Source organism: Ruegeria sp. CDSC085 (genome assembly GCF_059610465.1).
This window is the reverse complement of sequence record NZ_JBXWNR010000015.1, coordinates 1-54,982: the sequence shown is the minus strand read 5'-3', so window position 1 is coordinate 54,982 and position 54,982 is coordinate 1. Positions and strand designations below refer to the sequence as shown.

The window sequence follows — 54,982 nt, the reverse complement described above, 5'->3', positions numbered from 1 at the left end:
GCGATAGGACCACCAGCTGTAAAGCTGTCCTTCTTGAATATCCTGACGGGTGATATCGACCCAGCCGCCTGCTTCCTGTGTCTCGGCCAGATGCTCGACCTCGATGGGCGTGTGCGAGACGACCTTCAGCAGTTGTTTATGTGACCAAACGTCATCCTCACGCGGGGCGATGTTCAGGTCGCCGACAAGGATGGATTTAGCCGGCTTTTCCGCACGGAACCAATCGCGCATGTCGGTGAGGTAGTCGAGCTTTTGGCCGAATTTTTCATTCACGTCCCGGTCCGGCACATCGCCGCCCGCCGGAACATAGAAGTTATGAATGGTGACACCGTTTTCCAACCGCCCGGCAATGTGGCGGGCATGTCCGAGGCCTGCGAAATCCTGATCGCCAACCTCTTCCATCGGCAGGCGCGACAGGATGGCGACACCGTTGTACCCTTTTTGCCCTCGCGCAATCATGTGCGTGTAACCCAGTTCGGCAAAACCTTCGGTCGGGATCTTCTCAACCGGTGATTTACATTCTTGCAGGCACAATACATCTGGGGCTTCTTCCTGCAGCAATTTCAGCACGATAGGCTCACGCAGGCGAACAGAATTGATGTTCCATGTGGCAAGGGTGAAAGGCATGTCGGGGATTCCTTTGTCGCGATTGGCGCAGGTTAGCGTGGCACAAAGCCAGTTGCCACGAGAAAAGGCAGCTTCATGCCTGGACTATCCGTCGGCAGGTCAACGAGCTTCGCCGTCGCGCTTTCCCTTGCCCTGATACCTCGCCTGATGCAGACTTGTGCGCGAGTTAGGAATGTCTGTTTCACCGCTGGGTCTGTTCGCGAACAGACCGGCCCGGCACTATGCTTTGGGAGGAGTGTGTCATGGCATCCGAATCCGCAGGTTCCACGCCGCCGGAAAACCTGACGCCACAGCAGCGGGCCATGCCCAAGGTCAACAGGGTCACTGTAGATGATATCACAGCGTCACTGAAGGCAGGGTTTTCCGACTTTCTGGCCCGTCCTGTCATGAGCGGTTTCTTCGGCCTTTTCTTTGCGGTTTTCGGAATTCTGTTGGTTTGGGCCCTGATCTGGCTTGGCCAGATCTGGATGATTATCCCTGCCATTGTAGGCTTTCCGCTGATCGCACCTTTTGCCGCCGCCGGGCTTTATGAAATGTCGCGCCGTTTGCAGAAAGGTGAAAGCTTTGGCTGGTCTGAAATCCTGACCGTTATGGCCAATCAACGCAAACGTGAAATGGGCTGGATGGCCTTTGTCACTCTTTTCATTTTCTGGGTATGGATTTACCAGGTTCGGCTTTGGCTGGCGATCATCCTCCAGAATGCATCCTTTTCGGATTTCGACGGGTTTTTGAACGCCGTATTCTTCACACCGCAGGGTTGGATATTCCTTGCCGTAGGCACCTGTGTCGGCGCATTCCTGTCGGCCGTACTGTTTTCGGTGACCGTCGTCGCCATGCCTTTGCTGCTCGACCGAGAGACCAACTTCATTTCCGCCATGTTGACCTCTTTGCGCGTCGTATCGGAAAGCCCGGTGGTCATGCTCGGCTGGGCGGCGATCATCTCGGTTACCATGCTGTTGTCGCTGGTTCCGGCGTTTCTGGGGCTGATCTTTACCCTTCCGATCCTTGGCCACACCACGTGGCACCTTTACCTGCGCGCCGTTGCCCCAGCGGAAGGGTAAACCGCCGCAGAGCTCACCTCCATCATTGGTCAAATATCGGTCAATGCGGCTGTCTGACTTGTGTGGAAACCTTCCCTCAGCAACGAAAAAAAGCCGGGCCATTCGGCCCGGCAGTCCAACAGGGAGGTACATGTCATAACCCGGACATGCACGGGTTGGGAGTAACCTAATTATGAGTACAGAGTATCACTTTGATCCACATCAATCCACAACCAGTTAAGACACGAGCCTATATCCACCCGATTCTGTGACCAAAAGGCGCGCATTGGACGGATCGGGCTCGATCTTCTGACGCAGACGGTAGATGTGGGTTTCCAGCGTGTGGGTCGTGACCCCGGCATTATAACCCCACACTTCGTGCAACAGCACATCCCGCGCCACGACGCCATCGGTCGAACGGTACAGGAATTTGAGGATGTTGGTTTCTTTTTCGGTCAGACGGATTTTGCGATCTTCTTCCGTGATCAGCATCTTCATCGCTGGCTTAAAGGTGTAGGGGCCAAGCACAAATACCGCGTCTTCGGATTGTTCGTGCTGCCGCAGCTGAGCGCGGATACGGGCCAACAACACCGGGAATTTGAATGGTTTGGAGACATAATCGTTCGCGCCGGCGTCCAGGCCAAGGATCGTATCGGCATCGCTGTCATGACCGGTCAGCATCAGGATCGGGCTTTTGACACCCTGTTTGCGCATCAGGCGACACAGTTCCCGCCCATCGGTATCGGGCAGACCAACATCAAGAATGACCAGATCATAGATCGCTTCGCGCGCGCGCTCCATTGCGGACTGGCCGTCTGACGCTTCGAAAACGTCAAAATCCTCGGTCATTACAAGTTGCTCGCTGAGCGCCTCGCGCAGATCCTCGTCATCGTCCACCAACAGGATTTTCTTGAGTTGAGCCATTTCCCGGTCCTCCAAACGCTTTTCCATCACTTGCGCGCGGAATATGCAATCAACAAGATTTGCTGCAACGGTTTCACGCCTTCGTGTCAGAGTTGGCAGAAATGTTTCACATTTCCTTTCGAAAGAGCTAGGAGAAGGGCTCAGCGTTATAGGGTAACATAGATGAGTCTCATTCCCGATATCACCGAACTTCTGGCCAGGGCCCGGGCCGATCTGCGCATGGGCGTTCCTGTGGTGCTGACCGATGACAGAGGCTTTAGCGTTGTGGCGATCTCTGCGGAAACGCTCAGCCCACAGCGCCTGGCTGATCTGAAAAAGCTCGGGGAACCGGTGGTGGCCATTACCGGGCGGCGGGCTGAAACTCTCAAAGCGCGGGCCTATGACGGTGATCTCGCGCGGGTTTCGATTCCCGCCGATGCAGACATCACATGGGTGCAGGCGGTTGCCGATCCCTCGGACGATCTGAACGCGCCGATGAAAGGGCCGCTGATGACCGAGCGCCACGGTAACGCCAATCTGCACCGCATAGCAATTGCGTTGGCCAAGTCGGCTCGGATTCTTCCTGCTGCGGTCGTCGTGCCAGTTGAAGACGGCCGGGCCTTGGCCGCTTCGCATGGCCTGACCTGCATTGATCACACACGCGCCGCGCCGCATCTGGCGGACCGCAGCGCCTTGCATGAGGTGGTCGCCGCCCGCCTTCCGATGGAAGTGTCCGAGGCCGGTCGCCTGCATGTTTTCCGCCCCGAAGATGGCGGGGAAGAACATTACGCGGTCGAAATAGGCCGCCCGGATCGGGACAAGCCGGTTCTGGCCCGGTTGCATTCTGCCTGTTTCACGGGCGATCTGATGGGCAGCCTGAAATGCGACTGCGGTCCGCAATTGCGCGGCGCCCTGGCACAAATGGGGGCCGAAGGGGCAGGTGTTCTTCTGTACCTGAACCAAGAAGGGCGCGGTATCGGGCTGGCCAACAAGATGCGAGCCTATTTTCTTCAAGATCAGGGCTTTGATACGGTAGAAGCCAACCACAGGCTCGGCTTTGAAGATGATGAGCGCGATTTCCGACTTGGATCGGATATCCTGAAATCTCTGGGTTTCAATTCGGTGCGCCTGCTCACCAACAACCCCGCCAAGATCTCGATGATGGAGCGGGCAGGCATTGCCGTAACCGAACGTGTACCATTGAAAGTGGGCGAAACCGCGCATAACCGGGGGTACTTGGCCACGAAAGCCGCGAAATCCGGGCACTTGCTGTGATCCCAGAAGATCTTGTGCTTTCCCCGCGTGGCGTTCGCTTTCTTGGCAGGACTTTCGCCTGTTCCATTGGCAAAGGCGGATTGAGCAACACGAAACGCGAGGGCGATGGGGCGACACCTACGGGATGCCATCGGATCGTTGGAATGCTCTACCGACCTGATCGGCTGATCGCACCCAACTTCTGGGCGATCCCGATTGGGCCGATGGACTTATGGTCGGATGACGTAGAGGACACCCATTACAATCACATGGTGTCTGCCCCTTATGCGTTCAGTCATGAAAAACTGCGCCGGGCCGATCCGCTTTACGATCTGGTCCTGTTGACAGACTGGAACTGGCCGAATGCGGTTCCCGGCAAGGGATCGGCGATTTTTCTGCACCAATGGCGCAGGCCCGGTTACCCGACCGAAGGCTGCATTGCCTTCCGTCGGGACCATCTGCACTGGATTGCAGGGCGAATTTCCCTTGGAACGCGCCTGATTATCCCAGAGGTTTGACCCGCTCGCCGAAAATGGCCGATCCGACGCGGACATGGGTCGCGCCCAATGCGATGGCCTGCTCGAAATCACCACTCATACCCATCGACAACCCCTCAAGCCCGTTGCGTGCGGCGATCTTGGCCAAAAGCGCGAAATGAAGTGTGGGTTCTTCATCGACCGGCGGGATGCACATCAACCCACGCACCGGAAGGTCCAAAGACTGGCATTCCGCGATGAACCCGTCCGCGTCCGCAGGAAGAACGCCTGCTTTTTGCGCTTCTTCACCCGTATTGACTTGAATGAACAGGTCGGGGCAGCATCCCACCTCTTGCGCCAGCCGCGCCAGGGTTTTGGCCAGTTTGAGGCGATCGACAGAATGGATCGCATTACATAGTTCCATTGCCTGCCTGGCCTTGTTGGTCTGCAAAGGGCCGATGAGATGCAGATCGACAGCATCGAACTGCTCTTTGAAAGCGGGCCATTTGCTGGCCGCCTCCTGCACCCGATTCTCACCAAAACACCTGTGCCCCTGTTCAAGAACAGCCTGAACCCGTTCGTTGGGCTGCACCTTGGACACGGCAATCAATTTTACCGAACCGGCCTGCCGTTGTGCTTTGGCTTCGGCTTTGGCGATACGCGCGGTGATCTCTTGCAACGACATGGGGCCCTCAATCTGTCTTTGGCGCAGAAAAACACCAAGTCAGCACAAAAGAAAAGGGCGAGTCCGAAGACCCGCCCTTAAACCTTACGGTTCAGATCAGCTTAGAAGTTGAACTGAGCACCGAAGTCAGCCTTCATAGTCGAGTCTGCGCAAGAGTCACAGTCGTTTACACCCAGACCACCGCGCAGCGATACACCGCCACCCAGGTCGTAGATCGCACCGATAGCAACCTGCTGAAGGTCAGCAGAGGCGTTACCGTCACCGTAGGTGAACAGCAGGGTGGTTGCAGCGCCCAGGTTGTAGGCAGCCGACAGACCCCATGCAGTACCGTCAGTCGCTGCAACCCCAGTTGAGTCGTCCGCGACAAACAGAGTACCCGAGAAGTCACCCCATTCGCCACCCAGGGTCAGAACGGTCAGGCTCGGATCGCTAACACCGGCAACACCCGCGTCGGTCTGACCATAGGCCACAGCAGCGGTGATGTTGTTGAAGGTGTAGGTTGCGCTGATGTCCCAGCGGTCTGCGTCAACGGTGGTCGAAGTTGTACCACCAGCTCCGATAACGGTAGCCTGTGCTTGGTCATACGATGCGCCAAACGAGAAGTCGCCTACGGAGTACTGGAAGAACACAGCGTTCGCACCCGAACCGGTCGACGAGTACGCCAGGAAGTTATAGTTAACGCCCGAGTACTGACCAGCGAACAGTTCCAGACCTACTTCGTTGCCGTAGTAGTTTGCCAGGTTGTCAAACGAACCTGCGACGTTGCCCGCGTCAACACGCAGACCACCGTAGATGACCGAGAAGCGTGCGCCGTTCAGGCCGGCCGAGTTTGCTTCACCGTTGCTGGCGTCTTCGTCGGCCTGCAGACGAACACGGCCTTCAAAACGTACGCCGCCATCGGTTTCTGCGATGCCGTCGATGTTCAGACGGAAGCGCGATACCAGAATGACGTCGTCGGTTTGAGCGGTCGAGCTTGCCAGGACGTCGTCGGCTGTCCCGTTCAGGCCATCGGCGCCAGGCCCACGAACGATGGTGGTTTCGCTACGATCTTCAGTGTAGCCAATACCAAAACGGCCATAACCGCTGAAGTTAACTTCAGCTGCTGCAACGCCTGCGGTCGCGATCAGCGCCGTCGATGCGAAGAGAACTTTTTTCATCTTGTTTCCCTCGGTTTCATTCAAAAGAGTTATCTACTCGACACATGCCTAGGCATATGTCTCAGCACGGACACCGTTTCGCTCTTTTTGCCCCTGTTGCGCAAGCTTGGCATAAACCCGGTCACGTCATTGGGGTCAGATTGGTGCAAGGATGCCACAGTTCCTTTTCGCCCGGATGCGGGTGATACACTTACATTTCAGAAGAATAGGCTTGTTGCAGCGAGGGTCCTTGGCTAGGAGTATGCCCTGAATACTGCACAACAAGTGAAACAGGACCTGCTGACAATGCGCCTGCCTACGATTTTGGGATTAATCATGCTGTCCACCACTATTGCGGCATGCGGGCAGAATCGAACCACTTCGACATATTCCCCCAATCCCGCCAGCGGTAACTCCGATGAACGCGAATTGAACGATCCCGAACGTTCAACGTTGTGGGATATTTTTGACCGCAGCACGGCCGAGCAGACCACCAATGTAAACCGGTACCTGTGGGCAGCTTCTCTGGACATATTGAATTTCCTGCCTGTGCAGGAGGTCGATCCGTTTACCGGAGTGATCGTAACAGGTTACGGCACCCCTCCGGGTGGTGGCCGGTCATACAGGGCGACCGTACACGTCAGCGATCCGGCGCTTGCAGCCCGGTCTTTGTCCGTCGCCCTGCAATCCAGCGGTGGCGCCCCGGTAAGCGCGGCAACAACACGTGCCGTGGAGGATGCGATTCTGTCCCGCGCCCGACAGCTGCGCATCGAGGACAACAAGTTCTAGCAACCCGCCGAAAATCACACTAATACCACGCCGGGTTCCTACCCGGCGTTTTCATTCACGAAGGACCGCACAATGTCGCGCTATTCGGCCACCGAAATCGAAGCAAAATGGCAAGAGGCCTGGGACAAGGCAGGAATCTTCACCGCCAACCACAAGGCGGACAAGCCGAAATACTATGTGCTTGAGATGTTCCCCTACCCGTCCGGCCGAATCCATATGGGGCATGTGCGCAACTATACGATGGGCGACGTCATCGCGCGGCACAAGCTGGCCACCGGGCACAATGTTCTGCACCCAATGGGCTGGGACGCGTTCGGGATGCCGGCGGAAAACGCTGCCATGGCGATTGGCGGTCACCCTAAAGAGTGGACTTACGGCAATATCGCCGACATGCGCGCCCAGATGAAGCCGCTGGGCCTGTCGATCGACTGGTCCCGTGAATTCGCCACATGTGACCCGGAATATTATGGCCAGCAGCAGGCACTGTTCCTCGACATGCTCGAGGCCGGGCTGGTCTACCGCAAGAACGCCGTGGTGAACTGGGATCCGGTCGACATGACCGTTTTGGCCAATGAACAGGTGGAGAACGGGCGCGGATGGCGCTCGGGCGCGCTGGTGGAACGGCGCGAGCTGACACAGTGGTTCTTCAAGATCTCGGATTATTCCGAAGAACTGCTGGACGCTCTGGACACGCTGGAAAACTGGCCCGCCAAGGTTCGGCTGATGCAGGAAAACTGGATCGGCAAGTCGCGCGGCCTGCAATTCGGGTTCGAGCGCACGGATGGTGGGGAACCGATCACCGTCTACACAACGCGCCCCGACACGCTGCTGGGTGCGTCCTTCGTGGGGATCTCGCCCGATCATCCGATCGCCAAAAAACTTGAGGCCGAGAACCCTGAAGTTGCTGAATTCGTTGAGGAATGCCGCAAGGGCGGCACCACGGAAGAAGCCATCGAAACCGCGGAAAAGCTGGGCTTTGACACCGGTATCCGCGTCAAGCACCCGCTGGACCCGAACTGGGAACTGCCGGTCTGGATCGCCAATTTCATCTTGATGGATTATGGCACCGGCGCGATTTTTGCCTGCCCGGCCCATGACCAGCGCGACCTTGATTTCTGCCGCAAATACGATCTGCCCGTGGTCGATACGTTCTTTGCGCTGGACGACGACACGCCGGTCGACAAGATCGCCTTTGTCCCGCCAAAGACCGAAAAAGTCCGCTGGGTGAACCATTTCGCGGGCCTGACCGAAGCAACCGGCGAAGAAGCGATCAACGCCACCGTCGATTTTGCCGAAAAAGCCGGTTGGGGCGAAGGAGTAACCAAGTATCGTCTGCGTGACTGGGGCTTGAGCCGTCAGCGCTATTGGGGTTGTCCGATTCCTGTCGTTCACTGCGACAGCTGTGGTGTGGTCCCTGAAAAGAAAGAGAACCTGCCTGTTCGCCTGCCCGACGATGTCACATTCGACAAACCGGGAAATCCGCTGGATCGTCACCCGACGTGGCGCGACTGCGCTTGCCCAAATTGTGGTGCCCCCGCCAGGCGCGAGACCGATACGATGGACACGTTCGTCGATTCGTCATGGTATTTCGCCCGTTTCACCGCTCCACGTGCCGAAACCCCCACTGATCTGGCCGAGGCGGAATACTGGATGAATGTCGACCAGTATATCGGCGGTATCGAACACGCGATTCTGCACCTGCTGTATTCACGGTTCTTCGCACGCGCGATGAACATCACCGGGCATTTGCCGGACAAAGCCATCGAACCCTTCGACGCGCTGTTCACCCAAGGCATGGTCACGCATGAGATCTACCAAACCCGCGACGCCAATGGTCGCCCGGTCTATCACCTGCCCGAGGAGGTCACAGACGGTAAACTGGCCGACGGTACAGAGGTCGAGATCATCCCATCGGCCAAAATGTCAAAGTCCAAGAAGAACGTGGTCGACCCGGTCAGCATCATCTCGGCCTTCGGTGCCGACACAGCCCGCTGGTTCGTTCTATCCGATTCGCCGCCCGAACGGGACGTGGAATGGACCGCTGCGGGGGCTGAGGCCGCGTACAAGCACCTCAACCGTGTTTGGAACCTCTGTGACAAGATCGGTGCCATGGACCCGAACGCCACGGGCGAAGGGGATGAGGATCTGCTGCGCGATATGCACAAAACCATCCGCGACGTGACATTGGGTGTTGAAAGCTTTGGCTTCAATGCAGCCATCGCCAAGCTTTATGCCTTCACCAACACCCTGGCAAAATCCAAGGCAGGTGCTGCGGCCCAAAAGCAGGCCATCAAAACGCTGGCACAGCTGATGTCGCCGATGACACCACATCTGGCGGAAGATATTTGGGCCCATCAGGGCGCCGAAGGCCTTGTGGCCGTTGCGCCATGGCCCGTCGCCGACGAGGCGATGCTAGTCGATGACACCGTCACCTTGCCGATTCAGATCAACGGCAAGCGTCGCGCGGAAATCAGCGTGGCCAAAGATCTGGACAAAGCTGAGGTTGAAAAAATCGCGCTCAGCACCGAAGCTGTCCAAAAGGCGCTGGAAGGTAACGCGCCGAAGAAAGTGATCGTAGTTCCGGGCCGGATTGTGAATGTCGTCGTTTGATCGCAGAACCTTTTTACTGATGCCGCTGGCGCTGGTCGCCTGCGGCTTTGAGCCTGTCTATGCACCTGGTGGATCGGGTTCGGCCTTGTACGGCCGTGTCGAAGTGTCCGCCCCCAACACCGTGGAAAGCTATTTGCTGGTCCAAAATCTGGAACAGCAACTGGGACGAAGCGCCGGGTCGGTCAACGACTACAAGCTGGATGTTCAGGTTTCGACCGTAACACGGGGCGCCGCAATCACCACAACCAACGAAACGCAACGCTACACCATCGACGGAAGCGCGCAGTATGCCCTGCGGTCCAACGCAACCGGTCAGATCATCGCCTCGGGCTCGGTGGCGGACTTTGTGTCTTATTCTGCCGCAGGATCGACCGTTTCCACGTTGGCGGATGAGCGCGATGCCAAGGAACGACTGATGGTGATTCTGTCGAGTCAGATCATGAATCGTCTTTACGCCACACCGGACCTGGCCGCATGAAGCTGAGCCCGCGCGAGGCTGACGGATATTTTGCCAAGCCGGACGCGGACAAGACCGGGCTGCTTATCTATGGCGCGGATGCGATGCGGGTTGCGCTCAAGCGGCAACAGGTGCTGGCCGCTCTGCTTGGCCCCGAAGCCGAAGAAGAAATGCGTCTGACCCGTCTGCCGGGGGGCGATCTGCGTGGTGATCCCGCTCTGCTGCTAGACGCAGTCAAGGCGGTCGGCTTCTTTCCCGGCCCACGTGCCGTTTTCGTGGAAGATGCAACTGAAACCGCAGCGCCTGCGATTCTGGCCGCGCTCGAAGACTGGGCCCCCGGAGATGCCCAGATCATGGTGACCGCAGGGCAATTGAAACCCAGCTCGAAAATCCGCAAGGCGTTCGAAGGCCACCCTGCCGCCTATGCGGTTGGTATTTATGACGACCCGCCCTCGCGCGCCGAAGTGGAACGGGTTCTTGCCGAGTCGGGTATAAAAAACGTGCCCCGAGATGTCATGTCTGCAATCAGCGAGTTGGCCGTCAGCCTCAGCCCCGGTGATTTCGCGCAAACGATTGAAAAATTGTCACTTTACAAGCGTGATGACAGCTCTGACTTGACAGTCGAAGATATCGAGGCCTGCGCTCCTCGCTCGACCGAGGCGGCGCTGGATGACGTTCTCAACGTCGTGGCCGAGGGCCGCGCGGGTGAGATCGGGCCGCTGATCCGGAGGTTGCAGGCGCAAGGCACCAACGGAGTGACACTGTGCATCGGGGCGACGCGGCATTTTCGGACACTCTATGCCTGCGCGTCCGATCCCGGTGGTGCCGCGCAGGGCATCGGCAAGCTGCGTCCGCCGGTTTACGGCAAACGGCGCGACCGCATCCTGCGGCAGGCACAGGGTTGGGGGGCGGCCAAGCTGCAAACCGCGCTGACGGTTCTGACGGATACGGATTTGTCGCTGCGGTCCGCCGGGCAAACAGCCCCTGCCATGGCGCTGGTGGAACGCGCGATGATCCGTTTGGCGATGTTGGCGCGATCCCGCTAAATCACTTGGCCGTTTCAAGCCAATCTGCGGCGGCCTGACCGGCCCAGCGCCCAGTAGCAAAGCAAGCCGTGAGCAGATATCCCCCGGTTGGGGCCTCCCAATCCAGCATTTCACCGGTGCAGAACACACCCGGCAGGGCCGTCAGCATCAGCCCGTCATCCAGCGCTGTCCGTTTCACACCACCTGCGGTCGAAATGGCTTCATCCATCGGGCGAAGTCCGGCATGCCGGATTGGCAGCTTTTTCAACATGCTCACTTGCACGGATTGAGAGTGGCCGCCGCGTTTTGCCATTTCATGAAATAGGGCGATTTTCTGAGCGGACAGGTTCAGCGACTTTCTCATCCACTGGGATAACGTTGTTTTTGACCGTTTTGCAGAAAACCGCGCCAGCAGAACCTGTCGATCCAGATCGGGCATCAGATCAACAAACAAAGGCTTCCCCGTACGCATGGCCGGTGTCAGAGAATAAAGCCCGCCGCCCTCCAGACCGGTCTCGGAAATCGCTGCCTCTCCTCGACTCTCAAGGTCGCCTGCAATCCATCGGACCGATTTCAATGCGGCCCCGAAATGAGGCTGCATATGAGAGCTCCAATCGACTGAAATAGCTGAGTTCGCAGGTTCAAACGGAGCCAGAGCCACACCTTTACTGCCCAATATCTGCGCCCAGTGACCGTCCGAGCCAAGGCGGGCCCAGCTTGCGCCGCCCAGTGCCAGCACGGTGGCATCCGCTGAGATACTGCGCCGCCCGTCCGGGGTGTCAAACACCAGCGCTTCACCGTCCCAGCCGGTCCAACGCCAGCGGGTCCTGACCTCGAACCCGGACTCGCCCAACCGTGCCAGCCAGGCCCGCAACAAAGGCGAGGCCTTCATGGATTCAGGAAATACACGCCCCGTCGAGCCGACAAACAGCGTCTGACCCAGATCACGCGCCCAGCGCTGCACCGCCTCGGCATCAAAGGCTGTAATGATCGGGCGCAACCAATCCGCCGCCACACCATAGGCGCGGATCAGGTCATCAAGCTGCTCGTCCTTGGTCAGGTTCAGACCCGACTTCCCGGCCATCAGGAACTTGCGCGCGACCGAAGGTTTGGCCTCGGCCACCAATACGGAATGCCCGGCTGCTGCCAGTTGCTCGGCTGCCATCAACCCGGCGGGGCCTGCTCCGATCACCACTGCCTGCGCCATTCGCACCCTCTTGCCTTCGCCCGTCACAGGCGCAAGTTTCATATCGTCATGACGAACAGCGATCCGATCTGCCCGCTTTGCGGCCGCCCGATCCCCGACGGGGGTGGCAGCCTGCATCATCTGATCCCAAAACTCAAAGGAGGCAAGGGCGGACCGACCGTTCTGCTGCATCAGATCTGCCACAAAGAGGTGCACGCCACCCTGACCGAAGCCGAACTGGCGCGCAGTTTCAACACGGTCGAGGCCTTGCGTGCGCATCCAAGGCTTGAGAAATTTCTGATCTGGGTTCGCAAACGCCCACCCGGGTTTCGTTCGAAAGTTCCGGGCAAGCGGCGCGAGAGGTGATCAGCCCGGCAGGATCGGGTCGCCGAAAGTATCTGTCAGTGGTTCGGACAGACCTTCGATCTCGATACCCAGAAAGTCCGGCACATGCGCGAATTGTGCGCCCGCAATATGCTGGAATTCCATCGTCGTATAGGCGCGTTTCCACAGCCATTCGCGGTTTTCAACAGCCCAAAGATCAGGATTGGGAGGGGTTTCGTCCATAAAGGCATAGAAATGCAGATCGAAGCCGTAGGGGACGACCTCCTGCATCGACAACAACGACATGCCCTGGGCACGCCAGAACGCGTCTTCGGCGGCAATATCGCCGGTTCGAAGGGTAATCTGGCCGATCCGAGCCTGCGCAAAGGGCGCGTCGGGGTCCGCCGCATGCGGCGGTCGGTTGCCTTCGAAATCATGTTGCAGCAGTTCGATGACGAACCCTTCGGGATCCGCAAGATGGCACATGTAGCCGATGTCCAGAAACTGGTTCGGCGCGCTCACTGGAACGTCAAACCTGCGCAGATGAGCCGCGGCAAGATCGACATCCGGTACAGTGATTCCTATCTTCCAGTACCGCTGCCCCTTGTCATGGGTGTACCCTCCTCCACCCGGCAGCAACAAAATGTCTGCGTCTGCGCCGTCATAGCCGACACGACGGTCGGTTTCTGCTTCGCGAACGAACATGCCCAGAACGTCGCGATAAAACGTGGCCAGCCGATCCGGATCAGCGACCCGCACGCGTAGTGCAGACAGCCTCATGAGCACAACCTTGCGATTCCCGCTGCGATCTCGGGGGCGGCGTTCACGCTGTCGGCCACCAGATCGCGTGCGGCTTGCATCAGGTGATCGGGGTCGACAATCCGGTCCACCAGGCCAAATTCATACGCTTCCTGCGCGGTGATTTTCTGACCGGCCACAAGAATCAACTTTGTCCTTGCCGGTCCGACCAGAGCCGCCAGCCGCGCGGGGTCGGACGGTTGTGGCAGAAACCCCAGCTTCATCACCGGATAGAAGAACTTGGCCGACGGCACGGCAATGCGCAGATCACAGGCCAGTGCCATACCATTGGCCCCGCCGGCCAAGGTGCCGTTCAGTGCGGCGACGGTCAGACAGGGCAGCGCGGCAATGGCGCCAGACAGTCTTTCCCAGACATCCGACCTGGCCAGACCGGCGCGTGCCTCGTCCAGATCCGCCCCGGCGCTGAACACTTTGCCCGCGCCGGTCAGGATCAACGCCTTCGCGTCTTTCGCAGACTCGGCAATCTCGGCCAGTTCTGACAGCATGGCCCCCGTCAGGGCGTTTGCTTTGTCAGGGTTATTGATCGTGACAATCCAGAGGCCGTCCTCTTTGGTCAATTCGATCATATCAGCCCGGCCCGCTTGCGAATGTCATCAAGCCGCAGCGAAATTTCAGTGCCAAGGAATTCATCTGCATCATCGGAGCACATCCACAGCAGCGCCCGTGCGGGCCAATCTGCGGGGATGTGGACATCCCAGTCCAGCTGACTGACGGGATTGATGCCGCTGGCCTTGATCGAACGCTGCATTTCGGTGGCCACCGTCCCCGGTGAAAGACCCATGGCGCGAATACCATTATGGGCTTCTTCCAGATGCAGGCATTCCGTGAGCATCTTGGCCCCGGCCTTCGAGGCGCAATAATGGCTCCAGGCTTCGACCGGGTTCGACGCTGCACCGGACGAGATCGTAAGAATACTCCCCCCTCCAGCGGCCCGCATCACCGGCAACGCCGCGCGCATACCGTAGAAAATGCCTTTCAGGTTGATGTCGATGGCCTTGCTCCACGCCGCTGTATCAGCGTTCGAGAGATGAAAGATCGGATCGATCACACCCGCATTGCCGATCAGAACATCCAGCCCACCGAACCGGTCCACGCATGTGGCCACGGCTTGCTCGACCTGCGCGAAATCGCTGACGTCACAGGCCAGTGCGATGGCCTGATTGCCCAATTCTGCGGCCAGCGCGTCAATTTGATCATGGCTGCGGGCCACCAATGCGACATTGGCACCAGCTGCGGCAAAAACGCGCCCTGCCTCGGCCCCAATTCCACGGCTGGCCCCGGTTATGAGAACAGTTTTTTCCTGCATTTGCCCCTCCTCACGCATTGCAATCTCTGTCGGCTACAGCCGTAACGCGGAAACGGGGAAAGGGTCCAGCCCTTGCCCCCTTGACGATACCGGCTGCAAACCCGACCATGCGCCACAAATTGATCAAGAAGGGTTACCTTATGTCCGTTTTCCTTAGCCGCAGCTGCGGCGCTGCTCTGGCTTATGCCGTTGCCACCCAAGGGGCGTTTGCCGACCTGTCAGCCAATGATGTCTGGTCCGACTGGCAGAGTTATTTCACCTCGATGGGTTACACCATCACAGGGGACGAAAGCACCGCAGGCGACGTTACCACAATTTCAAACATGACGCTTTCAGTGGCCTTTCCCGAAGAGGAAGGGCAGTTTCGGATGGTCATGCCAGAAATGACACTGACCGAAAATGATGACGGGACCGTTACCATTGGACTGCCGGAAAGCTTTCCCATGGAAGTCACCGGACAGGCCGAAGATGAAGATTTTGCGGCCACCGTCACCTATTCCCACAGCCAACTGAACATGGTCGTTTCAGGCACGCCAGAAGACATGACCTATGATTACACGGCTGACCAGCTGGGGGTGAAACTGGACTCGATTGAGGTCGACGGCCAGCCTTTGCCGAATGAAGTCTTTGGCATAAATGCCGAAGCAAGCGATCTGTCCGGCAGCTCGCGGATGCAGATCGGCGATAATCGCAATATCAGCCAGACCTTCAACGCAGCCACTTTAACCTATGATTTGAACTTTCAGGATCCTGAAAGCGGCGAAAACGGGCTGATCAACGGTCAACTGGATCAACTGGCATTTGAAGGCAACAACGTGATCCCCCCAGATTTTGACTTTTCGGACCCAGAAGCCTTTTACAAGGCTGGTTTCTCGTTTGACGGCACCTTCACCTATGCTTCCGGCAGCACTGATCTGAGCGGGACCAGCGAAGGTCAGGCGTTCTCGATGAACAGCACATCCGAAGGCGGGCGATTTGCAGCCAGCATCGATGCAGAGCGTATCGTCTATGACATTGACCAGAACAGCACGAAGATGGCCGTTACCACGGCGGGCTTGCCGTTCCCGATCGAGCTTTCGATGGCCAAGGCTGGCCTGAACTTCGAATTCCCCATCCAGCAATCGGACGAAGTTCAACCCTTCGGCTTTGGGCTGAACCTGACTGATTTCACCATGTCGGACATATTGTGGGGCATTTTCGATCCTGCGGGCGCACTGCCGCGTGATCCTGCGACGATTGCGTTGGATGCGACGGGTACTGCGAAAGTGCTGATGAACATATTCGATCCTGAAATCGACGTCGAATCCGACGAAGCGCCGGGAGAACTGCACTCGTTGAAGATCAACGACCTGCTGGTTTCGCTGGTTGGCGCCAAACTGACCGGTGACGGTGATTTTGCTTTCGACAACACCAATACCGAAGAGTTTGATGGCCTGCCCAGCCCAAGCGGCGTGGCGAACCTGCAACTGGTTGGAGCCAACCAGTTGATCGACACCCTGATCGGCATGGGAATCATCTCGGACGAAGACGCGCTGGGTGCCCGTATGATGATGGGTCTGATGGCTGTTCCGGGCGAAGAACCGGACACTCTGAACTCGAAGATCGAGTTCACCGAAGACGGTCAGATCCTGGCGAATGGTCAGCGTATCAAGTGACAAGCAAAGGAAAGGGCCGCGCAACATGCGGCCCTTTCTCCGTCCTGCCGACCCTTGCACAAACCTCTGAAACGGCACGGGTTCACCGCGATCCTCAACATACAATCTGGTCACAGGTCTTGCGAGACGGGCAGTCCAAGGCTAGGTCCTTGGCAACCAACCCGGAGGCCTCATGACCCGCACACCAGAAGAAATCAGCCAGCACTTGCTTGACGCGGCCCGTAAGGCAGGCGCGGACGCGGCGGATGCCATCGTTCTCGACGGATCCTCTGTTTCGGTCGAAGTGCGGGGCGGGGCGCTGGAACACGCCGAACGCTCGGAAGGCACTGATTTGGGATTGCGGGTGTTTCTGGGCAAACGATCTGCCATTGTGTCCAGTTCCGACAGCCGGCCGGATACCTTGCGTGCGATGGCAGAACGAGCCGTTGCGATGGCCAAGGAAGCCCCCGAAGATCCGTTTTCCGGGCTGGCTGACAAGGACCAGCTGGTCACAGCCTGGGACATAGAGTCACTGGAATTGACAGACCCTGCCCCGTCCCCGTCTGCCGAAGCCCTGATGCAGGATGCTCTGACGGCCGAGACCGCAGCGCTGGCCGTTACCGGCGTTACCCAAGTGTCAGATGCGGCTGCAAGCTATGGAACCCACCGTGTGCATCTGGCCGCCACAAACGGGTTTACCGGCGGATATGAACGCAGTAGCCGGTCGATATCCTGTGTTGCGATCTCGGGCGAAGGCACCGGGATGGAACGGGACTATGACGGCGACAGCCGGACGTTCCAATCCGACTTGCGCAACGCGGATGAGATCGGTCGCTCCGCAGGCGAACGCGCCGTGCAACAGGTTGGTGCGCGCAAACCTGAAACGGGTAATTTTCCCGTGCTCTTTGACGAACGAATCTCATCTTCGCTCATCGGCCACCTTCTGGCCGCCAGCAATGGTGCGGCAATTGCGCGGGGCGCATCCTGGCTCAAGGATTGTCTGGGGCAGGACGTTCTGCCCGTGCACCTGTCTCTGATCGAAGACCCGCATCGGCCACGCATCTCGGGCTCGCGCCCTTTTGATGCCGAGGGTTTGCCGACACAACGCCGGGCAATCGTGGAAAACGGCGTCCTGACCGGGTGGACGCTGGACCTGTCAAGCGGGCGAAAACTGGATATGGCGTCCACGGGTAACGCTGCACGCGGGGTCTCGGGCCCGCCTTCTCCCAGCAACTGGAACCTGAGTCTGACACAAGGCGATCACAGCCGTGCCGATCTGCTGCGCGATATGGGAACCGGGTTGTTGGTCACATCCATGATCGGATCGACGATCAACCCCAATACCGGTGACTATTCCCGAGGTGCATCGGGGTTCTGGGTCGAGAGTGGCGAGATCACGCATCCGGTCAATGAATGCACCATCGCGGGCAATCTACGGGACATGCTGCGCAGGATCATTCCGGCGAATGATGCCCGCCCGTATCTGTCGCGCGTGGTTCCGTCGCTTCTGATCGAAGGAATGACACTTGCCGGCAACTGACCTGCCCCTGCTGATCGAGGCGGCGCTGGAGGCCGGCAAGATCGCCACACGCTATTCCGGCACGCAAGCACAGCGCTGGGACAAGCCTGACGGCGCCGGGCCAGTGACCGAAGCGGATCTTGCTGTCAACGCGATGCTGGAGGAGCGGTTGTGTTCAGCGCGGCCGGGCTATGGCTGGCTCAGTGAGGAATCCGACGACTCACCCGACCGGCTGAACCGCAGCAACACTTTCATCATCGATCCGATCGACGGCACCCGAAGCTTTGCAGAAGGCGCGCGCACCTGGGCACATTCCATAGCCGTCGCCGATGACGGCGTGGTGACGGCGGCGGTCATTTACCTGCCGATGCGGGATTTGCTGTACACGGCGGCACAGGGTCAGGGCGCGACTCTCAATGGTGAGACGATCACGACCTCCGTTACCGCAGAGCTTTTGCAATCAGAAATTCTGGCCGCCAAGCCAAACCTTGACGCTCGGCATTGGCGCAACGCGCAGGCACCAGAGTTCGAACGCGCGTACCGCCCTTCGCTTGCCTATCGCATGGCTTTGGTTGCACAAGGACGGTTCGATGGCATGCTGACCCTTCGCCCCAGTTGGGAATGGGACATTGCCGCAGGCGACCTGATCATTCAAGAGGCAGGCGGAATCTGTTCGGACCGTACGGGTCAAAAGCTGATCTTCAACAATGCGCACCCCAGGCTGAACGGCGTGATCGCAGCCAGCACCGCGATTCACCAGCAACTGTCCGCATTGCTGGACCCGGCCGGGCCGGGAATCGGAACATGAGCAAACCGCGCTCGCTCAGCCTGGCCGCCTACAGGGTGTTGTCATGGGGCATGCGCAACGGGGTTGCGCCGCAATCCAACATGCCGCGCCCCGAAGGAGAGTTGGTATGGATACAGGTTGCCACTTCGGATCGACTGCGGGCTGTGACCGACTTCTGCCGTCGGTTGCTGCAGGTCAGGGCCAATCTGAATTTCCTGCTCACAGTCCCCCCGGATGAGGATTTGTCCAACTGGCCGGATTGCAAGTTCCCTTTAATCAACTTGCCGCAGGAACAGAGTGGAGCAGCCCGCGAGTTTGTCGAATACTGGCGTCCGAACATGGGGGTGTGGGTCGGTGGCGACCTGATGCCCAACATCATCACGCGCGCTGACGAACAGGCGATCCCGCTGGTCTTGTTCGACGCTCAGTTCAGCGTCACACTGTCCCGAAACGCCCGTTGGCTGCCGGACATCACACGGGTGACCTTTGACTGTTTCCGCAAGATTCTTACGCCATCCGCCGAGACGGCGCGGCAAATCCGCCGTCTCGGCATTCAATCCGGAAAAGTTGCGGAATCACCGCCTTTGCGGATTAGCCCCGACCCCCGGCCCTGGCCGGAAGACGAGCTTATTGAAACCACTCACACGCTTGCGGGGCGCCCGGTTTGGTTGGCGGCATGGGTTCAGGACAAGGAATTTATCTCGGTCCTGACAGCCCACCGTCAGGCGCTGCGGATGCTGCATCGGCTGGTTCTGGTGCTGCACGTCGCAGATGAACCAGAAGTGATGCCGTTAAGACGGCGATTGGAATCGATGGACCTGCGCTGCGTCAATTGGGATGAAGGGGATCTGATTGAAGATACCACTCAGGTGGTCCTGACATCGGACCCCGAAAATCTGGGCCTGTGGCATCGCATGGCAGCAGTGACCTTCATGGGCAGTTCGCTTGAACGCGGAGCGGGCGGTCAAGACCCGTCCGAAGCAATCGCGCTGGGGTCTGCGATCATGTTCGGACCGCATGTGCATCGACATCAGGAATTCTATTCCAGCCTGCGGCAAGTGAACGCTGCCAAGGAGGTTAAAACGGCGACCGAACTGGGCGACGCCGTTGTGCAGCTTCTGGCCCCGGATCGAGCGGCCGACATGGCGTTGGCGGGATGGCAATTGTTAACCGAAGGCGCACCACAGGCTGACGCCCTGATCGAATTGGTGCAGGATATTCTGGATCAGCGGAGTGCGGATCATGCGGGCACCTGATTTCTGGAACACGAGCCCGGACCAACCGGATCTGAGGGCGCGTCTGCTGGCGCCTTTTGGACGCCTTTATGCAGCGGCAACCGCGCGAAGGATCGCCTCGGAGACCGGTGAAAAACCCGGTGTGCCAGTGATCTGTATCGGCAACCTCAATGCCGGTGGAACCGGGAAGACGCCCACGGTGATCTGGACTCTCGAACAACTAAGAAATGGCTGGCATGAACCACATGTCGTCACGCGGGGGCACGGAGGCTCTTTGGAGGGGCCGGTGCGGGTTGATCCGGCCAAGCACACTGCTGCCGAAGTTGGGGACGAGCCGCTGCTTCTGGCGATGTTCGCCGAAGTCTGGGTTGCCAAAGATCGGGCGGCAGGCGCCCGTGCAGCTGCCGGGGGCGGGGCCTCGGTAATTGTTCTGGATGACGGCTTTCAGAATCCCTCGGTTGCCAAGGATTTCTCGATCATTGTTGTGGATGCACAACGCGGGTTCGGAAACGGCTTGTGTCTGCCTGCCGGTCCGCTGCGGGAACCGGTCGACATCGGGTTGAAACGGGCCGACCTTGTGTTGTCTCTGGGCGATGAGGCTACACAACAGGCTTTCACCGATCAGTGGGGCGACAAGTTGTCCGTTCCCCATGTCACTGGTGCAATCGAACCCCTGAAAACAGGCATGGACTGGACCGGAACACGCGGTCTGGCATTTGCCGGTATCGGCCATCCCGAGAAATTCTTCAAAACCCTGCGGCAGCTAGGCGTGGAGCTGGTCCGAGCCGAAGCTCTGGACGATCACCAGCCCTTGACTCAGGCCCTGATGACCCGACTGGAAAACGAGGCGCGCCAGCTAGGTGCTCAGATGATCACAACTGAGAAAGATGCCGTACGCCTGCCTCCGGCCTTTCGGAGCAAAGTTATCACTCTGCCCATTCGATTGCATATTGGCCAAGCTGACGAGGTCAGGGAAATGCTGCTGAACGCAGCACCTTCACCAAAATAGGCCCGGTCGGCCCAGACAGGGCCAACCGGAAAAGGGTGGTTAGCCACCCAATTCGTCTTCGATCAGCTTTTTGAAGTCAGCGTAGGACTGGTTGTCGACTTTCTTGCCGTTCACAAGGAACGACGGAGTCGCCTGGATGCCATCACGTTCGGCGTTTTCCTGATACCACGCAGCCAATGTCCGCGCCTTGGTGCCATCTTGCAGGCAAGCCTCAAGCTGGTCGCCATCGATACCGGCCAGACGACCGATCTTGCGCAGCTCGTCCACGATCTCGGCCGGACCACCAGCACGTGACCATTCGGCTTGCCCTTCGTAGATCAGGTCTGTGATACCGAAGAACTTCTCGGGGCCGGCGCAGCGGGCCACCATCGATGCCCAAAGGCCGTAGCGGTCAAAATAGACTTCACGGTAGGTAAATTTGACCTTGCCGGTGTCGATGAAGTCTTTCTTGAGTTGCTTATAGGCGCCTGTGTGGAAATTTGCGCAATGCGGGCAGGTATAGGATGCATATTCGATGATTTCGACAGGCGCATCCTCAGCGCCCTGGACCATATCGACGATCGTCGAAGTATCCAGGTCTGCCTCCTGCGCTTCGGCAGCACTGACCAGCGGAAAGGTGACGTTGGTGTTCGACTGTGTCAGCCAATAGCCGCCAGCGGCTACGGCGACAGCCGCACAGATTACGGTTGCAATACGGCTCATTCTCAGCCCTTTCTTAGCGTTTCTGTTTGGATAAAACGTTGCGCCCGAGACGTTCAAGGGCCGCGCGCAAATCTTCATCATTTACATTGCGTGACACTTTGTCAGCCTCGGCGGCAATGTCAGGCGCAATCTTGGGTTTAGCCTGCTTCGGCTTGTGGTCGAAACTGGCCTGCCCCTCGGCAAATCCGGTCGGAGCGGTCTGGGTAATGCGGACGCGGCTGATGGCGTTATAGCCATAGACCGCATTCACCTTGCCGCGAAGCTGTTCCTTCTGCATTTCCAGCATCGGAGCCTGTGGTCCGGTCGTCAGAACGGTCAGGGTCGCACCAATACCGCCCTTGCCATAACCCACTTTGACCGGGCGTGCGATGGCGGCGATTTCCTGGCCGACGATCTCGGCCCAATGGGTCAAAAGCCGAGAGACGGCAAAACCCCGGCTTTCCCCGGCGCGCCTGATCTGATCGTTCAGCAAGGACGCGGTGCGTTTGAACCCACGGGTCGAAGAACGTCTGCGTTGCATCTGGTTTCCAGCTCCTACACCTCTATTGTACTGAGCAGGGCACCGGGTGCCAGAGAAACCCGACAGGGAGATGGATAAAACTTGCGTGACTCTGCTGAATTGACCGTCAGTGATGCGTTGCTGGAGTGGTACGACCGCCACGCCCGCGAAATGCCATGGCGCACGGGTCCGGCGGATCGCGCCGCCGGCATACGTCCGGACCCGTATCAGGTCTGGTTGTCCGAAGTGATGCTACAGCAAACAACAGTTGCGGCGGTGCGTGACTATTTCCTGCGTTTCACCACCCGTTGGCCCACGGTTCAGGCCCTGGCCGCCGCACCGGACGAACAGATCATGGGAGAATGGGCCGGGCTTGGCTACTACGCTCGCGCCCGCAATCTGTTGAAATGCGCGCGTGCTGTCACGCAGGATCACGATGGCCGGTTTCCCGACAACTTTGAAGCCCTGCTGGAACTACCCGGTATTGGCCCCTATACAGCGGCTGCGATCTCGGCCATTGCATTCGATCAGCCCGAAACCGTGCTGGACGGAAACGTCGAACGGGTCATGGCCCGGTTCTATGACATTCACGATCCGTTGCCCGGCTCCAAACCCGTGCTGAAAGAAAAAGCGTCGGCTCTGACTCCGACCTCACGCCCTGGCGATTACGCGCAGGCGGTCATGGACTTGGGGGCCACCATCTGCACGCCGAAGTCACCGGCTTGCGGCATCTGCCCCCTGCGTGAACCCTGCCAGAGTCGCGTCGCAGGAACCCAAGCCGACCTGCCAAGAAAAACACCCAAAAAACCCAAGCCGACCCGCTATGGGCACGTGTATGTCGCGCGTATGGCAGACGGTGCCATGGTGCTGGAACGCCGGCCTGACAAAGGTCTGCTGGGCGGAATGCTGGGTTGGCCCGGATCAGAATGGAACGATGACCCCACCGAACGTGCCCCGTTCCCTTCGACATGGAAAATCTTGCCGGGCGAAGTGCGCCACACGTTTACACATTTCCACCTGATTCTGCGGATCTGGAGCACGGATGCCGTCCATCGGGACGTACCCAAACATCTGACCGTGGTAGACAAACACAGCTTCAGACCCAGCGACCTGCCAACAGTAATGCGAAAGGTCTTTGATCTGTGGAGAGGACAATAAGTCCGCTGTGCAAGTCTTCAGGTCATGGCTAGGGTATGCTCATAAAGTCGGAGCAGAAAAGATGATCGCAACAGGCACATTGTCCCGCTGGCAATCTGCATCTCCTTTCTGGGTGTCGCTGCTGTTGGTTCCGCTGGTCTGGTTTTCAGCTGCTACCGGTGGATGGTCACTGCTGCTGGTTCCTGCCGCAACCTGGTGGGTCTTTGCAGTGATGGACCGGATCACCGGGCTCAACACTCAAAACGCCGACCCCGAGGCACCTGACACGGCGCTGCAATGGTACATTTTGCTGACAAAACTCTGGGTCCCGATCCAGTTCATCACCCTTTTTGGTCTGATCTGGTACGCAACCCACAACACCCATCTGTCAACGCTTGAGAAAATCGGCCTCTTCTTTGGCATGGGCGTCATTTCGGGCACGATTGGGATTAATTACAGCCACGAGTTGATGCACCAGAAAAGCCGCTTGGAACGCTGGCTGGGTGACATCCTTCTTGCCATGGTGCTGTATTCTCATTTTCGGTCCGAGCACCTGTTGGTCCATCACCGCCATGTCGGCACCCCGCGCGATCCGGTAACGGCGCGCTACAACGAAGGGTTTCATCGCTTCTATCCCCGCGTTCTGTGGCAATGCTGGGTTTCGGCCTTCAGCGCCGAGCGCGACAAGCTAGCCCGCGTCGACAGACCGTGGACAGATCGATCAAACCCGTTCTGGCGGTACTGGGCGCTGCAGGGTGGGATGCTGGTACTGGCCGGCCTGATCGGAGGATGGTCCGGCGTGGCGCTGTTTCTGCTACAGGCTGGTGTCGCGATCTGGCAGCTCGAGCTGGTCAACTACGTGGAACATTACGGCCTGACCCGAAAACACCTGGGCGACGGACGGTACGAGCATGTCCTGCCACGCCATTCGTGGAATGCCTCGCAGAAAGCGTCGAACTGGTTGCTGATCAACCTTCAGCGCCATTCGGACCACCATTACAAACCCAACCGCCGGTTTCCGCTGCTGCAACATCACGCGTCAGACACAGCCCCGCAATTACCTTATGGCTATCCCGTCATGACCGTGGCCGCGATGATCCCTCCGCTGTGGCGGCGGGTCATGAACCCGCGCGTTCGCGCGTGGCGACGCCACTATTATCCCGAGATCACCGACTGGCACCCCTACAACAAATCTCTGAACCCGATGCCCAAAGCGTGACCGCAGCGCGCACAGGCGCGCTGCTTGGCCCAACTGTCTGCACCGCATCCTCGATGCGGTTCTGAAGGGCGGGAGGACCTCAGCTTTTCATCACCCAGACATCCATAGGTGCCTCGACCCCTCGAACGGATTGGTCGCGATAGGCGACAAAACCGGCCATGGCCTCCGACATCGACGGATTTTCTTCCGCAACTCGCAGGCGCACGGCATCACTGACAATGACACGTGCCTTGAAATCTCGCGTCAGCGCTTCAAGCTTGGCAGCCACATTGACCGCATCGCCAATCACCGCGAATTCCAACCGGTTGGCACCGATGTCCCCAAGTACGACCGAGCCGTAATGCACCCCAACGCCGACATGGATTTCGGGCTCTCCGGCCCTGCGGCGTTCCAGATTCCAACGGTCGATTCCACCCACCATCGCACGGGCGCATTCCAGGGCATTGCTCGCGTCCAGCGGCGTTGGCACCGGCGTGCCAAAGGTCGCCATCAAACCGTCGCCCAGATATTTGTCCAATGTCCCATGGTGCCGGAATACCTCGGTTTCCATACGGGCATGAAACCCGCGCAGCACCTCGATCACCTCATAGGGATCCCGTCCGGCGGCGTATTTGGTGAACCCGACAATATCGATGAACAGAACGGCCACATCCGCTTTACGGACTTGTTTCAGCGGTTCATCGTTCTGACTGAGCTCATCTACCACATTGGGCGAGAAATACCGTGACAGATTGGCCCGTTCCCTTTCCAGCCCCGCGTTGTTCATCAACAATTGATTGAGTCGCCGCATCGAGATGCCCAGCGTTACTGCAACCATCATGAACACGATAACCTGCTGAATACGTTGAGGGATCATGAAATTGTTGGGATCCAACAGCTCGGCGACATCCGGGTAGCCCTGCAAGGCCTCTGCGACCTTTTCGCTGATCTCCGGAATAGGCGTGGCCACCCACCAGGCGACGATCCAACCGATCGTCCACATCATTGCCGTCCACGAACCGATGGCAATCACCGTACGCCAGGAATAAGCCAAGGTTCCAGCCGCCAGAATGACGAAAAAATACTGAAAGTTGTCAAACCGATATTGCATGGCCAGCGGCCGGACATCATCGCTGAACGGGTTGGGTACGATCATCCCAAGGGTCATGATCAACAGATCAACAAAGATCAAAAGAAGCTCGACCCGGGATTGCCCCACCCGGCCCGCGCTACGGATCAGCCATCCATTGGCACAGATCAGCAGCAGGATGAAATGATACCACAGCACATCCCATTGCGGGTTCAGAAAAATAAGCAGAGCCCCGGTCAGGGCCATGGCCACCCAGCGCGCGCGTACAGCCAGTTCAAGCCCTTCGCGCTTGTGCCGCTCTAACGCGGCCTCCGTGTACTTGTTGTCCAGATCGAACGTGTCAGGTTCCGTGAAAAACAGACTGCGGCGGGGCTGCGCGGTTGTCTCGGTCATGGCCGTGATCTTTCTTGCAGTGTCAGGGTTGTCTTCATGCAATCACTGTTGATCCAAAAACAAAAGACCCCGCCGTAGGATCGGCGGGGCAAGGCGTAGTGCCTTGTGTCAGGCCACAGGCACCGGCGGTGTTCTTGAAATCAGTTCATCTCGGCCCGGATCTGCTGACGTAGGACATCGATCGGAACCGTTTTGCCGTCGCGCTTGAAGCACCAATAGGTCCAGCCATTGCAGGACGGCGCATTTTCCAGATGAGCGCCTACCTGATGAATCGAGCCTTTGACGTTGTCGCCGACCAGCGTGCCATCGGCGCGAACCTTGGCCTTGTGGCGCTGGTTCATGGAATACAGCTCTTCGCCAGGGCGCAGCATGCCGCGCTCGACCAGCTGCCCGAACGGAACACGCGGCTCGGCACGTTTGCTCGCACTTACTTCCAGAGCCTCACGGTCGAACTTGCGCACCTTGGCGATACGTTTCTCGGCCACCTTGCGATAGCTTTCCTCGCGCTCGATGCCAATGAATTCACGGCCCAGCATCTTGGCAACCGCACCAGTGGTGCCGGTGCCGAAGAACGGGTCCAGCACCACGTCGCCGGGATTGGTCGACCCGATCAGTACGCGATGAAGCAAAGATTCCGGCTTTTGCGTCGGATGCGCCTTGTCGCCATTTTCATCCTTCAGACGTTCATGCCCGGTGCAGATCGGCAGCACCCAGTCGCTGCGCATCTGAACGCCTTCGTTCAGGGCCTTCAGCGCCTCATAGTTGAAGGTGTATTTGGCCCCTTCACGTTTGGACGCCCAGATCATCGTCTCATGCGCGTTGGTGAAACGCTTACCGCGGAAGTTGGGCATCGGATTTGATTTGCGCCAGACAACGTCATTCAGAATCCAGTACCCTGCGTCTTGCAACGCCGAGCCTACACGGAAAATGTTGTGGTAAGAGCCAATCACCCAGATCGCGCCGTTTGGTTTGAGCAGACGGTGCGCCGCCTTCAACCACGCGCGGGTGAATTCGTCATACGCGCCGAAGCTGGAAAACTGATCCCAGTGATCGTCGACCGCATCCACCTGGCTGTTATCCGGGCGATGCAGTTGGCCTTTCAACTGCAAATTATAGGGCGGATCCGCAAAGATCAGGTCAACGGACGCCTCGGGAAGACTGTTCATCACGTCGATGCAGTCCCCAGATAGAATCGTGTTTAAAGGGGGCGCTTTCGCGCCCTTTTTGGTGGTTGTCGTCATATCACTGCCTCAAGTGTCCACGGCGCTTTTGCGCTCATTTGGTTGAGACTAGGATGAGTCAAAGACGATTCGCCGTCAATTTCTTTTTTGAATCAGCGGCTTACGATTTACTCTTGATACAAGATGTTGTGCACCGGCTTGAACGAACGTCTATGGTGTGGGGTCACGCCAAGATTTTGCAACGCTTCCTTGTGTTGTTTTGACGGATAACCGGCATTGGTTTCCCATCCATATCCCGGGTGCTGTTGCGCCAAATCCACCATCACCTGATCGCGCCAGTTTTTCGCAAGGATCGAGGCGGCTGCAATCGACACCGACCGTGCATCCCCCTTCACGACTGCCTGCGACGGAATCTTCAGGCCGCACGGAATCATGTTTCCGTCAATCAGCAGGAAATCAGGTGCCGGCGACAGCGTCTCAACCGCACGTACCATCGCCAGATGCGATGCCCTCAGGATGTTGATCTCGTCAATCTCGGCGACCGATGCTTCGGCCACCGCGAACTCAGCGCTGTGTCGAATTTCTGCATCCAGCGCGGCCCGACGTCTGGCCGTCAGCTTTTTGGAATCATTCAACCCTTCGGGGATGGCCTGTGGGTTCAGGATCACGGCCGCGGCGACAACTGGTCCCGCCAAAGGGCCACGCCCGACCTCATCCACACCCGCGATGCGAAAATGGCCCCGATCCAGCAGCGCCTGCTCAAGTTCGAAATCTGGTTTTGTCATACCCTTGGAAAACCGCGTTTCGCACAGCGCCGCAAGAAAAAAGAGAGGGCAGCCCACACCGCCCTCTCTCACCCGGCGCTTCTTTGGCACCGCTCCTGCTCAACCGATGTTACTGATAAACGACACGGTATCCTTTCTGGCGCAGGCACGCGGGTTCATACGCCCGCTTGACCTTTTGGCCGTTCCAGAAACCGACCTTGCACTCTTGCGGCAGGCTATTGGCATGTTTGTAGTGCTTCTTGAGACATTTCGGCCCAAGTAACGGATGATCCTGTGAGTACCCGTTGAATGTACGAAGGCAACGCTGGGGCAGATCGTATCGCGCCACGCGCGGCGGCAGCGGGCGCACGGGCTGCGGCGTGTACGGTGCAGGGGTATAGGTCTGGTGGCGAGCCGCCCGATCCTTTTTCTTTTCCTTGTTATAGTAGTGAACCCCGGCACCGATAATCGCGATGGCAGCCAGCCCGCCAAGAATGTCCTTTGCATCAGCAGCCCGTGCCTGAGAAGCAGAAACCCCGGTTATTGCAACGGCGGTCACAACGATGAAAGTGATGAATTTCTTGTGCATGATGCGTGTCCTTCATAGTGTTTGGGCGACCGTGTGACGGAGCGCGTCCTGATTGCCCTGACATTGGGGGCGGCCGGCTCAGACAAGCAATAACCGCCCGGTGTTATCGGATATCAGAGGCCGCAAACCCCTTGGGTTATTGAATATCGCAGTAACTCATGCGCAGGATGCGGCCTATGAAACAGATACTCTCTTCTCTGACCTTTACGGTCCTGATATCGCTTGGCTCCACCGCGTCTGCCGCGGATTGCTACGCGGATTACAAGGCTAAGAAAGACAATCCACTGCGTCTGCATTACGGAGTCATTCAGGTCTCGAACTGCGATAAGGGCCAGGCCCGTGCAGAAATCGCCCAGCGCCTGCGCGCGTCAGGCTGGACCTTGCTTGAAGTGCAGTCCGTTTTCGGGCCGGAAGGGTTGGATCAGAGGAAGGGCAATGCCGGACAATTCTATCTCCGTTTCTGATGCGCGTCGGTCTGGTGTCAGGCTGGTTGTGCTGGGCATCGCGGCTATTGTCGCCATTCTGATCACCGCCGCGGTTTTCCTTTTCTGGACCCTGCCCGACGCCAACGCATTCAACGCGCGGGTCGAGCGATTGTTCGTAGAGGCCGATCTGACCTCGCAAACTGAAATCCGGTTGCTTGAAATTCTGGCCCAGTCTGGCACCGCCTTCGCGGACACCCTGTCCAGTTATCGGATGGTGATCTTCGTGTTGCTGGTTTTCGCCAGTGCGATGATGGTCTCGGCATTGGTCTTTCTGGTAATGCTGGTTCTGCTGAACCGGCGCATGGCGCAAATCGAACGCACCGGCATTCAAGTGACATCCCTGCTGATCAGCCGCGAAGAAAATACTGTCTACCTCAACAACATGGATTTCAAACTCACACCTGCCGCCATGGAAACCCTGTCGGTTCTGGCTGAATCCCGGCTGGATGACGAGGTATTGTCCGGTGCCCAGATCGAAGCCATGATTTCCGGCCGCAATGCAGCCGATTGCGACGAAGCTGCGGGCGCGACGCGGATCAAACGGTTGCGGGATGCGCTTGGCAACCAGATGGTCAGTGAGCTTCTGGTCAAGAACATCGCCAAAAAAGGCTATATGCTGTCCATCGAAAAAGACGTCATACAGATGGTCTGAGCCTTGCTGTGTGACCGTATGAGTTGGCACTTTTCCCTTCGCCGCCTCTTGGAATGTGCGATGCAAAGCCCCATTCTAGAACAACCCCAGGCAAGGGAGGTCGCATGTGAACGTCCACGCCGCACCAAAGATCAATGGGTATGGAATATCGGTTGAATCGCTGAATGGCAGAATTGCCATTTACCGAAACGGTGTGCTTTTGGCTGAAAGTACAAATGCCAAGGTGATGTATGAAACGCGCCTGCCCCCCACGATCTATGTTCCCCGCGCGGATGTCTGTGTTGATCTGAGCGAAGAAACAGACCTGCAAACATTCTGCCCGTTCAAAGGCACTGCCACTTACCACGACATCAATCTGGGTTCGGAAAATCTGGCCAATTCTGTCTGGGCCTATGAAGAAGCCCTGCCCGAAAGCGTGGCCATACAAGGCTGCATAGGGTTTGTGCCCGGCGCCTATACGAAAATCGATTTGGGCGAAAACCACCTTCGCGAACCCGATGACGGTAGTATCAGCGGGCCGCTGATCGATTGGCTGATGCGTGGTGCTTCGACCGCGACAACACCCGAGAGCTTTACCAAAGCGTTGGCTGAGAAGATGCTGGAGCATGGCATCGCGATTCAACGGCTGAGCATTCTGGCCTGGTCTCTGCACCCGCTTATCGCGGGAAAGCACTATATCTGGGAAAAAGATGAAGACGAGATTCTGACCCGGGCCCCGACATACGAAATCTATGATCACCCGGCGTTCATCAACAGCCCTTTGCGACATGTCTCGAACGGTCTGGGTGGCGTGCGGCAAAGGTTGAACGATGAGAACCCGCATAACAGCTTCCCGATCATGGAGGATTTGCGGGCCAAGGGCGCAACGGATTACGTGGCCATGCCCTTGCCGTTTTCCGACGGACGCACCAATGTTCTGACGCTGACCTGCGATCACCCGGACGGGTTCACTACCGAAAATCTGGGCCTTGTATTTGAATGTTCCTCTGTCATTGCCCGTTTCTACGAAGTGTTCATGCAGCGCGAAAACGCGCAGGTCCTGCTGGAAACCTATGTCGGCAAACGTACCGGCGCGCGTGTGCTGGGCGGCGAAATCAGGCGGGGTGACGGGGATGAGATCGACGCCGCAATCATGTTCTGTGATCTGCGCAATTCAACAAGCCTGGAAGAGAAGCTGGGCCGGGGCGAGTATATCAATCTCCTGAACGAGTTCTTTGAAACAGTCTCGGGTATTGTTCATGACAATAACGGAGAAGTTCTGAAATTCATCGGCGACGCTGTACTGGCCGTTTTCCCGGCAACGGACGAGAATGCCAGTGCAGCCCGCACCAATGCCCAGCGCTCGGCGATCAAAATCGTAGAAACTTTGGGTGAGCTGCGCAAAGAAGGCACAGACGTGCATTGCGACTGTTCAATCGGCGTCGCTTATGGGCGTGTCACCTACGGCAATGTGGGGTCTCGTGAACGCCTTGACTTCACAGTTATCGGTCAGGCCGCGAACATCGCAGCGCGTTTGGGAGAATTCGGCAAGACGCAAGGGCACCGCATTGTCGTTTCCGAAGACATCGAACCGGCCTGTTCCAACGCCGTGCCGCTGGGCGACGTCAATCTGCACAATGTGTCCCAACCCGTCAGATCTTATGCTTTACAAACAGCAGCCGATGAGATTCTGAACGGTTGAGGCCTTCCGTTTGCAGTGCTTAAGAAAAGCAGGTTTTTCGATTGACGTGATGCCGTCGCGACTAAGCCCCATCAACGAAGTCGATCCGAGAACGTCCGATCAACCAGCTCCCAGCAAGATCAATGCCGTCTGCGCTGGCGAGATCGTATTCTGAGGCTGGGCAATCTGGCTTCTGGCCAAATAAGTGTCGGTCAGCTTCTCAATGGAGTCTGGATTCGAAAACTGTGCCAGATCCTCCGAGCCAGTCAGTTTGAACAACCTGTCCTTGAACTCGACAAGCTGCTTGTCAATGTCCAGCTGCGCAAAAGACGACGGCAAACCAAGTGCGGTTTCCATCATGCTGCGTAAGGGTGGCAGCCCCATCAGATCGAACCACTTTGTATCTGCGCTGGAGGCACTTTTGGCGAGATCCGAAAGCTCCCGTTGTGCATAGAGCGAAATACGCATCGTCTCATCTGACGCGCCAACAGCAATTTCAAACCGGGCGGTCAAATTGGCCTGAGCGATTTGGTCCATGTTTGAAGCCAGCGCCGTTTTGCGGACAGCGCCGGGACCAAATCCAAAGGCATCCGAAAACTCCCGGTATCGTTTGTCTGCCAATCGATTGGACAACGCGTCATCCGCCTGAGTACCATCCTCAAGGATTTTCTGTATGAAAAACCGGTTTTCCACATCTCCTTCCAGCCCAAACGCACCCAAAGCGACCTGCAACAACCTGCGATCCGACACCAGCTCTTTGGCGGATTGAATTTTTCCGATGTTGTCCAGAAAGTACTTGGTCTCTCTCTCATTCACCGCTGAAGACGAAAAACTCTGGAACTGGCCCTCATAGGTACGTTGCAAGAACCGCCAGCCCACGATCCCGCCGCTTGGGATGACTGGTTGAGATGTCATTGCTGATAAGCCATCAGCCGCTCTTCCCGTGGCAGAAGCGAGCGAAGGGATTTGAGGCATTTGTAATAATGCTCCGCGACCAGGGCATCAGTGGCTTCGGCCAATACCCGTCGGCTATCAGCGTCCGTAAAAACCTGGCTCAGCTCTTCCACGCGCCGCAACATTTGCTGACGCGCTTGCCCCGGCTCCATGTCGCCGGACAATACAAGCTGAGCAGCATAGCAGACGCGGCGCACTGGCGTGTTCACTTCGTCAGGATGAATCGCGTCCCGCAGTCGCAGTACATTGGCCTGCGGCGTCATGATCGAAAAACGGCCGCGACGATCCCCGTTCTCGATCACAACTCCGTTGATCAGAACCCTTTCTTTCGGGGCAAGCTTCAGGACCAGACCGCTCATCAAGTTGCCCTCATCTGGCGCAATCCGCGCAGTACGGCTGTGTTGATTTCCACTAACGGTTCAACGGTTGCGCCGTCTCCCAAAACTCGGCTGCTGTGTTGCTCGGTGAATTCAGCAAGGTAGAAGATTCTGGCTCTCAGGTCGTTGGGCAGCGCATTATTGGAATCGGCGACACCAGTTGCCAGCACCCCCCATAGCCGCCGGTTTTCGTGTACGGCCTGAACAAATGCCGAAAAGTCCGTTGCCTTTTGTGCAGTTGCCGCCTTCAGGCGCCGTGTGATCCTGGAAATCGCTTCGTATTCCGAATCGCGAGGCGTCCGCGTTGGCGCGGCGGTTTGCGCGTAGGTTTGATGGGCTAAGGCTTGTGGTGTCACTTGAAATCCTTCCAAAGAGCCGTCTTCAGGCAGTCATTGATGGGGCGCGAAAACCGCGCCCCAACCGGTTTCGCGATTTAGCGGAACAGCGACAGTATCGATTGCGGCGCCTGATTGGCGATCGAAAGCGATTGTGTTGCCAGCTGTTGCTGAACCTGAAGTGCCTGAAGCCGCGCGGACGTCTCTTCCATGTCCGCATCGACTAGCGAGCCAATACCTGACTTGAACGAGTCGGACAGGTTCGAGATGAACTCTTTCTGAGTTTCTATCCGGCTTTGGGAAGAACCGAAAGCAGCTGATGCGTCGATCGAAGTATCGATCAGCGACTCAACGGCAGCCAGGGCAGCGGTCGCACCCGCGCCGGTCGAGACATCAATACCGGCCAGCGCGCCCAGACCACCTGCACCGGCATTCACGAATTGAGCAGAGAACGAAATGTCAGAGCCCGTACTGTTGGTGACAGACAAGGTTCCGGCGGTGCCTGAGTCATAGTCTACGGTCAGACCGGTAATCCCAAGCTCTTCAATCTTCGATTTCAATCCAACGGCAACCAGATCACCGGTTGTTGTCGCAGCAGCGTCTTCGGCAGACACGGTATAGGATACAACCTGATCGTTAATCGCGACGACGACCTTGTCGCCGGCAGCAAAGGCACCGCTGGATTCGTCGGTGACGAGCGCCGTTGCAGCGGTCGCGCCGTTGTCGATGGTTGCGCCAACGCGATCGTTGCCTGTCGATGCGCCGGTCGAACCGTCAAAGACCTGCTTGGTGACATAACCGCCGGTTGACAGGTTCTGCCCTGCAACGGTGATCGACGATGCGGTCACGGCCCCGGTATTGTCACGATCCAACGACGCCAGAACCGATGCGGAACCGGCAGAGCCGTCAACCAGGTTCAGGCCATTGAACTGCGCTGCGCTGACAACGGACGCGATCTGATCTTTCAGAGCAGTCACGTCATCATTGATTTTGCCTCGATCAACGTTGTCTTCCTGCGCGGCGACGATCTTGCCTTTCATCTGTGTCAGCAGATCAGTGACGGTTTCCGCGGCATTTCGGGCAACGGCGACGGTCGATTCGCCAAGCGCCAGGCTGTCCTTGATGGCATTGAAACCTTTGACGTCCGACTCCATCACTTTGGAAATCGCCCATACTGCCGAGTTGTCCTTGGCCGTTGCGACATCCTTGCCGGTCGAGATTGCGTTCTGGGTCATCGCCAGGTTTTTATTGACCGACTTGAGAGTTTGCAGCGCAACCATCGCGCCATTGTTTGTCAGAATGCTGGACATAGCTTTCATCCTTTTCCGTTCGGGCCATTTTGCCCATTTTCACCCCGCACTATTTGCAGGCATTGGTGTCTTTCTGACCTGTGCGACGCGCCGCGTGGCCGTTCGCGCCACCTGCTGATTTCAGGTGCAGCACCACTTTTGAACCCGATCCCCTAACGGAGTGCTAAAACGCGCAACCCAAAATTTCGGATTTGAATCAAACTTCTACCTACGCCCGCTTTTCCAGCTTTGCAGTGTTACGAACCGTAAATTCACTCCGCTGCCCGTCTGCACCATAGGTGCTGAATTCCTGCCGAACACGCCGCAGTTCACCCATTCGGCTGGAGACTGCTCGGATGCCTTCAGCCGCGCTGTTCAGCAGTGCCTGATTGCGTTCGGCTTTCTGTTGAACGCGAATCAGTGCCTCGCTTTCCAGCACCTGAAGATCATTGATTGCACCGATCAGCTTCTCTTTTTCAGGCGCCATGCTGGACAAACGGTCCAGATCCCCCTGCACAAGTGCGACACGTTCCAAATCCAGGACTTCTTCCAAAGACTTGATCAACACTGCATCAGCCTTAGACGTCATCGGTTTTCTCCATCAGTGACTTGAACAGAATTTCGGAAAGGCCCACGCCACCGGACCGGGCCAGTTGCTGCGCCTGATGTTGAACAAGCATCGAAGAAAACTGATCTTCACCTACGCCACCACCAAAGGACTGGCGGGTCTTGCCCAACCCGGCAGATTTCAGCATTTCACCTAGAAACGCGGCTTCCAGCTCTATGGCCACATCTTTCAGTCGGGTTTGGGATAATGGTGATTGAGATACGTGAGGAAGGGTGGAAACCTTCATGGCCTTCTCCGAATTTGCCTCGAACTTTCTCGATCAAAGGCGAAAGCGGTTAAAATAAACGTAACTTCCTGCAGGCAGTGTTCCGACCAGACACACGGAGCCGGAGCAAATGCCCAACCCCCTAACGCTGGCGAACGCAACGCCGACTTCAACCGAGAAAGCCGCCACATTTCGTAAAGCTCCGGGCCAAAAAACTGGCTCGGGGAGCTTTCAGGACGTCCTCGGACAAGAGGTTGGCGCCACTGGCCTTCCTGAAGGCGAAAACCCTGCCATCAATTCCGAGCTGACAAATGTCGAAGCGGAGCCCGAGCCTGTGCCGGGGACAACGGCTGAGGCATCAGCAGCGGCCCATCCCTCCCCGATTTCAGAACACACCGGTGAACAGCAAATCCTTTCTGCATTCCTCGAAACCCCCGGCTTAGACGAGATAACGATGGTGCCGGTTCAGATTGCGGAGGCAAATCAAGCACCCTCAAAAATCCCGGATCAACCACAGGTATTGGTATCAAAAGGACTGTCCCTGCAAAGCGACTCGTCCTTCCCGGTTCCGCCGCTCTCGCAGAAGGCGCAGGATCCGACGCCCCAACCTGCGCAAATGACAAACATGACCGAAAAAGGCCAAGTGTTTGATCAGCTGGTAAAGACCAAAGGCACGGTCGAACAAATGGGGGGCATCCCGCTTCCTCTGGACCCTGAAAAGAAACTGTTGCCCGAAGTGAACATTCTCACGCCTAAACCACCAACGCCTAACCGGGCGCCCTCGGTGGCGCAGCTTCAGCTGATGGCAACTGCTGTTGAATTCGAACCGGTGGCACCCGTTGTCGAGGCTGAGGCCCTGCATGCCGCCAGAGAGGAACCTTTGCCGCTGACCTCACGCGATTCTGTGCCTCAACTCACGAGTCCGTCTTCTGCCGCCCGAGCAGAAATCGCCCGGGCGATGGCTGGTCAGCTGGCAGCAGCGGTCCAGACACGTACCGGATCAGGAGCAACGAAAATTGCGCTGAATCCGGAAGAGCTTGGGCGTGTTTCCATTGTTCTGAATGGCCGGGAGGACGGCCTGCAAATCACTATTGCGACCGAGCGTCCGGAAACCCTCGAATTAATGCGACGTCATTTATCCGTTCTGACAGAAGAGTTTCAGAAACTGGGCTATGGGGATCTGAGCTTTGATCTGGGAACCTCTTGGGGTTCTGGCGCACATCAAAAGGGTGCAGACGACCCAGACACCCAATCTCCATCACGTTCAGAAGCTGCGCCGCACGAACGGATCGATCGCACAACTTCCCATCCACAGAATCTGGCCTCGGGCCGGGGCATCGACATGAGGTTTTGACCAATGATTACGCCTGTCAACACCACGCAGCCCGTTGCGGATCAACAAAAGGCCGGGGCATCACAGAAGTCTGCGATTACTTCGGACTTTGAGACATTCTTGCTGATGCTAACGGCGCAGGCAAAGAATCAGGATCCGTTGGAGCCGATGGATTCGACCGAGTATGCGTCTCAGTTGGCGCAGTTCTCGATGGTCGAGCAACAAGTCCAGACCAATGACCTCTTGTCCACCTTGGCCAACGCATTGGGCGGTACGAAACTGAACGAACTTGCAAGCTGGGTGGGCATGGACGTCCGCTCAACCTCGGCCTTTCACTTTGAAGGCCAGCCGGTGACACTGTTTGCTCAGGCCGACCCTGATGCGGACGCAACCAAATTGGTGATCCGCGACAGTGACGGTACGGTGATCGATAAAGTCACTGTGCCCACGACGACTGAGGAGTTTGTTTGGGCGGGGGTGGATTCTTCAGGCAATCCAATGGCATCAGGCAACTACACTGCAACCCTTGAATGCTACAAAGGCGATGAGTTGCTCTCCGAGAAACCTGTCGCCACCTACGGTCGCGTCATCGAAGCACAGGTAGGCGTCGATGCTGTTTTATTGACCCTGCAAGGCGGTCAGGTAATTCCCGCAACTCATGTCACTGCGGTCAGAACTGGTGCTTGATCTACCGGGCCGGACAGGCCAAATCTTGGCAAATCGACTCGCCAGAAAAAGTGATGGAACCTCTGCCCAACCTGTCTGCCCCCCCTCGAGATCTGGTTGACCATCTCCATGCGCAAGCATTGGTCAACGCACATCCTCGGTTCGAGACCTTGTACGGCGGGCGCACCAACAGGGTCTGGAAGGTCAAGGGCCGCGCAAGCGACAAGGTCCTGAAACTCTACAGCACAGCATTGCGCAATCCATTGTTTCGAAATGATGCAGAGTTGGAAGTCCAATGCCTGAAGGCGCTTGGCACCACGGGTTTCGTGCCAAGGCTGCGTGCCACAGGGCAATACAATGAAGCCAGTTGGGTGTTTTACGACCACGCACCCGGAGCACCCTGGCGGCAGGGGTCAGCCCAGGTCGGTGCCTTGCTGCGCAAGCTTCATTCCCTGTCCATCGCCGTCCAGGCGCCAGCCGGATGCAATGGCAGCGAAGACTTGCGAGCTCATGGAAACAGAATTCTGCAAGGCTGTACGTCAAACACGCGTGGCAAACTCGCAGATTTGCAACCTTCAACCTCTGTCACACCTACGGAACAGACTTGTCTGATCCATGGCGACCCCGTGGCAGGTAACATCCTGGTGGCGACCGGTGGTCTGACTTTGATCGACTGGCAATGCCCAGCCCTTGGCGATCCTTGCGAAGACCTTGCGCTCTTTTTGTCGCCTGCGATGCAGCAACTTTACCGAGGCTCACCGCTGTCGAAGAAAGAGGAAGACCAGTTTCTTTCCGCCTACGGCAGACCCGAAATCGTCGCGCGCTATCTACAGCTCAAACCGTGGTATGCGTGGCGCATGGCAACGTATTGCCTCTGGCGCGCCGAAAACGGTGCGCCCGACTATGTGACAGGGTTGAATTTGGAAACCGCAATTCTGTAACGCCCCGCCTCATCGCAGGTCGGCCAGCGCCAACATGGCGTAGGCGGGCGGCATGAGCACACGGCGCCAGCGACCCAATGGAAACTGACCTGGTTTTTGCGTCATCACGGCTGGCAGCCTGGCGTCCTGCCCCAGAACCAAGCGCGCCAATGCTCGACCACAGTACGTGCCCATGGCGACGCCATTGCCGTGATATGCAAACCCGGCAAACATCCCCGGTTGTTCCGGAACGGGGCCGACGAAAGGTGTCAGGGCCCGTGACAGGCACACCAAACCGGACCAGATATGAGTGACCTCGACCGTCGACCAAGCAGGAAACATATGTTTGAAATCCTGCTGGACCTTTTGCCGAATGGCCGCTTCAGCCCCGGCCGATGACCGCAAGCCGCCTCTCATCCCAAACAGAAAGCGCCCGTCCGGCATCAGGCGAAAATAGTGCAACAGATTGCGCGTATCATAGCACATCTGATCCGTAGACCACCCTTGTGCCACTTGCTCGGCTCGACCAAGGGGACGCGTTACCAAAACGGTCGACTGTGCAGGCATGTATCGTCCGGACATCCAGGCCGGGATATCCTCGCTGGAATATCCGTTGGTACACACCAACACCGCCTGCGCTTTGACTGGCCCGCTCTGCGTTTGCAACACAAAGCCGGACGCCGTTTTTTCAACGCTCAGAACCGGGGATTTCTGGAACAGATATGCGCCCATTGCTTCGGCGGCTCGGGCAATCCCGAACAGATATTTGCGGGGATTCAATCCGAAACCGATCGGCGAAGTGTAGGCACCATGAAACGCGCCACCCATGCCCTTCGCAGGCAGGTCTCTGGCTTCGTGCAGGGTTCCCTTCTCGTCGGCATTCCGGCGCAACACGTCCATTGCCCTTTTGGAATGCGCCATTTGGGTTTCCCCGTTGGAGTGGGTATCCGCATCGATCTGATGCTGTGCCAACAGATCAGCGACCAGTTGAACCGCTGCCTGTTCCGCTTTCGCATAGTCCCGAGCGGCGTCGCTGCCAAATCGACGCTCCATGGATTCGTGGCCAAGTTTTGAACCCCCAAGACAGCAAAACCCACCATTGCGGCCCGAAGCACCCCACCCCGGCGCGCCGGCTTCGAACACCGCAACCGAAGCGTTCTTAGCCAAATGCAAGGCAGCAGAAACGCCTGTAAATCCGCCACCGATGATGGCCACATCCACATGCATGCCGCCTTGAACCTTTGGCCAATCCGGGCTGGCAACAGTTTCGTCCCACCAGCAGCTGTCGCGAGGTTCGCTGCCATAGGCGTAGTCTGGAAATATCCGCTTCATTCGGTGCGCGCTGCGGCCATTTCGTCCTGCTGCTGCCGCACCATCGCGCGTTTGGTCACAAGCGAAGCCGTGATTACCCCGACTGTCACCACAGCGATCATGATCGTCGACAACGCGTTGATTTCCGGGCTGACGCCAAGGCGCACGGCCGAGAATATCTTGATCGGCAATGTCGTTGCCGACGGCCCCGAAGTGAACGATGCAATCACCAGATCATCAAGTGACAGGGTAAAGGCCAGCAACCAGCCCGAGATTACCGCAGGTGCGATGATCGGCAGGGTGACAAGACGGAAGGCTTGCGCGGGCGAGCATCCAAGGTCCAGCGCAGCCTCTTCCAGCGAGCGATCAAAAGTTATGAGGCGCGAGGATACGACAACCGAAACGAAACACATCGAGAAAGTCGTGTGTGCCAGAACGATGGTCAGAATACCCCGATCCAGGCCGATGCCGATAAACAGCAGTAGCAACGACAGGCCGGTGATCACTTCAGGCATCACCAGCGGCGCATAGATCATGCCGGAAAACAGTGTCCGGCCAAAAAAGCGCCCGCTGCGGACCATCACGTAAGCGGCGGCCGTTCCCAGAATCGTAGCCAGCGTCGACGAAAAGACCGCGACCCGGATCGTGACCCAGGCGGCATCCAGAAACGCCTCGTTCTGAAGAAGCTCTCCGTACCACTTCGTCGAAAACCCGGCCCAGACCGTGACCAGCTTGCTTTCGTTGAAGCTGAAGATGATCAGGATGATCATCGGGATGTACAGAAAAGCAAATCCCAGCGTCAGCGAAACCGTGTTGAACCAACTTAATCTGTTCATCCCTCAGCCTCCGCCTGTTTCTGCTGGTTGCGCTGAAACAGCACGATAGGAATGACGAGAATCAGCAGCAGTACGATGGCCACCGCACTTGCAACCGGCCAGTCACGGTTCGAAAAGAACTCTTCCCACAGAACCTTGCCGATCATCAGCGTACCCGAACCACCCAGAAGTGATGGGATCACGAACTCACCGATCACGGGGATCATCACAAGGAAACACCCCGCGATGATGCCAGGCTTGGACAGTGGAATGGTCACCAGCCAGAAGGCCTGAAAACGAGAACATCCCAGATCCTCCGCCGCCTCGATCAGCGATCCGTCCATACGCTCCAACGCCGAATAGATCGGCAGGATCATGAAGGGCAGATAAGTGTAAACGATGCCAATATAGACGGCGGTCGAAGTGTTCAGAATCGTCAACGGGGTCGAGATTATACCGGTCCACAGCAAAATCTGGTTGAGATACCCTTCGTTCGACAGAATACCCATCCACGCGTAAACCCGGATCAGGAATGAGGTCCAGAAGGGCAGGATAACCAGCATCATCAGTGTCGGTCGCCATTCCTGAGGTGCCCGGGCCATACCGTAGGCCATTGGGTAACCCACCAACAGGGTCAGGAAGGTCGAAATCAAAGCGATCTTCACGCTGGACAGGTAGGCTTTCCAATACAGGTCGTCTTCCGTCAGCCAGACATAATTCTCGAAGTCCAGTTGCCCGAAGAAATCTTTGATCCCCGTCCAGCCAGCGGACAGGTCCAAAGTTGGCGTATAAGGCGGGATGGCCAGGGCGATGTCCGACAGCGAAATCTTCAGAACGATGAAGAACGGCACCAGAAACAGAGCCAACAGCCAGACGTAAGGAATGGCGATCAGAATGGCACGGCGCATCAGTTGGCCAGCAGAACCGCAGCCGTGGCTGTCCAGGACAGCCAGACCGGGTCTTCCCAGGTGAACGAACGACGCGAGATGCGACGGGTGTTGGCCGTCTGTGCCTTGATGATCGTGCCGTTTGCCAATTCAACGTGATAGGTGGACAGATTGCCCAGATAGGCAATGTCGTGAACCTTGCCCTGAACAGCGTTGACCGCATCAACGGGCCGTTCGGCAGAGATCGTCACTTTCTCGGGGCGGATCGCCAGATGGCAGGACTGACCGTCTGAGAAACCAGCAGGCGATGATGCCGTCAAAGGTGCCTGACCTTCGGCCCAAACGATCTGGTAGGCGTCCTCTCCGGATGGAGTAGCGCGGCCTTCGATGATATTCACATCTCCTATGAAATCAGCGACATAAACAGATTCAGGGTTTTCATAGATGCGATCCGGTGTGGCCACTTGCTTTAACTGGCCCTGATCCATCACCGCGACACGGCTGGCGACTGTCATAGCCTCTTCCTGATCGTGGGTGACGATGACGAACGTGGTGCCCGTCTTCTCCTGAATATCCATCAGCTCGAACTGGGTATCTTGTCGTAGTTTTTTGTCCAGCGCACCCAACGGTTCATCCAGCAGCAGAAGCTTGGGCGCTTTGGCCAATGAGCGCGCCAGTGCCACGCGCTGCCTCTGACCACCCGAGATCTGATGGGGTTTGCGACGGGCAAACTGTTCCAGCCGGGTCAGGCGCAGCATTTCTTCCACCCGGTCTTCCAGATCGTGCTTGGGCATGTTGTCCCGTCGCAGACCAAAGGCGATGTTTTCCCAGACACTGAGATGCGGGAACAGGGCATAGGACTGGAACATCATGTTCACGGCCCGCTTGTTTGGCGGGATGGGGTCGATATCCTGCCCGCCCAGCAGGATATGGCCTTCGGTCGGGGTCTCGAACCCGGCCAGCATCCGCATCATCGTTGTTTTGCCGCACCCTGAAGGGCCGAGCAAAGCAAAGAATTCTTTTTCGAAGATATCCAGAGACAGGTTGTCGATCGCGGTGAACTCACCAAAGCGCTTGGTCACGTTCTGGAACTGGATCAAAGGTTTCGCCTGTGGGTCTTCCCACGGCGCAAAGACATCAGAATTCAAAGCAGCCCCCGCATGGTCAGTTTGGACAATAGTGCGGCGGGGCGGTCTGGTTACCGCCCCGCGCTTATAAACCGGATCAGGTGCCTGACTTGATCTTGGTCCAAAGACGGGTCACGACCCGCTGTGTTTTCGCGGGGTACGGAGTCGTGATGTACAGGTTTTGCATCGTAGCTTCATCCGGGTATATTGCCGGATCACCGATCACGTCTTCCTCAAGAAACTCCTGAGACGCCTTGTTGCCGTTGGCGTAGTACACATAGTTGGACGCAGCGGCCATGTTGTTGGCATCCAGAATGAAACTCAGGAACTTGTGCGCACCATCTGGATTCGGCGCGTCGGCAGGAATTGCCATCTGGTCGAACCACATCAACGAGCCTTCTGCGAACGGATGATATTCGATGTTCACACCGTTGTCGGCTTCGGCCGCGCGATCCCGCGCCTGCAGAATATCTCCGGACCAACCCACGGCTACGCAAATATCACCATTTGCCAGCGCGTTGATATATTCCGAGCTGTGAAACTTCTGGATGTAGGGACGAACGCTTGTCAGAACGTCTTCGACCTTCTTGATCACTTCCGGGTCGTGGCTGTCGGGGTCTTCACCGATGTACTGCAAGGCCATCGGTATCATTTCGGCTGGAGCATCAAGGAAATGAACGCCACACGAGGCCAGCTTTTCCATGTTCTCCGGTTTCAGAACCAAATCCATGCTGTTCAGGGCCACGTCGTCACCCAAGACTTCTTTGACTTTGTCGACGTTCACACCGATGCCCGTTGTTCCCCACATGTAGTTGATCGAGTAGGCATTGTTCGGATCATATCCTGCGGTGCGTTCCTGGATCACGTCCCACAGATTTCCAGCATTCGGCAACATGGCCGTATCCAGTTCCTGAAACGCGCCCGCCTGAATCTGGCGCTGCAGGAATGTGCCCGATGGCACCACCACGTCGTATCCCGAACCACCGGCCAGCATCTTGGTTTCCAAAACCTCGTTGCTGTCGAACACATCGTAGATCAGAGTCAGACCGGTTTCTTCTTCGAATTTGCTCAGCAATTCTTCGTCGATGTAGTCAGACCAGTTATATACACGCACCTCTTCGGCGAATGCCGCCGAAGTCCCCAATGCGATGACCGCTGTCATGGTCAGCGTTTTGATTGTCATATTCTTCTCCCTGCAAGTGTACGGCTATTTTCCCGTTTTTTTGGATTTGATCAAGTTTTGCGTTTTTCCTCGATCCAGCGTATGGTTTCACGAGGTCTGTCACCTGACAAGTCAGGGTTAGTCGAAATAGGAAGAACCAATTGGATTTGATCAAAAATAAGGCATCTGCGTCGACAATCGACAATGGGAAACAACCCGCGCATGAGCAGGTTTACCAAAAACTCAGATCACAGATCCTGTTCGGGGAATTGGTTCCTGGTCAGCCTGTCACGATCCAGGGCCTGACTGATTCGCTTGGCGTTGGCATGACCCCGGTACGCGAAGCCATCCGCCGGTTGATCTCGGATGGAGCATTGGTGTTTCAAGGCAATCGGCGCGTGAGTGTTCCACTGCTTTCACCAGGTGACATCCAGGAAATGATATTTGCGAGAACCGCAATAGAATCAGAGCTTTCAAGGCGCGCGACGTCGAATCTGCAAACCGAAGATATTGATCATCTGGAGCGTCTCGACATGCATCTGGACCGAATGATTGCCGACGGAGACGTGGGTGGATATCTGCGCCTGAACCAGGCGTTCCACGAAACCTTGTATTCACACGCAAACGCACCGATTCTTAGCGATCTGGCCGAAAGGCTTTGGTTGCGGTTCGGTCCGTCGCTGCGTGTCGTATGTGGCCGATTCGGAACTCAAAGTCTGCCGGATCGACACAAGGATATCATTTCCGCTTTGCGCAACGGAGACGCCGAAAAAGCCGCAAAAGCAACGACACAGGACATTGAGCAAGGCATGGAATTGATGGCGGACGCCCTAACTTCCACCTAACTCAACCCGATTCGATTGACAGCAGTGAATTTGATCATATTGTGAACCGCAACTGCGTTCTTGTAGGAGATTCTCCGATGTCCACCATAACCAACCATATGCCGACCGCCGAATTGCAGGCGCTGGATGCGGCGCATCACATCCATCCTTTCTCGGCCAATGGCGCGCTGGGACAGGAAGGGGCACGCGTGATTACACGCGCCAGCGGAGTTTACCTGACCGACAGCGAAGGCGAGGAAATTCTGGACGCTATGGCAGGTCTTTGGTGCGTCAATATCGGCTATGGCCGTGATGAGCTGGCCGATGTCGCCGCGCGTCAGATGCGAGAACTGCCCTACTACAACACCTTCTTCAAGACGACCCACGTGCCCGCAATCGCACTGGCCGCCAAGATCGCCGAGCTGGCACCGGGTGATCTGAACCATGTCTTCTTCGCAGCCGGCGGATCCGAGGCCAACGATACCAACATCCGCCTTGTACGCACCTATTGGGCCGAGAAGGGGCAGCCGGACAAGAATATCATCATCAGCAGGAAAAACGCGTATCACGGGTCTTCCGTCGGGTCGGCTTCGCTGGGCGGTATGGCAGGCATGCACGCGCAGGGCGGCATTCCGATCCCGAACATTCACCACATCAACCAACCGAACTGGTGGACCGAAGGCGGCGACATGTCGCCCGAAGAGTTCGGATTGGCCCGCGCGCGCGAGCTGGAAGAAGCCATTCAGGAACTGGGTGAAGACCGTGTTGCGGCCTTTATCGCCGAGCCGGTTCAGGGCGCGGGCGGTGTAATCGTGGCGCCGGACACATACTGGCCGGAAATTCAGCGTATCTGCGATAAATACGATATCCTGCTGATTGCCGACGAAGTGATCTGTGGGTTCGGCCGTACCGGCAACTGGTTCGGATCCGAAACCGTGGGCATCAAACCGCATATCATGACCATCGCCAAGGGGCTCAGCTCGGGCTATGCACCGATCGGCGGGTCCATCGTGAATGACGAGATTGCCGAAGTCATTGGCGGCACCGAATTCAATCACGGTTACACCTATTCCGGCCATCCGGTCGCGGCTGCTGTGGCTTTGGAAAACCTACGTATCCTCGAAGAAGAGAAGATCGTCGAGCATGTGCGCGATGTTGCTGCCCCCTATCTGAAAGAGAAATGGGAAGCCCTGGCCGATCACCCGCTGGTGGGCGAGGCGAAGATCGTTGGCATGATGGCGTCCATCGCATTGACCCCCGACAAAGCCAGCCGCGCCAAGTTCGCGTCCGAGCCCGGCACGGTCGGCTATATCTGCCGAGACCGCTGCTTTGCCAACAATCTGATCATGCGCCATGTGGGCGACCGTATGATCATCTCGCCGCCGCTGATCCTGACCCCGGCGGATATCGACGAAATGTTCGTGCGCATTCACAAGTCGCTGGACGAAGCACAGGCAGAGATCATCGCTCAGGGACTGATGAAAGCCGCATCCTGAAATCAGAACGGGCTTTTTCAAGGGGGCGACCCGTTTGGATCGCCTCATTTTTCTACCGAAGCCGCTGCAAAAGCTCCGCAGTTGGATAGCCGTCCGGCATCAAGCCCCGCGCCAGTTGGTAAGCGCGGACCGCATTGATGGTGTTCGGCCCAGTGCGCCCATCGATACCCTTCGTATCAAACCCGGCCTGGGTCAGCCGGGTTTGCAACTCTTTTTTCTCGGTGAAGCTCAGCGCCCGCTCACCTCGGGGCCAGTCGGACTGAAACGGTTCACGACCCGCAAGCCGGTCGGACAGATGTCCGATACCGATCACATAGGCATCGGCACCGTTATAGGCCTCGATCACGCTGAAATTGTCAAAAATCATCAGCGCTACGCCCTGCCCCCCTGCCGGAAGCAAAATCGCCGCCTTCCCATAATCCTGCACGGCTTGGCCGTTCCCGGCCACTACACCCCGAGCGGCCCATGCAGACGGCAGCAGGGTATAGTCACGACGGGCTGCAGCGTAATCGAAATCGGCAGGCAAGCGCACCTCAACGCCCCAGGGCTGCCCTTTTTTCCATCCGTGCCGCGCCAGATAGGACGCGGCCGAGGCCAGAGCATCCGTCGGGTCGTCCGACCAGATGTCACGCCGACCATCGCCATCAAAATCAACCGCGTGATCCAGATATGAGGTCGGCATGAATTGCGTGTGCCCCATCGCGCCTGCCCAGCTGCCCAGCATGTTTCCGGCAGTGACATCCCCTGCCTGCACGATCCTCAGGGCGGCGATCAACTGAGTTTCAAAGAACTGCGCCCGCCGCGCATCAAAGGCCAGTGTCGCCAGGGAACTCAGCGTCCGGTTGCTGCCACGATAAGAGCCGAAAGATGTTTCCAGCCCCCAGATTGCCGTGACCACTTCCTTTTCAACGCCATATTCAGCCTCGATTTGCTTCAACACCTGCCGATGTTGCTGCATGGCGGCACGACCATTGGAAACGCGCGAGTCCGAGACTGCGGAATCCAGATACTCCCAGATCGGTTTCGAGAATTCCGCCTGATTGCGGTCTCGTTTCAGGATATCCTCGTCAAAGGTCATGTCCGAGAACACCCTGTTCAACGTTCTTTCCGTTATGCCCTGCTGTCGCGCGCGTTTCTGAAACGCACCGAGCCAGGCCTGAAACCGTGCGGTCATTGCCGCGGACACCCGCAAAGCCTCAACGGCCGGGCGCGGGACCGGACGGATCGAAACCGTCACATCCGCCGAGGCCAGCTGGATCGTTTCGCCGGTCACTGCACTGTCTGGCCATTTCGTGTTTTCTGATGTTTCCGCCTGCACTATGGATGCCCACAATGCGACGGTCATAACGCCGCCTACGCATTTATGCATTCCGATTTTTCCTGCTTACTGCTCAACCTCAGGGTAGCGCAAAATCGGTGAATCACAAAGTCTCAGACGTCCACTTCGCGCTCCTGTGCGTCGCGCTCTGCGCGGATTTGCGCCAAAACCTCACGCAGCATGGGCACGCGGTTCGGTCTAAAGCTTTGATCTGTCACAGACATGTCCTGCATGCGATCCAACCGGAAGACGCGAAAATCATGTCTTAGGTGGCACCAGCCGAGCAACACATTTGATCGATCCATGTAGACGATGCTCAGCGGGTTGATCCGTCTTTGTGTGGCATCGCCTTTTGCGTCCGTGTACGAGAACTCGACCGCGCGTTCGTCCCACGTCGCCTGCCGCAAAACGGCCACGTCGATTGTCGGCGCGGGCGGGCGATTGAACCGCGTTGCCGCCAGAACCGCGTGGCTCAGCCGATGGGACTGACGCTGTGGCAATCGCCCCTGCAATTTCCGTAGGGCGGCGCTGGCTGCATCTGACAAGGCAGGATCACCAATCACCTGTACTTCGCGAAGGCCGAGAACAAGGGCCTCAAGCTCGTCATCAGTGAAACCCAATGGCGGCAGTGTGGCATCTTCGATCAGAGTGAACCCAAACCCCGCTTCACCGTCGATAACGGCCCCCAGACCACGCAGCGCGTCAATATCCCTGTGAATTGTTCTGGCAGAAACACCCAAATCCTGTGCCAGCTGTTCAGACGTTCTGGGCGATGGGCCAGAACGCAGGGCTTGCATCAGTTGGAACAATCGGGCGGTGCGGGACATGATGAACCCTAGCCTACCCCTAGTGACAGGAACTGTCATTAGGTCGGTTTATTCATCTGGCACGTCAAAAAAATACGGAGCCATGCGATGCTGACCCTTCTCACCTATCCTTCTGCCTTCGGGCTGTTCAGCGCCAGCCCGTTCTGCGTCAAGACAGCCTTGATGCTTCAACACTCCGGTCAGGTCTGGCAGCGTTCGGACATGCTTGACCCGCGCAAAATGCCGCATCAAAAACTACCAGTGCTGCGAACGCCAGAGCGGTTGATACCGGACAGCGATCTGATCCGCCATTGGCTGGAACAGAAGGGCGCGGAGTTCGATCAGGGGCTTTCGGATGTGGAAAAAGCGCAATCCCGCGCGCTGGTGCGCATGGCCGAAGAGCATCTGTATTTCCACATCGTTCTGGACCGCTGGGGCAATGATGAGGTCTGGCCAATCCTTCGCGAAACCTTTTTCACTGGAATTCCAGCCATGATCCGAAAGCCGGCGTCCAATGCGATCCGAAAATCCGTTCTGAAAGGGATCTCGTCACAAGGGATCGGACGGTTCTCGTTGTCCGAGCGCATGGACCGGGTCGAACGCGATCTCGAGTCGATCTCGGCCTATCTGTGGCAATCCCGCTTCCTGCTGGCGGATCAACCGACATCAGCAGACATGAGCGTCGGCCCGATGCTCGCCGCTATGTGTGCAACGCCTGCAGATACCCCACTGACCCGCAGGATCAAACAGGATAACCTGTTGAACAGTTACGTGGACCGGATGGAACAGGCGATACCGATTGCATGAAACCGTTTGATGACCCCTCGGTCGCCTCGGCCTTTGACGCCCTGCCCCCGCAAGCACGCGTCGGGGCTCTGGCGCTTCGCGATCTGATCTTTGAAACGGCAAACTCTCTGCCCGCTGCCAATCCATTGCGTGAGGAGTTGCGCTGGGGCCAGCCCGCCTACCTTGCCCCCAAAGGATCAACGATCCGGCTGGGGGCTCACAAATCTGCAGGTTTCGCGCTGTTCGTACACTGCCAAAGCCGATTGATCGGTGATTTCACCTCAGCTTTCCCGGGAGAGGACCGGATCGACGGGAACCGGGCCATTCTGTTCGATGGCCCAGGCCAGATCGATAAAACCCGCCATGGCTGGCTGATTGCCCGGGCGCTGACCTATCATCTTTGACGGCGCTTGCGTTCGACCTTGCGCTTGATCTTGTCCTTCTTGCGCTTGGTGCTGGCTGCCTTGCGTCGCGTCGACCGCTTGGCAGGCCCGCGCCCGCGCGGCAGGGCCTGATCGTCGATGGACAGCAGTTCCAGTTCCAACCCGCCGGTCACAGGCGTCGCCTCGGTCAGCCGCACCGTGACCCGCTGGCCGATGGCGATGATCAGTCCAGTGTCCGAACCCATCAGCGTTCCGGCCTCCCGATCAAAATGGAAGAATTCACGCCCCAAAGACCGCACGGGCACCAAACCATCCGCGCCCGTTTCGTCCATTTTCACAAAGGCCCCGAACCGGGCAATACCACTGATCCGCCCGGTGAACTCGTTGCCCACACGCTCGCTGAGATACGCGGCCAGATAGCGGTCGGTCGTGTCGCGTTCAGCCATCATCGAGCGGCGTTCGGTATCCGAGATGTGCGCGGCCGTCTCTTCGAGCCGGGCAATTTCGTCCTCGGTCAGCCCGTCCTTGCCCCAGCCATGAGCCGAGATCAGCGAGCGATGCACGATCAGATCGGCATAGCGCCGGATGGGCGAGGTGAAATGCGCGTAATTGCGCAGCGCCAACCCGAAATGACCGAAGTTTTCCGGGCTGTAATAGGCCTGCGCCATCGACCGCAAGGTGCTGAGGTTGATCAGCTCGGCATCCTCGGTCCCGGCGGCGGCATTCAGCAGCGCGTTCAGGTGACGGGTCTGGAGCACCTGCCCCTTGGCCAGATTCAGCCCAGCGGCCTGTGCCGTTTCACGCAGACTTTCCAGTTTTTCGGGCGCGGGTTCCTCGTGCACCCGGAACAAAAGCGGGCTGCGCTTGGCGATCAGGGTTTCCGCGGCGGCCACGTTGGCCAGGATCATAAACTCTTCGATCAGCCGGTGCGCATCAAGCCGGTCCCGGAAAGCCACGCTTTCGACCTCGCCCTTGTCGTTCAGAACGATCTTGCGTTCCGGCAGGTCCAACTCCAGCGGCTGCCGAACAGCACGGGCTTTTTTCAACGCGGCATACGCAGCGTATAGCGGGTTCAGAACCGTCTCGAGCAACGGCCCTGTGCGGTCGTTCGGATTACCGTCAAAGGCCTCCTGCACTTCTGTATAGTTCAACGAGGCGGCCGAGCGCATCAGACCGCGCACAAACCGGTGACTGATCTTGTTGCCATCGGCGTCGATCTGCATCCGCACCGCGATGCAGGCGCGCGGCACGCCTTCGTGCAGCGAACACAGATCACCCGACAGGCGGTCCGGCAGCATCGGCACCACACGGTCGGGGAAATAGCTGGAATTGCCGCGCTTGCGCGCCTCGCGGTCCAGCGCGCTGCCCGGGCGCACATAGGCGGCGACATCGGCAATCGCGACCCAGATCACATGGCCGCCCGGGTTTTTCGGGTCGTCATCAGCATGGGCATAGCAGGCGTCGTCATGATCGCGCGCGTCCGATGGATCGATGGTCAGCAACGGCATATCCCGCAGATCCTCGCGCCCTTTCAGGCCGACGGGTTTGGCCTGATCGGCCTCTGCAATCACCTTGTCGGGAAATTCATCCGGGATAGCATGCTGATGGATCGCGATCAACGAAACAGCCTTGGGCGCAGTCGGATCACCCAACCGTTCAATGATGCGCGCGCGTGGCAGCCCCATGCGGTTCTTCGGTCCGGCTTGTTCGGCCTCGACCAGTTCTCCGTCCCTGGCCCCAAGAACGGCTCCGTCCGCGACCAGCCATTCGGTTTGGCCCGCCTTGTCGATCGGAACAATCCGCCCGCCTTCAGCTCCTTTCCGGAAGATACCCACAATTTTACGAGGGTTCGTCCCGATACGACGGATCAGGCGTGCTTCGTAATTGTGGTCTTCCTCATGCACGGCCGTCAGACGGGCCAGAATGCGGTCACCCTCGCCCAGCGCCGGGTCACTGGCGCGGGCAATGATCAAAACGACGGGCTCGACCCCCTCGCCATGCCATTCCAGCGGCCGCGCAAACAGGTCTCCATCCTTATTCGGAGCTTTTACCTGCAACACACTGACCGGCGGCAGACGATCCGGGTCGCGATAGCTGCGCTTGCGTTTTTCAAGATGCCCTTCGGCCTCAAGCTCCTTGAGGATGCGTTTAAGATCAATCCGATCCGCGCCCTTGATGCCAAAAGCCTTGGCGATATCGCGTTTCGAGGTCAGGGTAGGGTTCGCCGAGATCCAGTCAAGGACCTCTTGCTTGGTAGGAATGCGAGTCATACGTCCGGCCTAGCATGCGTTTGCGACCGCGTCATGACCAAAAAACCTCAGGGCTTAAGATCGGAAACCGTATCGACATCGCGCAACTGATCAAGCAAAGACACACGGCAGCCTGGGATCGAAGCAAGCGTGTCAGCCAATGCGTGTTCCGACGACCAGCGTACATTGCGAAACAGACCCGCTGGCAAGCCTGTATACCGTTGCGCTCCGACCAGCCAATAGCCACCATCTGGGGCTGGCCCAAACACCATTTGAGAATGCCCCAATGCATCGAAAGCACGGGCAATATGGGGGCGCGAAATCCCTGGTATATCCGCGCCGATCAGGCAAACCGGACCTTTGGGCATCCCGCGCAGCATCCGCGCCATACGATCCCCCAGATCCCCACGCCCCTGCGCCGCGCGCGGCAGGTCAGCTGGCCAGACGCGACTTTTCAGACCTTCCTGATCGGGCGAGACGGCCAGCACGATGTGCCAGCTGGGATCGCGCAGCCGCCGGATCAAGGACCGGGTCTGGTGCCGAAACCACCACGCGGCTGCGACCATGCCAATTTCTCGTCCAAGCCGCGTTTTGACGCGGCCCGGACGAGGTTCCTTTACCATGATCACCAATGTGCGCTGCATGGGTCAGGCGAAATAGTCGGTCAGGATACGGGTATAAATCGACTTGAGCTGTTCGATCTGGGCCACCTCGACACACTCGTCGACCTGATGCATCGTACGCCCGACCAGACCGAACTCAACAACCGGGCAGTGGTTCTTGATGAAACGCGCATCCGACGTACCACCGGTCGTCGAAAGCTCGGGCGTTGCGCCTGTTTCTGCCTTCACCGCCTTGGCCACCAGATCCGACAATGGCCCCGGCGGGGTCAGAAAACTTTCGCCTGAAATCTTGATTTTGGCATTTATTTCAACGCCGAACTGAGCGGCCACCTGATCTGCCTCCAGTTTCAGCCAATCACTCAGGCTGGCCCCGGAATGCAAATCATTGAATCGAATATTCACTGTTCCCTTGCACTGCGCCGGGATTACGTTGGTTGCCGCATTCCCGGTGTCGATTGTCACCACTGCCAATGTCGAGGCATCGAAGTGATCCGTGCCTTGATCCAGTTCGTGACCCGCCAACCGATCCATCAGCCGTGCCATGGCTGGCAAAGGATTTTTGGCACGATGTGGATAGGCCGAATGGCCCTGAACACCTGTGATCGTAAACCACGCAGTCATCGATCCGCGACGGCCGATCTTCATCATTTCACCCATCTTGTTCGGGCAGGTGGGCTCACCCACCAGGCAGACTGACATACGTTCATCCGCGCCTTTCATGTAATCGAGCAAGGCGGTCGTGCCATCCAGCGCATCGCCTTCCTCGTCGCCGGTTATGGTCAGGATAATGGCGCCGTCCAGCGGTGTGTCACGTACGAAATCGATTGCCGCAGCGGCAAAAGCCGCAACACCCGATTTCATATCCGTTGCGCCGCGCCCATACATCACACCATCCCGCATTTCGGCCCCAAAAGGCGGCATCGTCCAAGCGGCCTCATCGCCGACCGGAACAACATCCGTGTGACCGTTGAACCCGAAGCTGCGAGCATGGCCTTTCCGGCCCCACCGGGCGAACAGGTTGCTGACGCCACCGCGGTCGACACGCGTGCATTCAAACCCGGCATCCGCCAGCACCGCCTCAAGCAGCAGCAGCGCGCCGCCTTCGGCAGGTGTGACCGATGGGCAACGGATCAGATCGGCAGTCAATTGAACGGGATCGGTCATGCAATGGCCTCTGGAACAGTGTCTTTCGCGGGTTCACGCACAGATTCAACGAATTGGCCGGTTTTCCAACCCCAATCCACAAAAAAAACCTTTCAACCAACTGAGAAGATATAAAAGCGACACCCTAATAATTCATAGCGATTTACCCCACGACCATCTTGCGGCCCACTGTACAATCGCGTTACTGGGCCGCGAAACAGGTGAATGAATATGAAGCGCGCATTCTTCGCACTGATCTGCCTGACTTTCGCCGTCCTAGCACAGCAGAGCATGGCACAATCCCTCACGGTCACAACGGTGACCCGCCCCCCGTTTTCCTATGTCGAGAACGGTGCGGAAACCGGCTTTTCGATGGATCTGCTTGCTGCGTTGGCCGAGTCGCTGAACTGGGATTACACTGTCAATCGGGTCGATTCATTCTCGGAAATGCTGGACGCGGTGCGGGATGGATCTGCGGATCTTGCAGTTGCCAATATCTCGATCACTGCCCTGCGGGAAACGCAAATGGACTTCACCCAACCGATCTTTGAGGCGGGCCTGCAGATCATGGTGCCATCGGAAGCCAAGCGGCAGCCGTCGCTTCTGCATGCGCTTTTCTCCACAGAGCTGTTCATCGCCATTGGCCTGGCATTCGCCATCCTGCTGGGCGGTGGCATGCTGATGTGGAGCTTTGAGCGCCGCGCCCAACCCTATTTCGACCGCAAGCTGAACGAAGCCTGGTTTCCCTCGTTCTGGTGGGCGCTGAACCTTGTCGTGAATGGCGGTTTCGAAGAGAGGATGCCGCGCACGCCCTTCGGCCGTCTTCTGGGTGTCGTTCTGGTTGTTTCGTCACTGTTCATTGTGTCAGTTTTCACGGCCCGCATCACGTCGGTCATGACCGTGGAAGCGATCACCGGCAGCGTGAATTCCGTGAACGACCTGTATGGCAAGAGTGTCGGGACAATCTCAAACTCAACTGCAGCAAACTTTCTGAACCGACGTGAGATCGAGTTCACCGGCTATCCCGGGTTGGAACAGATGCTGGACGCGTTCGGGTCCAAGCAACTTGACGCTGTGGTATTCGATGCACCGATCCTGTCCTACTATGCGGCCCATGAAGGCCGGCGGATTGCATCGATGACAGGAGGCGTCTTCCTGCGCGAGAACTACGGCATCGCTTTCCCGACCGGGTCGCCTCTGGTCGAAGATGTCAATCAGGCCCTGCTTTCGTTGCGTGAAGACAGAACTTATGACGAAATCTATCGCAAGTGGTTCGGCATGCGGAACTAGGCCTGCGCCTCGTCTCCAAAAAACGGTGTCATCTGCGCAACGATCACGGCGTTTTCATCCAGCGCGCGCTGCATCAGGACACGTTCGTCCGGTTCTATGTCATGCCCCTGCGCCTCACGTTCGGCCAGGGTCCCATAGCCGGTGACATCCAAAGGTGCGGTGTCGGCCTGTTTTAGAATAGCCACTGTCTCACGCACAGCCTCGGCTTCATCCACGCCACTGGCGTAGCAGATCAGTGCCGCCCCGGTCGCACCGTCCGGCAGCCCGTCGCCATCCTTGCGGCCGATCTGGACCAGAAGGGTATAGACTTGCTGACGTGAGGGCTTCTTTTGCTTTTCCATGGGCCATGCATTACGCGCGGTATTTTGAAGGGTCAACTGCTTCCATTGATCCCGGCAATGAGTTTGGGGTCTTCAGCGAACCACGACCCCGCCGCGAAGCACAGAGCGCTTGCAAGAAAGCGACTCAGTAAACTCCATTCCCCGATTTCGCTCAATAATTGAGCAGCGTTTCAGTTCAACTCCCAGAGTTGAATCGGGCACATTTTCGCCGCAGTTTGGCCTTATTTTTGGCCATTTCCTGCTGGGTTCGACGCGTTTCTGGCCTTTCATAACAGTGGGGGGAAGCCATCTCTACGCTGGTGCCACTGCGTAAGTCATTTTGAAACAGGAGAATTAGAATGAGTGTTCTGTCCAGATTAATGATGACAACTGCAAGTGTGATTGCGCTTTCCGGAATACCTGCTGTCGCTGTGCTGTCTTTTGTGACGGCAGGTGCGGTTTACGCCCAAGACGGCGATGGTGATAACGAAGGCGGCGGCGACAGCGAAAGCGGCGGCGACAGCGAAGGCGGCGGCGACAGCGAAGGCGGCGGCGACAGCGAAG

The 54,982-nt window shown here is 57.7% G+C and carries 58 protein-coding genes (1 of these 58 cut by a window edge); 27 read left to right on the top strand and 31 right to left on the bottom strand.

Features of this window, described 5'->3' with window-relative positions; translation table 11 throughout:
- On the bottom strand, positions 1–627 hold the 5' portion of the coding sequence (locus AC2FJB_RS17990) for an exodeoxyribonuclease III (RefSeq protein WP_299900953.1). Its footprint begins 162 nt before the window's first position; only the first 627 of its 789 coding nucleotides appear in the window; its start codon is at positions 625–627; its stop codon lies off the left edge, out of view.
- Between the two features lie 242 nt (positions 628–869).
- On the opposite strand from AC2FJB_RS17990, the gene AC2FJB_RS17985 reads away from it, so the two are divergent.
- Positions 870–1,688, top strand: coding sequence for a DUF2189 domain-containing protein (locus tag AC2FJB_RS17985; protein ID WP_496719785.1), 819 nt, complete (start codon positions 870–872; stop codon positions 1,686–1,688).
- Between the two features lie 216 nt (positions 1,689–1,904).
- Here AC2FJB_RS17985 and AC2FJB_RS17980 read toward each other — a convergent pair whose 3' ends face one another.
- Positions 1,905–2,591, bottom strand: a complete 687-nt coding sequence (locus AC2FJB_RS17980; protein WP_117872957.1) for a response regulator transcription factor — start codon at positions 2,589–2,591, stop codon at positions 1,905–1,907.
- 162 nt (positions 2,592–2,753) lie between these two features.
- On the opposite strand from AC2FJB_RS17980, the gene ribA reads away from it, so the two are divergent.
- Together ribA and AC2FJB_RS17970 are read left to right on the top strand one after the other, a co-directional pair.
- A complete protein-coding gene (ribA, locus tag AC2FJB_RS17975; RefSeq protein WP_299900959.1) occupies positions 2,754–3,845 on the top strand; it encodes a GTP cyclohydrolase II in 1,092 nt (363 codons plus the stop codon).
- Positions 3,842–4,342 carry a L,D-transpeptidase family protein gene (locus AC2FJB_RS17970; RefSeq protein ID WP_496719787.1) on the top strand — a complete coding sequence of 167 codons (501 nt, stop codon included), beginning with the start codon at positions 3,842–3,844 and terminating at the stop codon, positions 4,340–4,342. The genes ribA and AC2FJB_RS17970 overlap by 4 nt, the downstream gene beginning before the upstream one ends.
- On the opposite strand, the gene AC2FJB_RS17965 is transcribed toward AC2FJB_RS17970, so the two are convergent.
- Positions 4,326–4,985, bottom strand: a complete 660-nt coding sequence (locus AC2FJB_RS17965) for a YggS family pyridoxal phosphate-dependent enzyme (RefSeq protein ID WP_496719789.1) — start codon at positions 4,983–4,985, stop codon at positions 4,326–4,328. The two genes, AC2FJB_RS17970 and AC2FJB_RS17965, sit on opposite strands and share 17 nt — an antisense overlap.
- Before the next feature lie 101 nt (positions 4,986–5,086).
- Complete coding sequence (locus tag AC2FJB_RS17960) at positions 5,087–6,142, bottom strand: porin (RefSeq protein ID WP_117872956.1); 1,056 nt, start codon at positions 6,140–6,142, stop codon at positions 5,087–5,089.
- A 285-nt stretch (positions 6,143–6,427) separates the two neighbouring features.
- Here AC2FJB_RS17960 and AC2FJB_RS17955 point away from each other — a divergent pair, with 285 nt between their 5' ends.
- The 4 genes from AC2FJB_RS17955 (at position 6,428) to holA (ending at position 11,023) form a co-directional block, all read left to right on the top strand.
- On the top strand, positions 6,428–6,910 hold the full coding sequence (locus tag AC2FJB_RS17955; protein WP_496719849.1) for a DUF3576 domain-containing protein: 483 nt from the start codon (positions 6,428–6,430) through the stop codon (positions 6,908–6,910).
- A 72-nt stretch (positions 6,911–6,982) separates the two neighbouring features.
- Positions 6,983–9,520 (top strand): leucine--tRNA ligase, encoded by a 2,538-nt coding sequence (gene leuS / locus AC2FJB_RS17950; RefSeq protein WP_496719791.1) that lies wholly within the window; start codon positions 6,983–6,985, stop codon positions 9,518–9,520.
- On the top strand, positions 9,507–9,998 hold the full coding sequence (lptE, locus tag AC2FJB_RS17945; protein ID WP_299643929.1) for an LPS assembly lipoprotein LptE: 492 nt from the start codon (positions 9,507–9,509) through the stop codon (positions 9,996–9,998). The genes leuS and lptE overlap by 14 nt, the downstream gene beginning before the upstream one ends.
- On the top strand, positions 9,995–11,023 hold the full coding sequence (gene holA / locus AC2FJB_RS17940) for a DNA polymerase III subunit delta (RefSeq protein WP_496685062.1): 1,029 nt from the start codon (positions 9,995–9,997) through the stop codon (positions 11,021–11,023). The genes lptE and holA overlap by 4 nt, the downstream gene beginning before the upstream one ends.
- Before the next feature lies 1 nt (position 11,024).
- Here the strand turns inward: holA and AC2FJB_RS17935 are convergent, their stop codons facing one another.
- Positions 11,025–12,209 carry a TIGR03862 family flavoprotein gene (locus tag AC2FJB_RS17935; protein WP_496719851.1) on the bottom strand — a complete coding sequence of 395 codons (1,185 nt, stop codon included), beginning with the start codon at positions 12,207–12,209 and terminating at the stop codon, positions 11,025–11,027.
- 48 nt (positions 12,210–12,257) lie between these two features.
- Here AC2FJB_RS17935 and AC2FJB_RS17930 point away from each other — a divergent pair, with 48 nt between their 5' ends.
- Positions 12,258–12,554 (top strand): HNH endonuclease, encoded by a 297-nt coding sequence (locus tag AC2FJB_RS17930; RefSeq protein WP_496719793.1) that lies wholly within the window; start codon positions 12,258–12,260, stop codon positions 12,552–12,554.
- Here the strand turns inward: AC2FJB_RS17930 and AC2FJB_RS17925 are convergent, their stop codons facing one another.
- From AC2FJB_RS17925 to AC2FJB_RS17915, 3 genes are read right to left on the bottom strand one after another with little or no spacing between them, the layout of a single operon-like run.
- A complete protein-coding gene (locus AC2FJB_RS17925; RefSeq protein WP_496719795.1) occupies positions 12,555–13,292 on the bottom strand; it encodes a VOC family protein in 738 nt (245 codons plus the stop codon). It lies immediately after the preceding gene.
- Complete coding sequence (locus AC2FJB_RS17920) at positions 13,289–13,897, bottom strand: enoyl-CoA hydratase/isomerase family protein (protein ID WP_117872019.1); 609 nt, start codon at positions 13,895–13,897, stop codon at positions 13,289–13,291. Before AC2FJB_RS17920 ends, AC2FJB_RS17925 begins: the two co-directional genes overlap by 4 nt.
- Positions 13,894–14,637 carry an SDR family oxidoreductase gene (locus AC2FJB_RS17915; RefSeq protein WP_117872017.1) on the bottom strand — a complete coding sequence of 248 codons (744 nt, stop codon included), beginning with the start codon at positions 14,635–14,637 and terminating at the stop codon, positions 13,894–13,896. The genes AC2FJB_RS17920 and AC2FJB_RS17915 overlap by 4 nt, the downstream gene beginning before the upstream one ends.
- A 140-nt stretch (positions 14,638–14,777) precedes the next feature.
- Here AC2FJB_RS17915 and AC2FJB_RS17910 point away from each other — a divergent pair, with 140 nt between their 5' ends.
- The 5 genes from AC2FJB_RS17910 (at position 14,778) to lpxK (ending at position 20,821) form a co-directional block, all read left to right on the top strand.
- Entirely contained in the window at positions 14,778–16,292 is a 1,515-nt protein-coding gene (locus AC2FJB_RS17910; RefSeq protein WP_496818784.1) for a DUF2125 domain-containing protein, read from the top strand.
- Positions 16,293–16,464: 172 nt separating this feature from the next.
- Positions 16,465–17,811, top strand: a complete 1,347-nt coding sequence (locus AC2FJB_RS17905; protein ID WP_496719799.1) for a TldD/PmbA family protein — start codon at positions 16,465–16,467, stop codon at positions 17,809–17,811.
- Positions 17,798–18,598 carry an inositol monophosphatase family protein gene (locus tag AC2FJB_RS17900; RefSeq protein ID WP_496719801.1) on the top strand — a complete coding sequence of 267 codons (801 nt, stop codon included), beginning with the start codon at positions 17,798–17,800 and terminating at the stop codon, positions 18,596–18,598. The genes AC2FJB_RS17905 and AC2FJB_RS17900 overlap by 14 nt, the downstream gene beginning before the upstream one ends.
- Complete coding sequence (locus AC2FJB_RS17895) at positions 18,595–19,833, top strand: 3-deoxy-D-manno-octulosonic acid transferase (protein ID WP_496719803.1); 1,239 nt, start codon at positions 18,595–18,597, stop codon at positions 19,831–19,833. The genes AC2FJB_RS17900 and AC2FJB_RS17895 overlap by 4 nt, the downstream gene beginning before the upstream one ends.
- On the top strand, positions 19,820–20,821 hold the full coding sequence (gene lpxK / locus AC2FJB_RS17890; RefSeq protein WP_496719805.1) for a tetraacyldisaccharide 4'-kinase: 1,002 nt from the start codon (positions 19,820–19,822) through the stop codon (positions 20,819–20,821). The genes AC2FJB_RS17895 and lpxK overlap by 14 nt, the downstream gene beginning before the upstream one ends.
- A 39-nt stretch (positions 20,822–20,860) precedes the next feature.
- Here lpxK and AC2FJB_RS17885 read toward each other — a convergent pair whose 3' ends face one another.
- Together AC2FJB_RS17885 and AC2FJB_RS17880 are read right to left on the bottom strand one after the other, a co-directional pair.
- Positions 20,861–21,523, bottom strand: a complete 663-nt coding sequence (locus tag AC2FJB_RS17885; protein WP_299900999.1) for a DsbA family protein — start codon at positions 21,521–21,523, stop codon at positions 20,861–20,863.
- Positions 21,524–21,536: 13 nt separating this feature from the next.
- Positions 21,537–22,043 carry a DUF721 domain-containing protein gene (locus AC2FJB_RS17880; RefSeq protein ID WP_496719807.1) on the bottom strand — a complete coding sequence of 169 codons (507 nt, stop codon included), beginning with the start codon at positions 22,041–22,043 and terminating at the stop codon, positions 21,537–21,539.
- A gap of 81 nt (positions 22,044–22,124) precedes the next feature.
- Between AC2FJB_RS17880 and mutY the strand changes: the two genes are divergently transcribed.
- Positions 22,125–23,180: an A/G-specific adenine glycosylase gene (gene mutY, locus AC2FJB_RS17875; protein WP_496719809.1), complete on the top strand. Its 1,056-nt coding sequence runs from the start codon at positions 22,125–22,127 to the stop codon at positions 23,178–23,180.
- Positions 23,181–23,241: 61 nt separating this feature from the next.
- On the top strand, positions 23,242–24,378 hold the full coding sequence (locus tag AC2FJB_RS17870) for an alkane 1-monooxygenase (RefSeq protein ID WP_496675453.1): 1,137 nt from the start codon (positions 23,242–23,244) through the stop codon (positions 24,376–24,378).
- Between the two features lie 79 nt (positions 24,379–24,457).
- Here the strand turns inward: AC2FJB_RS17870 and AC2FJB_RS17865 are convergent, their stop codons facing one another.
- The 4 genes from AC2FJB_RS17865 to AC2FJB_RS17850 form a co-directional block, all read right to left on the bottom strand.
- Positions 24,458–25,840, bottom strand: coding sequence for an adenylate/guanylate cyclase domain-containing protein (locus AC2FJB_RS17865; protein WP_496719811.1), 1,383 nt, complete (start codon positions 25,838–25,840; stop codon positions 24,458–24,460).
- A gap of 140 nt (positions 25,841–25,980) precedes the next feature.
- Positions 25,981–27,081 (bottom strand): site-specific DNA-methyltransferase, encoded by a 1,101-nt coding sequence (locus AC2FJB_RS17860; protein WP_117871999.1) that lies wholly within the window; start codon positions 27,079–27,081, stop codon positions 25,981–25,983.
- A 107-nt stretch (positions 27,082–27,188) separates the two neighbouring features.
- Positions 27,189–27,806: a ribonuclease HII gene (gene rnhB, locus AC2FJB_RS17855; protein WP_496675449.1), complete on the bottom strand. Its 618-nt coding sequence runs from the start codon at positions 27,804–27,806 to the stop codon at positions 27,189–27,191.
- 109 nt (positions 27,807–27,915) lie between these two features.
- The gene (locus AC2FJB_RS17850; protein WP_117871997.1) at positions 27,916–28,374 is read right to left on the bottom strand and encodes a hypothetical protein; all 459 of its coding nucleotides are present in this window, start codon (positions 28,372–28,374) and stop codon (positions 27,916–27,918) included.
- A 176-nt stretch (positions 28,375–28,550) separates the two neighbouring features.
- Between AC2FJB_RS17850 and AC2FJB_RS17845 the strand changes: the two genes are divergently transcribed.
- The 3 genes from AC2FJB_RS17845 to AC2FJB_RS17835 all read left to right on the top strand — a co-directional run bounded on the left by AC2FJB_RS17845 (position 28,551) and on the right by AC2FJB_RS17835 (position 31,192).
- Entirely contained in the window at positions 28,551–28,838 is a 288-nt protein-coding gene (locus AC2FJB_RS17845; protein WP_117871995.1) for a hypothetical protein, read from the top strand.
- The gene (locus AC2FJB_RS17840) at positions 28,810–29,511 is read left to right on the top strand and encodes a winged helix-turn-helix domain-containing protein (RefSeq protein ID WP_117871993.1); all 702 of its coding nucleotides are present in this window, start codon (positions 28,810–28,812) and stop codon (positions 29,509–29,511) included. The genes AC2FJB_RS17845 and AC2FJB_RS17840 overlap by 29 nt, the downstream gene beginning before the upstream one ends.
- A 106-nt stretch (positions 29,512–29,617) precedes the next feature.
- Positions 29,618–31,192, top strand: coding sequence for a DUF427 domain-containing protein (locus AC2FJB_RS17835; RefSeq protein WP_496719814.1), 1,575 nt, complete (start codon positions 29,618–29,620; stop codon positions 31,190–31,192).
- Positions 31,193–31,291: 99 nt separating this feature from the next.
- Here AC2FJB_RS17835 and AC2FJB_RS17830 read toward each other — a convergent pair whose 3' ends face one another.
- From AC2FJB_RS17830 to AC2FJB_RS17805, 6 genes are all read right to left on the bottom strand, one after another.
- Positions 31,292–32,086 carry a DUF1217 domain-containing protein gene (locus AC2FJB_RS17830; RefSeq protein ID WP_496719816.1) on the bottom strand — a complete coding sequence of 265 codons (795 nt, stop codon included), beginning with the start codon at positions 32,084–32,086 and terminating at the stop codon, positions 31,292–31,294.
- Positions 32,083–32,484, bottom strand: a complete 402-nt coding sequence (flbT, locus tag AC2FJB_RS17825) for a flagellar biosynthesis repressor FlbT (RefSeq protein ID WP_496675442.1) — start codon at positions 32,482–32,484, stop codon at positions 32,083–32,085. Before flbT ends, AC2FJB_RS17830 begins: the two co-directional genes overlap by 4 nt.
- On the bottom strand, positions 32,484–32,858 hold the full coding sequence (gene flaF / locus AC2FJB_RS17820; protein ID WP_496719818.1) for a flagellar biosynthesis regulator FlaF: 375 nt from the start codon (positions 32,856–32,858) through the stop codon (positions 32,484–32,486). The genes flbT and flaF overlap by 1 nt, the downstream gene beginning before the upstream one ends.
- A 77-nt stretch (positions 32,859–32,935) precedes the next feature.
- Positions 32,936–34,147, bottom strand: coding sequence for a flagellin N-terminal helical domain-containing protein (locus AC2FJB_RS17815; protein WP_496719820.1), 1,212 nt, complete (start codon positions 34,145–34,147; stop codon positions 32,936–32,938).
- 208 nt (positions 34,148–34,355) lie between these two features.
- On the bottom strand, positions 34,356–34,715 hold the full coding sequence (locus tag AC2FJB_RS17810) for a flagellar biosynthesis protein FlgN (RefSeq protein ID WP_496719822.1): 360 nt from the start codon (positions 34,713–34,715) through the stop codon (positions 34,356–34,358).
- Positions 34,705–34,980 carry a rod-binding protein gene (locus AC2FJB_RS17805; protein ID WP_496719824.1) on the bottom strand — a complete coding sequence of 92 codons (276 nt, stop codon included), beginning with the start codon at positions 34,978–34,980 and terminating at the stop codon, positions 34,705–34,707. Before AC2FJB_RS17805 ends, AC2FJB_RS17810 begins: the two co-directional genes overlap by 11 nt.
- A 109-nt stretch (positions 34,981–35,089) precedes the next feature.
- Here AC2FJB_RS17805 and AC2FJB_RS17800 point away from each other — a divergent pair, with 109 nt between their 5' ends.
- From AC2FJB_RS17800 to AC2FJB_RS17790, 3 genes are read left to right on the top strand one after another with little or no spacing between them, the layout of a single operon-like run.
- Positions 35,090–36,313, top strand: a complete 1,224-nt coding sequence (locus AC2FJB_RS17800; RefSeq protein ID WP_496719826.1) for a flagellar hook-length control protein FliK — start codon at positions 35,090–35,092, stop codon at positions 36,311–36,313.
- A 3-nt stretch (positions 36,314–36,316) separates the two neighbouring features.
- A complete protein-coding gene (locus tag AC2FJB_RS17795) occupies positions 36,317–36,979 on the top strand; it encodes a flagellar hook capping FlgD N-terminal domain-containing protein (protein ID WP_117871977.1) in 663 nt (220 codons plus the stop codon).
- A 53-nt stretch (positions 36,980–37,032) separates the two neighbouring features.
- Positions 37,033–37,899 (top strand): phosphotransferase, encoded by an 867-nt coding sequence (locus AC2FJB_RS17790; RefSeq protein ID WP_496719828.1) that lies wholly within the window; start codon positions 37,033–37,035, stop codon positions 37,897–37,899.
- Between the two features lie 9 nt (positions 37,900–37,908).
- On the opposite strand, the gene AC2FJB_RS17785 is transcribed toward AC2FJB_RS17790, so the two are convergent.
- The 5 genes from AC2FJB_RS17785 to AC2FJB_RS17765 all read right to left on the bottom strand — a co-directional run bounded on the left by AC2FJB_RS17785 (position 37,909) and on the right by AC2FJB_RS17765 (position 43,201).
- Positions 37,909–39,210, bottom strand: a complete 1,302-nt coding sequence (locus AC2FJB_RS17785; protein ID WP_496719830.1) for an NAD(P)/FAD-dependent oxidoreductase — start codon at positions 39,208–39,210, stop codon at positions 37,909–37,911.
- Positions 39,207–40,025 (bottom strand): ABC transporter permease, encoded by an 819-nt coding sequence (locus AC2FJB_RS17780; RefSeq protein ID WP_117871973.1) that lies wholly within the window; start codon positions 40,023–40,025, stop codon positions 39,207–39,209. The genes AC2FJB_RS17785 and AC2FJB_RS17780 overlap by 4 nt, the downstream gene beginning before the upstream one ends.
- A complete protein-coding gene (locus AC2FJB_RS17775) occupies positions 40,022–40,912 on the bottom strand; it encodes an ABC transporter permease subunit (protein WP_299638174.1) in 891 nt (296 codons plus the stop codon). Before AC2FJB_RS17775 ends, AC2FJB_RS17780 begins: the two co-directional genes overlap by 4 nt.
- Positions 40,912–42,039 (bottom strand): ABC transporter ATP-binding protein, encoded by a 1,128-nt coding sequence (locus AC2FJB_RS17770; RefSeq protein ID WP_299901049.1) that lies wholly within the window; start codon positions 42,037–42,039, stop codon positions 40,912–40,914. Before AC2FJB_RS17770 ends, AC2FJB_RS17775 begins: the two co-directional genes overlap by 1 nt.
- Positions 42,040–42,115: 76 nt before the next feature.
- A complete protein-coding gene (locus tag AC2FJB_RS17765; protein WP_496719833.1) occupies positions 42,116–43,201 on the bottom strand; it encodes a polyamine ABC transporter substrate-binding protein in 1,086 nt (361 codons plus the stop codon).
- Positions 43,202–43,341: 140 nt separating this feature from the next.
- Between AC2FJB_RS17765 and AC2FJB_RS17760 the strand changes: the two genes are divergently transcribed.
- Both AC2FJB_RS17760 and AC2FJB_RS17755 read left to right on the top strand, forming a co-directional pair.
- Positions 43,342–44,025: a GntR family transcriptional regulator gene (locus tag AC2FJB_RS17760; protein WP_299901055.1), complete on the top strand. Its 684-nt coding sequence runs from the start codon at positions 43,342–43,344 to the stop codon at positions 44,023–44,025.
- A gap of 77 nt (positions 44,026–44,102) precedes the next feature.
- Complete coding sequence (locus AC2FJB_RS17755; RefSeq protein WP_496719835.1) at positions 44,103–45,500, top strand: aspartate aminotransferase family protein; 1,398 nt, start codon at positions 44,103–44,105, stop codon at positions 45,498–45,500.
- Between the two features lie 52 nt (positions 45,501–45,552).
- Here the strand turns inward: AC2FJB_RS17755 and AC2FJB_RS17750 are convergent, their stop codons facing one another.
- Entirely contained in the window at positions 45,553–46,869 is a 1,317-nt protein-coding gene (locus AC2FJB_RS17750; protein ID WP_496719837.1) for a lytic murein transglycosylase, read from the bottom strand.
- Between the two features lie 62 nt (positions 46,870–46,931).
- Positions 46,932–47,645, bottom strand: coding sequence for a helix-turn-helix transcriptional regulator (locus AC2FJB_RS17745; RefSeq protein ID WP_496719839.1), 714 nt, complete (start codon positions 47,643–47,645; stop codon positions 46,932–46,934).
- Positions 47,646–47,732: 87 nt separating this feature from the next.
- Here AC2FJB_RS17745 and AC2FJB_RS17740 point away from each other — a divergent pair, with 87 nt between their 5' ends.
- Both AC2FJB_RS17740 and AC2FJB_RS17735 read left to right on the top strand, forming a co-directional pair.
- Positions 47,733–48,431, top strand: a complete 699-nt coding sequence (locus AC2FJB_RS17740) for a glutathione S-transferase family protein (protein WP_299901067.1) — start codon at positions 47,733–47,735, stop codon at positions 48,429–48,431.
- Positions 48,428–48,814 carry a DUF1801 domain-containing protein gene (locus AC2FJB_RS17735; protein ID WP_496719841.1) on the top strand — a complete coding sequence of 129 codons (387 nt, stop codon included), beginning with the start codon at positions 48,428–48,430 and terminating at the stop codon, positions 48,812–48,814. Before AC2FJB_RS17740 ends, AC2FJB_RS17735 begins: the two co-directional genes overlap by 4 nt.
- On the opposite strand, the gene rnr is transcribed toward AC2FJB_RS17735, so the two are convergent.
- Genes rnr through dapE form a run of 3 tightly spaced genes read right to left on the bottom strand, consistent with a single transcriptional unit; the run spans position 48,805 to position 52,829 of the window.
- Complete coding sequence (gene rnr / locus AC2FJB_RS17730; RefSeq protein WP_117871951.1) at positions 48,805–51,063, bottom strand: ribonuclease R; 2,259 nt, start codon at positions 51,061–51,063, stop codon at positions 48,805–48,807. The genes AC2FJB_RS17735 and rnr overlap by 10 nt on opposite strands.
- A 47-nt stretch (positions 51,064–51,110) precedes the next feature.
- Positions 51,111–51,686: a TIGR04282 family arsenosugar biosynthesis glycosyltransferase gene (locus tag AC2FJB_RS17725; RefSeq protein ID WP_496685022.1), complete on the bottom strand. Its 576-nt coding sequence runs from the start codon at positions 51,684–51,686 to the stop codon at positions 51,111–51,113.
- Positions 51,687–51,689: 3 nt separating this feature from the next.
- Positions 51,690–52,829 carry a succinyl-diaminopimelate desuccinylase gene (dapE, locus tag AC2FJB_RS17720; RefSeq protein ID WP_496719843.1) on the bottom strand — a complete coding sequence of 380 codons (1,140 nt, stop codon included), beginning with the start codon at positions 52,827–52,829 and terminating at the stop codon, positions 51,690–51,692.
- Positions 52,830–53,039: 210 nt separating this feature from the next.
- On the opposite strand from dapE, the gene AC2FJB_RS17715 reads away from it, so the two are divergent.
- Positions 53,040–54,098 (top strand): transporter substrate-binding domain-containing protein, encoded by a 1,059-nt coding sequence (locus AC2FJB_RS17715; RefSeq protein WP_496719845.1) that lies wholly within the window; start codon positions 53,040–53,042, stop codon positions 54,096–54,098.
- Here AC2FJB_RS17715 and AC2FJB_RS17710 read toward each other — a convergent pair.
- On the bottom strand, positions 54,095–54,439 hold the full coding sequence (locus AC2FJB_RS17710; RefSeq protein ID WP_496675407.1) for a DUF8846 family protein: 345 nt from the start codon (positions 54,437–54,439) through the stop codon (positions 54,095–54,097). The genes AC2FJB_RS17715 and AC2FJB_RS17710 overlap by 4 nt on opposite strands.
- A gap of 338 nt (positions 54,440–54,777) precedes the next feature.
- Between AC2FJB_RS17710 and AC2FJB_RS17705 the strand changes: the two genes are divergently transcribed.
- Positions 54,778–54,982, top strand: a 205-nt coding sequence (locus AC2FJB_RS17705; protein WP_496818775.1) for a hypothetical protein, incomplete at its 3' end; no start/stop codon positions are given.

Excerpts from the sequence above, each read along its gene's own strand:
- AC2FJB_RS17985 (WP_496719785.1), top strand. The coding sequence starts at position 870 with ATGGCATCCGAATCCGCAGGTTCCACGCCGCCGGAAAACCTGACGCCA.
- AC2FJB_RS17980 (WP_117872957.1), bottom strand. The coding sequence starts at position 2,591 with ATGGCTCAACTCAAGAAAATCCTGTTGGTGGACGATGACGAGGATCTG.
- ribA (WP_299900959.1), top strand. The coding sequence starts at position 2,754 with ATGAGTCTCATTCCCGATATCACCGAACTTCTGGCCAGGGCCCGGGCC.
- AC2FJB_RS17965 (WP_496719789.1), bottom strand. The coding sequence starts at position 4,985 with ATGTCGTTGCAAGAGATCACCGCGCGTATCGCCAAAGCCGAAGCCAAA.
- AC2FJB_RS17960 (WP_117872956.1), bottom strand. The coding sequence starts at position 6,142 with ATGAAAAAAGTTCTCTTCGCATCGACGGCGCTGATCGCGACCGCAGGC.
- AC2FJB_RS17955 (WP_496719849.1), top strand. The coding sequence starts at position 6,428 with ATGCGCCTGCCTACGATTTTGGGATTAATCATGCTGTCCACCACTATT.
- leuS (WP_496719791.1), top strand. The coding sequence starts at position 6,983 with ATGTCGCGCTATTCGGCCACCGAAATCGAAGCAAAATGGCAAGAGGCC.
- lptE (WP_299643929.1), top strand. The coding sequence starts at position 9,507 with ATGTCGTCGTTTGATCGCAGAACCTTTTTACTGATGCCGCTGGCGCTG.
- holA (WP_496685062.1), top strand. The coding sequence starts at position 9,995 with ATGAAGCTGAGCCCGCGCGAGGCTGACGGATATTTTGCCAAGCCGGAC.
- AC2FJB_RS17935 (WP_496719851.1), bottom strand. The coding sequence starts at position 12,209 with ATGGCGCAGGCAGTGGTGATCGGAGCAGGCCCCGCCGGGTTGATGGCA.
- AC2FJB_RS17930 (WP_496719793.1), top strand. The coding sequence starts at position 12,258 with ATGACGAACAGCGATCCGATCTGCCCGCTTTGCGGCCGCCCGATCCCC.
- AC2FJB_RS17925 (WP_496719795.1), bottom strand. The coding sequence starts at position 13,292 with ATGAGGCTGTCTGCACTACGCGTGCGGGTCGCTGATCCGGATCGGCTG.
- AC2FJB_RS17920 (WP_117872019.1), bottom strand. The coding sequence starts at position 13,897 with ATGATCGAATTGACCAAAGAGGACGGCCTCTGGATTGTCACGATCAAT.
- AC2FJB_RS17915 (WP_117872017.1), bottom strand. The coding sequence starts at position 14,637 with ATGCAGGAAAAAACTGTTCTCATAACCGGGGCCAGCCGTGGAATTGGG.
- AC2FJB_RS17910 (WP_496818784.1), top strand. The coding sequence starts at position 14,778 with ATGTCCGTTTTCCTTAGCCGCAGCTGCGGCGCTGCTCTGGCTTATGCC.
- AC2FJB_RS17905 (WP_496719799.1), top strand. The coding sequence starts at position 16,465 with ATGACCCGCACACCAGAAGAAATCAGCCAGCACTTGCTTGACGCGGCC.
- AC2FJB_RS17895 (WP_496719803.1), top strand. The coding sequence starts at position 18,595 with ATGAGCAAACCGCGCTCGCTCAGCCTGGCCGCCTACAGGGTGTTGTCA.
- lpxK (WP_496719805.1), top strand. The coding sequence starts at position 19,820 with ATGCGGGCACCTGATTTCTGGAACACGAGCCCGGACCAACCGGATCTG.
- AC2FJB_RS17885 (WP_299900999.1), bottom strand. The coding sequence starts at position 21,523 with ATGAGCCGTATTGCAACCGTAATCTGTGCGGCTGTCGCCGTAGCCGCT.
- AC2FJB_RS17880 (WP_496719807.1), bottom strand. The coding sequence starts at position 22,043 with ATGCAACGCAGACGTTCTTCGACCCGTGGGTTCAAACGCACCGCGTCC.
- AC2FJB_RS17870 (WP_496675453.1), top strand. The coding sequence starts at position 23,242 with ATGATCGCAACAGGCACATTGTCCCGCTGGCAATCTGCATCTCCTTTC.
- AC2FJB_RS17865 (WP_496719811.1), bottom strand. The coding sequence starts at position 25,840 with ATGACCGAGACAACCGCGCAGCCCCGCCGCAGTCTGTTTTTCACGGAA.
- AC2FJB_RS17860 (WP_117871999.1), bottom strand. The coding sequence starts at position 27,081 with ATGACGACAACCACCAAAAAGGGCGCGAAAGCGCCCCCTTTAAACACG.
- rnhB (WP_496675449.1), bottom strand. The coding sequence starts at position 27,806 with ATGACAAAACCAGATTTCGAACTTGAGCAGGCGCTGCTGGATCGGGGC.
- AC2FJB_RS17850 (WP_117871997.1), bottom strand. The coding sequence starts at position 28,374 with ATGCACAAGAAATTCATCACTTTCATCGTTGTGACCGCCGTTGCAATA.
- AC2FJB_RS17845 (WP_117871995.1), top strand. The coding sequence starts at position 28,551 with ATGAAACAGATACTCTCTTCTCTGACCTTTACGGTCCTGATATCGCTT.
- AC2FJB_RS17840 (WP_117871993.1), top strand. The coding sequence starts at position 28,810 with ATGCCGGACAATTCTATCTCCGTTTCTGATGCGCGTCGGTCTGGTGTC.
- AC2FJB_RS17830 (WP_496719816.1), bottom strand. The coding sequence starts at position 32,086 with ATGACATCTCAACCAGTCATCCCAAGCGGCGGGATCGTGGGCTGGCGG.
- flbT (WP_496675442.1), bottom strand. The coding sequence starts at position 32,484 with ATGAGCGGTCTGGTCCTGAAGCTTGCCCCGAAAGAAAGGGTTCTGATC.
- AC2FJB_RS17815 (WP_496719820.1), bottom strand. The coding sequence starts at position 34,147 with ATGTCCAGCATTCTGACAAACAATGGCGCGATGGTTGCGCTGCAAACT.
- AC2FJB_RS17810 (WP_496719822.1), bottom strand. The coding sequence starts at position 34,715 with ATGACGTCTAAGGCTGATGCAGTGTTGATCAAGTCTTTGGAAGAAGTC.
- AC2FJB_RS17805 (WP_496719824.1), bottom strand. The coding sequence starts at position 34,980 with ATGAAGGTTTCCACCCTTCCTCACGTATCTCAATCACCATTATCCCAA.
- AC2FJB_RS17800 (WP_496719826.1), top strand. The coding sequence starts at position 35,090 with ATGCCCAACCCCCTAACGCTGGCGAACGCAACGCCGACTTCAACCGAG.
- AC2FJB_RS17795 (WP_117871977.1), top strand. The coding sequence starts at position 36,317 with ATGATTACGCCTGTCAACACCACGCAGCCCGTTGCGGATCAACAAAAG.
- AC2FJB_RS17790 (WP_496719828.1), top strand. The coding sequence starts at position 37,033 with ATGGAACCTCTGCCCAACCTGTCTGCCCCCCCTCGAGATCTGGTTGAC.
- AC2FJB_RS17785 (WP_496719830.1), bottom strand. The coding sequence starts at position 39,210 with ATGAAGCGGATATTTCCAGACTACGCCTATGGCAGCGAACCTCGCGAC.
- AC2FJB_RS17780 (WP_117871973.1), bottom strand. The coding sequence starts at position 40,025 with ATGAACAGATTAAGTTGGTTCAACACGGTTTCGCTGACGCTGGGATTT.
- AC2FJB_RS17775 (WP_299638174.1), bottom strand. The coding sequence starts at position 40,912 with ATGCGCCGTGCCATTCTGATCGCCATTCCTTACGTCTGGCTGTTGGCT.
- AC2FJB_RS17765 (WP_496719833.1), bottom strand. The coding sequence starts at position 43,201 with ATGACAATCAAAACGCTGACCATGACAGCGGTCATCGCATTGGGGACT.
- AC2FJB_RS17755 (WP_496719835.1), top strand. The coding sequence starts at position 44,103 with ATGTCCACCATAACCAACCATATGCCGACCGCCGAATTGCAGGCGCTG.
- AC2FJB_RS17750 (WP_496719837.1), bottom strand. The coding sequence starts at position 46,869 with ATGCATAAATGCGTAGGCGGCGTTATGACCGTCGCATTGTGGGCATCC.
- AC2FJB_RS17745 (WP_496719839.1), bottom strand. The coding sequence starts at position 47,645 with ATGTCCCGCACCGCCCGATTGTTCCAACTGATGCAAGCCCTGCGTTCT.
- AC2FJB_RS17740 (WP_299901067.1), top strand. The coding sequence starts at position 47,733 with ATGCTGACCCTTCTCACCTATCCTTCTGCCTTCGGGCTGTTCAGCGCC.
- AC2FJB_RS17735 (WP_496719841.1), top strand. The coding sequence starts at position 48,428 with ATGAAACCGTTTGATGACCCCTCGGTCGCCTCGGCCTTTGACGCCCTG.
- rnr (WP_117871951.1), bottom strand. The coding sequence starts at position 51,063 with ATGACTCGCATTCCTACCAAGCAAGAGGTCCTTGACTGGATCTCGGCG.
- AC2FJB_RS17725 (WP_496685022.1), bottom strand. The coding sequence starts at position 51,686 with ATGCAGCGCACATTGGTGATCATGGTAAAGGAACCTCGTCCGGGCCGC.
- dapE (WP_496719843.1), bottom strand. The coding sequence starts at position 52,829 with ATGACCGATCCCGTTCAATTGACTGCCGATCTGATCCGTTGCCCATCG.
- AC2FJB_RS17715 (WP_496719845.1), top strand. The coding sequence starts at position 53,040 with ATGAAGCGCGCATTCTTCGCACTGATCTGCCTGACTTTCGCCGTCCTA.
- AC2FJB_RS17710 (WP_496675407.1), bottom strand. The coding sequence starts at position 54,439 with ATGGAAAAGCAAAAGAAGCCCTCACGTCAGCAAGTCTATACCCTTCTG.